Annotated in this window: 43 protein-coding genes and 3 pseudogenes (1 of these 46 running past the window's edge); 24 read left to right on the top strand and 22 right to left on the bottom strand. The window is 47.5% G+C overall.

Annotated elements, in window-relative coordinates; translation table 11 throughout:
- Together Q7T66_RS17670 and Q7T66_RS17665 are read right to left on the bottom strand one after the other, a co-directional pair.
- A protein-coding gene (locus Q7T66_RS17670) for a response regulator (protein WP_304934421.1) crosses the window boundary here: on the bottom strand, nucleotides 1–28 show its beginning. 422 nt of this gene lie to the left of the window's left edge; the window shows 28 of its 450 coding nt (coding positions 1–28); its start codon is at nucleotides 26–28; its stop codon lies beyond the left edge, outside the window.
- Nucleotides 25–1416, bottom strand: a complete 1392-nt coding sequence (locus Q7T66_RS17665) for a CHASE3 domain-containing protein (RefSeq protein ID WP_304934420.1) — start codon at nucleotides 1414–1416, stop codon at nucleotides 25–27. Before Q7T66_RS17665 ends, Q7T66_RS17670 begins: the two co-directional genes overlap by 4 nt.
- 619 nt (nucleotides 1417–2035) lie before the next feature.
- Between Q7T66_RS17665 and Q7T66_RS17660 the strand changes: the two genes are divergently transcribed.
- The 8 genes from Q7T66_RS17660 (at nucleotide 2036) to Q7T66_RS17625 (ending at nucleotide 10901) form a co-directional block, all read left to right on the top strand.
- On the top strand, nucleotides 2036–2389 hold the full coding sequence (locus Q7T66_RS17660; protein ID WP_304934419.1) for a hypothetical protein: 354 nt from the start codon (nucleotides 2036–2038) through the stop codon (nucleotides 2387–2389).
- A gap of 74 nt (nucleotides 2390–2463) precedes the next feature.
- Complete coding sequence (locus Q7T66_RS17655) at nucleotides 2464–2871, top strand: hypothetical protein (RefSeq protein ID WP_304934418.1); 408 nt, start codon at nucleotides 2464–2466, stop codon at nucleotides 2869–2871.
- A 476-nt stretch (nucleotides 2872–3347) separates the two neighbouring features.
- A complete protein-coding gene (gene pgaA / locus Q7T66_RS17650) occupies nucleotides 3348–5828 on the top strand; it encodes a poly-beta-1,6 N-acetyl-D-glucosamine export porin PgaA (protein ID WP_304934417.1) in 2481 nt (826 codons plus the stop codon).
- Nucleotides 5825–7930, top strand: a complete 2106-nt coding sequence (pgaB, locus tag Q7T66_RS17645) for a poly-beta-1,6-N-acetyl-D-glucosamine N-deacetylase PgaB (protein ID WP_304934416.1) — start codon at nucleotides 5825–5827, stop codon at nucleotides 7928–7930. Before pgaA ends, pgaB begins: the two co-directional genes overlap by 4 nt.
- Nucleotides 7931–7933: 3 nt before the next feature.
- The gene (gene pgaC / locus Q7T66_RS17640) at nucleotides 7934–9268 is read left to right on the top strand and encodes a poly-beta-1,6-N-acetyl-D-glucosamine synthase (protein ID WP_304934415.1); all 1335 of its coding nucleotides are present in this window, start codon (nucleotides 7934–7936) and stop codon (nucleotides 9266–9268) included.
- Nucleotides 9265–9762 carry a poly-beta-1,6-N-acetyl-D-glucosamine biosynthesis protein PgaD gene (gene pgaD / locus Q7T66_RS17635; protein WP_304934414.1) on the top strand — a complete coding sequence of 166 codons (498 nt, stop codon included), beginning with the start codon at nucleotides 9265–9267 and terminating at the stop codon, nucleotides 9760–9762. Before pgaC ends, pgaD begins: the two co-directional genes overlap by 4 nt.
- 127 nt (nucleotides 9763–9889) lie before the next feature.
- On the top strand, nucleotides 9890–10537 hold the full coding sequence (locus tag Q7T66_RS17630) for a hypothetical protein (RefSeq protein WP_304934413.1): 648 nt from the start codon (nucleotides 9890–9892) through the stop codon (nucleotides 10535–10537).
- A gap of 145 nt (nucleotides 10538–10682) precedes the next feature.
- The gene (locus tag Q7T66_RS17625) at nucleotides 10683–10901 is read left to right on the top strand and encodes a hypothetical protein (protein ID WP_304934412.1); all 219 of its coding nucleotides are present in this window, start codon (nucleotides 10683–10685) and stop codon (nucleotides 10899–10901) included.
- A 156-nt stretch (nucleotides 10902–11057) separates the two neighbouring features.
- On the opposite strand, the gene Q7T66_RS17620 is transcribed toward Q7T66_RS17625, so the two are convergent.
- From Q7T66_RS17620 to Q7T66_RS17610, 3 genes are all read right to left on the bottom strand, one after another.
- Nucleotides 11058–11234, bottom strand: a complete 177-nt coding sequence (locus Q7T66_RS17620; protein ID WP_304934411.1) for a hypothetical protein — start codon at nucleotides 11232–11234, stop codon at nucleotides 11058–11060.
- A 177-nt stretch (nucleotides 11235–11411) separates the two neighbouring features.
- Nucleotides 11412–13814 (bottom strand): mechanosensitive ion channel domain-containing protein, encoded by a 2403-nt coding sequence (locus tag Q7T66_RS17615; protein ID WP_304934410.1) that lies wholly within the window; start codon nucleotides 13812–13814, stop codon nucleotides 11412–11414.
- Nucleotides 13815–14254: 440 nt separating this feature from the next.
- Nucleotides 14255–15568 (bottom strand): YXWGXW repeat-containing protein, encoded by a 1314-nt coding sequence (locus tag Q7T66_RS17610; protein WP_304934409.1) that lies wholly within the window; start codon nucleotides 15566–15568, stop codon nucleotides 14255–14257.
- A 370-nt stretch (nucleotides 15569–15938) separates the two neighbouring features.
- Between Q7T66_RS17610 and Q7T66_RS17605 the strand changes: the two genes are divergently transcribed.
- The 6 genes from Q7T66_RS17605 (at nucleotide 15939) to Q7T66_RS17580 (ending at nucleotide 23018) form a co-directional block, all read left to right on the top strand.
- Nucleotides 15939–16826, top strand: a complete 888-nt coding sequence (locus Q7T66_RS17605) for a hypothetical protein (protein WP_304934408.1) — start codon at nucleotides 15939–15941, stop codon at nucleotides 16824–16826.
- Nucleotides 16823–17713: a hypothetical protein gene (locus Q7T66_RS17600; protein WP_304934407.1), complete on the top strand. Its 891-nt coding sequence runs from the start codon at nucleotides 16823–16825 to the stop codon at nucleotides 17711–17713. Before Q7T66_RS17605 ends, Q7T66_RS17600 begins: the two co-directional genes overlap by 4 nt.
- A gap of 383 nt (nucleotides 17714–18096) precedes the next feature.
- A complete protein-coding gene (locus tag Q7T66_RS17595) occupies nucleotides 18097–19356 on the top strand; it encodes a tyrosine-type recombinase/integrase (protein ID WP_304934406.1) in 1260 nt (419 codons plus the stop codon).
- A 269-nt stretch (nucleotides 19357–19625) separates the two neighbouring features.
- Nucleotides 19626–21050 carry a hybrid sensor histidine kinase/response regulator gene (locus Q7T66_RS17590; protein ID WP_304934405.1) on the top strand — a complete coding sequence of 475 codons (1425 nt, stop codon included), beginning with the start codon at nucleotides 19626–19628 and terminating at the stop codon, nucleotides 21048–21050.
- A gap of 103 nt (nucleotides 21051–21153) precedes the next feature.
- Nucleotides 21154–21570, top strand: coding sequence for a hypothetical protein (locus tag Q7T66_RS17585; protein WP_304934404.1), 417 nt, complete (start codon nucleotides 21154–21156; stop codon nucleotides 21568–21570).
- Nucleotides 21570–23018 carry an ATPase domain-containing protein gene (locus tag Q7T66_RS17580; protein WP_304934403.1) on the top strand — a complete coding sequence of 483 codons (1449 nt, stop codon included), beginning with the start codon at nucleotides 21570–21572 and terminating at the stop codon, nucleotides 23016–23018. Before Q7T66_RS17585 ends, Q7T66_RS17580 begins: the two co-directional genes overlap by 1 nt.
- Before the next feature lie 212 nt (nucleotides 23019–23230).
- Here the strand turns inward: Q7T66_RS17580 and Q7T66_RS17575 are convergent, their stop codons facing one another.
- The 3 genes from Q7T66_RS17575 to Q7T66_RS17565 all read right to left on the bottom strand — a co-directional run bounded on the left by Q7T66_RS17575 (nucleotide 23231) and on the right by Q7T66_RS17565 (nucleotide 25439).
- Nucleotides 23231–24010 carry a GGDEF domain-containing protein gene (locus Q7T66_RS17575; protein WP_304934402.1) on the bottom strand — a complete coding sequence of 260 codons (780 nt, stop codon included), beginning with the start codon at nucleotides 24008–24010 and terminating at the stop codon, nucleotides 23231–23233.
- Nucleotides 24011–24362: 352 nt separating this feature from the next.
- Nucleotides 24363–24875 (bottom strand): response regulator, encoded by a 513-nt coding sequence (locus tag Q7T66_RS17570; protein ID WP_304934401.1) that lies wholly within the window; start codon nucleotides 24873–24875, stop codon nucleotides 24363–24365.
- 261 nt (nucleotides 24876–25136) lie between these two features.
- Nucleotides 25137–25439 carry a DUF1971 domain-containing protein gene (locus Q7T66_RS17565; RefSeq protein ID WP_304934400.1) on the bottom strand — a complete coding sequence of 101 codons (303 nt, stop codon included), beginning with the start codon at nucleotides 25437–25439 and terminating at the stop codon, nucleotides 25137–25139.
- 205 nt (nucleotides 25440–25644) lie between these two features.
- On the opposite strand from Q7T66_RS17565, the gene Q7T66_RS18075 reads away from it, so the two are divergent.
- On the top strand, nucleotides 25645–26070 hold the full coding sequence (locus Q7T66_RS18075) for a response regulator (protein WP_370691665.1): 426 nt from the start codon (nucleotides 25645–25647) through the stop codon (nucleotides 26068–26070).
- A 72-nt stretch (nucleotides 26071–26142) separates the two neighbouring features.
- Complete coding sequence (locus Q7T66_RS17560; RefSeq protein WP_304934399.1) at nucleotides 26143–26346, top strand: hypothetical protein; 204 nt, start codon at nucleotides 26143–26145, stop codon at nucleotides 26344–26346.
- Nucleotides 26347–26610: 264 nt separating this feature from the next.
- On the opposite strand, the gene Q7T66_RS17555 is transcribed toward Q7T66_RS17560, so the two are convergent.
- The 3 genes from Q7T66_RS17555 to kaiC are packed head-to-tail and all read right to left on the bottom strand — an operon-like array spanning nucleotide 26611 to nucleotide 30189.
- Nucleotides 26611–28122: a bifunctional diguanylate cyclase/phosphodiesterase gene (locus Q7T66_RS17555; RefSeq protein ID WP_304934398.1), complete on the bottom strand. Its 1512-nt coding sequence runs from the start codon at nucleotides 28120–28122 to the stop codon at nucleotides 26611–26613.
- 25 nt (nucleotides 28123–28147) lie between these two features.
- Nucleotides 28148–28468, bottom strand: a complete 321-nt coding sequence (locus Q7T66_RS17550) for a circadian clock KaiB family protein (protein WP_304934397.1) — start codon at nucleotides 28466–28468, stop codon at nucleotides 28148–28150.
- Nucleotides 28465–30189, bottom strand: coding sequence for a circadian clock protein KaiC (gene kaiC / locus Q7T66_RS17545; RefSeq protein ID WP_304934396.1), 1725 nt, complete (start codon nucleotides 30187–30189; stop codon nucleotides 28465–28467). The genes Q7T66_RS17550 and kaiC overlap by 4 nt, the downstream gene beginning before the upstream one ends.
- Nucleotides 30190–30533: 344 nt before the next feature.
- On the opposite strand from kaiC, the pseudogene Q7T66_RS17540 reads away from it, so the two are divergent.
- From Q7T66_RS17540 to cyoE, 5 genes and pseudogenes are all read left to right on the top strand, one after another.
- A pseudogene (locus tag Q7T66_RS17540) lies at nucleotides 30534–31120 on the top strand (transposase); the annotation flags it as partial.
- Between the two features lie 271 nt (nucleotides 31121–31391).
- Entirely contained in the window at nucleotides 31392–33116 is a 1725-nt protein-coding gene (locus Q7T66_RS17535) for a bifunctional diguanylate cyclase/phosphodiesterase (RefSeq protein ID WP_304934395.1), read from the top strand.
- A gap of 626 nt (nucleotides 33117–33742) precedes the next feature.
- Nucleotides 33743–33970, top strand: a complete 228-nt coding sequence (locus tag Q7T66_RS17530) for a hypothetical protein (RefSeq protein ID WP_304934480.1) — start codon at nucleotides 33743–33745, stop codon at nucleotides 33968–33970.
- Between the two features lie 363 nt (nucleotides 33971–34333).
- Nucleotides 34334–34594, top strand: a pseudogene (locus Q7T66_RS18070) (cytochrome o ubiquinol/quinol oxidase subunit IV).
- Between the two features lie 85 nt (nucleotides 34595–34679).
- Nucleotides 34680–35576, top strand: a complete 897-nt coding sequence (gene cyoE / locus Q7T66_RS17520; RefSeq protein ID WP_304934393.1) for a heme o synthase — start codon at nucleotides 34680–34682, stop codon at nucleotides 35574–35576.
- A 128-nt stretch (nucleotides 35577–35704) separates the two neighbouring features.
- Here the strand turns inward: cyoE and Q7T66_RS17515 are convergent, their stop codons facing one another.
- The 3 genes from Q7T66_RS17515 to Q7T66_RS17505 form a co-directional block, all read right to left on the bottom strand.
- Nucleotides 35705–37141: a PLP-dependent aminotransferase family protein gene (locus Q7T66_RS17515; protein ID WP_304934392.1), complete on the bottom strand. Its 1437-nt coding sequence runs from the start codon at nucleotides 37139–37141 to the stop codon at nucleotides 35705–35707.
- Nucleotides 37142–37222: 81 nt separating this feature from the next.
- Nucleotides 37223–37750 carry a DUF934 domain-containing protein gene (locus Q7T66_RS17510; protein WP_304934391.1) on the bottom strand — a complete coding sequence of 176 codons (528 nt, stop codon included), beginning with the start codon at nucleotides 37748–37750 and terminating at the stop codon, nucleotides 37223–37225.
- The gene (locus Q7T66_RS17505) at nucleotides 37747–39411 is read right to left on the bottom strand and encodes a nitrite/sulfite reductase (protein WP_304934390.1); all 1665 of its coding nucleotides are present in this window, start codon (nucleotides 39409–39411) and stop codon (nucleotides 37747–37749) included. Before Q7T66_RS17505 ends, Q7T66_RS17510 begins: the two co-directional genes overlap by 4 nt.
- A 328-nt stretch (nucleotides 39412–39739) precedes the next feature.
- On the opposite strand from Q7T66_RS17505, the gene Q7T66_RS17500 reads away from it, so the two are divergent.
- Entirely contained in the window at nucleotides 39740–41002 is a 1263-nt protein-coding gene (locus tag Q7T66_RS17500; protein ID WP_304934389.1) for an acetylornithine/succinyldiaminopimelate transaminase, read from the top strand.
- A gap of 37 nt (nucleotides 41003–41039) precedes the next feature.
- On the opposite strand, the gene dapA is transcribed toward Q7T66_RS17500, so the two are convergent.
- Nucleotides 41040–41963, bottom strand: a complete 924-nt coding sequence (dapA, locus tag Q7T66_RS17495; RefSeq protein ID WP_304934388.1) for a 4-hydroxy-tetrahydrodipicolinate synthase — start codon at nucleotides 41961–41963, stop codon at nucleotides 41040–41042.
- Nucleotides 41964–42327: 364 nt separating this feature from the next.
- Between dapA and fdhF the strand changes: the two genes are divergently transcribed.
- Entirely contained in the window at nucleotides 42328–45201 is a 2874-nt protein-coding gene (gene fdhF / locus Q7T66_RS17490; RefSeq protein WP_304934387.1) for a formate dehydrogenase subunit alpha, read from the top strand.
- Nucleotides 45202–45622: 421 nt separating this feature from the next.
- On the opposite strand, the gene Q7T66_RS17485 is transcribed toward fdhF, so the two are convergent.
- The 7 genes from Q7T66_RS17485 to Q7T66_RS17455 form a co-directional block, all read right to left on the bottom strand.
- A complete protein-coding gene (locus Q7T66_RS17485) occupies nucleotides 45623–47680 on the bottom strand; it encodes a cache domain-containing protein (protein WP_304934386.1) in 2058 nt (685 codons plus the stop codon).
- Between the two features lie 12 nt (nucleotides 47681–47692).
- Nucleotides 47693–49087, bottom strand: a complete 1395-nt coding sequence (locus Q7T66_RS17480) for a sigma-54 dependent transcriptional regulator (protein ID WP_304934385.1) — start codon at nucleotides 49085–49087, stop codon at nucleotides 47693–47695.
- Nucleotides 49088–49253: 166 nt separating this feature from the next.
- Nucleotides 49254–49376 (bottom strand): oxalate:formate antiporter, encoded by a 123-nt coding sequence (locus Q7T66_RS17475; protein ID WP_304934384.1) that lies wholly within the window; start codon nucleotides 49374–49376, stop codon nucleotides 49254–49256.
- An 18-nt stretch (nucleotides 49377–49394) separates the two neighbouring features.
- Nucleotides 49395–50819: an OFA family MFS transporter gene (locus tag Q7T66_RS17470; protein ID WP_304934383.1), complete on the bottom strand. Its 1425-nt coding sequence runs from the start codon at nucleotides 50817–50819 to the stop codon at nucleotides 49395–49397.
- A 630-nt stretch (nucleotides 50820–51449) separates the two neighbouring features.
- Nucleotides 51450–52391 (bottom strand): AEC family transporter, encoded by a 942-nt coding sequence (locus tag Q7T66_RS17465; RefSeq protein ID WP_304934382.1) that lies wholly within the window; start codon nucleotides 52389–52391, stop codon nucleotides 51450–51452.
- 404 nt (nucleotides 52392–52795) lie between these two features.
- A complete protein-coding gene (locus tag Q7T66_RS17460) occupies nucleotides 52796–55897 on the bottom strand; it encodes an FAD-binding and (Fe-S)-binding domain-containing protein (RefSeq protein ID WP_304934381.1) in 3102 nt (1033 codons plus the stop codon).
- Between the two features lie 94 nt (nucleotides 55898–55991).
- Nucleotides 55992–57209: an alanine--glyoxylate aminotransferase family protein gene (locus Q7T66_RS17455; RefSeq protein ID WP_304934380.1), complete on the bottom strand. Its 1218-nt coding sequence runs from the start codon at nucleotides 57207–57209 to the stop codon at nucleotides 55992–55994.
- A gap of 288 nt (nucleotides 57210–57497) precedes the next feature.
- Here Q7T66_RS17455 and Q7T66_RS17450 point away from each other — a divergent pair.
- Nucleotides 57498–57671: pseudogene (locus Q7T66_RS17450) on the top strand (GntR family transcriptional regulator); the annotation flags it as partial.

Here is a 57671-nt window from a genome sequence, read left to right as displayed (position 1 = left end):
TATGCACGGGTTGCATATCTTCGTTCATGCGTTGACCTCTTTCGGTATGCTGAAATTAAAAATCGTGTATTCGTCCGGTTTGCTCTCGGCCCAGATGCGTCCGCCATGTCTCACGATGACACGCTGCGCAATCGCCAGACCGACACCCGTTCCGGGAAATTCATTTTCCGTATGCAGGCGCTGAAAAACGCCGAACAGCTTGTTATAAAAACGCATATCAAAACCAACACCGTTGTCGCGCACGCTGTACACCACTTCGTGTTCGCTGTGCTTCGCGGTAATTTCGATACGCGGGTCCGATTTCTTGCTGCTGTATTTGACGGCATTGGAAAGCAAATTCATCAACACTTGCCGCAGCAATGCACGGTCGCCCCACGCCACAGGTAAATTTGACTTCTTCAACGGCAATGAAGTTCGGGAGCTGGCACAAACCTCAGACCAGACTTCATCAACCAAAGTATTCATATCGACCTTCGTCGCATCAACCGGCTTGCGCCCCATCCGCGAGAACGCCAGCAAGTCATCAATCAACTGGCCCATTTTTTTGCTGCTGACACGAATCACTGACAACAAACGACGGCCTTCGTCATCCAGGCGATCAGCGAAGTCCTCTTCAAACATGCGCGAGTAACCGTCAATCGCACGCAAAGGCGAACGCAAATCATGCGAAACCGAATAACTGAAACTTTCCAATTCCTTGTTCGTCAATTCCAGTTGCGCTGCGGTTTTCTCTATTGAGCGTTGCGCAATTTTTCGATGCTTGATTTCCAGCATGATCAACCACAGAGCAGAGAGCAGCAGCACGATCGCCACCAGATTACCGAACAGAATCCATAGCTTGGTATAAGCAGCTTTGGCTTCAACCTGTCTTGCGCGCTCGCCCAATAATTTATCTTCGACAGCGATCATATAGTCAGCATGCCCGCGCAATTGCTGCATTGCCTCCTTGCCGCTACCACCAACCAGACCAGTAGTTTCGTTAGCGCTGATATCTCCGCGATCTTCCAGCATATCTATGCCCAAACGTAAAGCTCGCATACGTTTGTACATCAACTCTTCCAGAATATCGATCGAACGCCGTTGCTCCGGATTGTCTTGCGTCAGATATCTCAGCTTGTTGATTTCATCCGGCAAGTTCACGACGACATCGTGATGTTCTTGCAGAAATGATTCGTCGGAAGTAATCAGGTATCCACGTTGTGCAGACTCCGCATCCTTCACACTCGACGCGATTTGATTGATTTGCTTAACGACCAGATGCGTGTGCTCGACCAGCTTCGAACTACTTTCGAACTGCGCGATGCTATTAAAAGTCACGAACGAAATCAGCACCAGCAGGAACAAAGCGAGACCAAGGCCAAGCTTGGTCAACCACTCCTTCTTGATCATGTGTCCTGATTCAGAATCTTCAGACATTTCCATACTTGTCGGCTTATTTTTTATTGAGCAACGCAAGGTGCGCGACTCAAGACTTATTCTTAGGAAATGAAACCACTACAAAGCTGTCTATTTTTGCTGCCTAAATTGCGGTGTCTACCTTGCCGCACGGCTACGTTTTAAATGATTCTAGTGTAAAAAAATCGATCGCAGTTACATCTAATCGCAAAAAAATGTGTCTTGAAAAATATACAAATTTATCCTTTGTTCTCATAGGGAGAACACACCGCACAAGACATGCCAAATCCACCAGTTTTTCTCCCATGAATATGGGAGAAAAACTCTCTTATAGAAGATTAAAATAATATTTCGTCAACACTGGAAAACTGTTCAGCGCATAAATTTCGACGTAAATATTTTTTAGAAAAATTTATTTATCGTCAACAAAATGTCTCAAATCACTACTCCGTAATCGCCGTCCTGCGTAGTCGTCGCCCTTCGATAGCAATTTCCCAGATAGTGAATCGCACATTTTTTTGCTAACCACTCCGTCTATTACGGCGCTTTTCATCCAGAACTGAAACAGCACCATGAGCATCACGCTCCGGAGCTACAATATCGACCATAAGCAGCTCAACACATTTGAATGGATCACAAGATGGAAAACGCCGTATACGACCAAGCCCTGACCGCATTGAAAAACCTCTTCGGCACACCTCGCCCACTAGTCAACAAAGGTGGCGCACGCTTTCTGCGCAACGGCACTATCACGATCTATCACACAGAACTCGCGCCCGGCAACGAAGCAGAGATCGCTTTCAATGTGCATCCGCTGGCTTCCGCATATCGCATCACACCTGCTGCGCTGACCAACTTGCTGGATGAATGCAGATACTTGACCGGCAAACCAACCGAAACCAACAAGGTGCAGAACTGGCCACGCATCGGTTTTGCCACTGAAGAAGATGTGACCCGCGTAATGGAAAAACTATCCGCAGTGCTCGTAAAATAAAAGAATGCCAGCCTCTCCCAAAATTCGAAGCGCGCGTATAAACTGAACGCATCGACGCATACACCGGATCGACTATGACCAGTGACAAGGGGAACATGATGGACAAGCTCAACGTAGAATTTCACGTTTCCGTTTTAACGGTACCGAGCTTTGTCAGCGCAGATCAATTTCCTGAATGGCTGCACCATGAAGCGCTCGCCATTCAGGATCTAAGTGAAGACAACAGTTTGACCATCGTCAGACTATTCCTCGCAAGCCGTATCAAGGAAGTCTTGGGTCGGGAAAAACTCGACGTGCTGCTGCAAGCCATCACAGATAAATACCCGCACATCTTTCGAGTGGAAATGGTCGTCATCGACAACCAACTCAATATCGACGAAAAAGAACTCATCCAATCTGATGCAGAGAACGAACTCGCGCAGATACTAGAAACAGTAAAAAAACTGCAAGAACTGCAGATCGCCAAGAGCAAACTGCATTAACGAATGCTGTCTTGGTTGGCAAAACGAGCAATCTCTGCAAAACACTTTTCTCGTGTTTTACTTTCAGATGCATCTCGTATCAAGCACTATCTCTAATGTCTAATCGTTAAGTGCACACCCTCTGCACATGCTTCTTTAGCGATATTCAAGATCATCCCGATCAAATGTAAAAACGTGAATGTGCATCTTTCACATTTGTCTCATCTGCTGTGTGCTTGAACGCACATACAGCGTTTGATGGCACAACCTATTCTTTGTTCACATCTAAAGTTTGTCAGCTAGAAAACTCGATCGTCCACTCAATATAAAAAGACAGTGCCAACGCGCGATCTTTGGCATGCATTGTTCTGTGGATGGAACACCTCGCTGCACACAATCCAACAGATTTTTGAAAAGCCATTCCGTCAAGCGGAGGGTTTTATTGCACGTCTATTGAAAACATAACGATTTAACAGAACAAGAAATTAGATTGATTTATGCATAAAAAATACCAGCATTTGAAAATCACTAAATCAGGATTCGCATGTTTCGTATTGGGCCTATGCGCAACGAGCATCGTGCATGCCGCCATTCCACAAGCGGAATACGACGGCCTTATTCGCTCCGCGCGAGATGGTCAGGCCGCGGCCGCAGTTGAAAAGCTGACGGCGTGGCACAACACGTATAGCGACGATCAAAAAATTTTATACGACCTGGTGGTGGTGCTTGGCTGGGCCGGCGATTACAACACTGCGCTTACTTACTACGATCAATTAGTTAAACCAGGCACACCGGCCTACGTTTTAAAGTCGCTGGCCAACTCTGCGAATAAAGTAGAACGCTGGGATCAAGCGGAAAAAGCCTATCGCCTGGTGCTGAACAAAACACCCGCTGACTATGAAGCCCGTGCCGGTCTGGTTGATGCAATGTTTGGTCAAAATCGTTCTGACGAAGCGCTGCAATATGTGCAGGGATTTTTGCCAAAATTTACTTCCGCCTACAAAGCCAAAGACGTGCAGATGATCACGTTGTTAGGGTCTGTCTATACCCGACGCGGTGAACATCTGCTGGCGGCAAATACCTACCAAAATGCAGTGCGACTGGATCCGCAATCGCGCGAGGCGTTCCGTAGCTATGTGTTTGCGCTGGATGCTGCAGGCATGCCCTATCTCGCGGCGCGCACCGCGGAACGCAATATTGATTGGTTTAGCGCTGAAGAACAGCGTCAAATCGCGCACGCCGGCGCAGGACGTACTGTCAATTTTGGCCAAGCGCAATTGAACGTTGACTACAAACAGCAGCGCTTCGCTACCACCGATACATCATTGACAGAGAATCAAAAAGTCACAGATCGCTTCGGCGAAAAACCGGTTACGCAATTTGACCGTATGGTTGCGCTGCGCGATAGACAGCAGATGACCGAGGTAATCGAACTGTATCAATCGCTCAAAGCGTCCGGTGTCGACATTCCACCTTATGCAAAAGCAGCCGCTGCCGATGCCTATTTATATTTGGAACAGCCCGAATCAGCGCGCGACCTTTATATGTCCGCAATCGAAGAAGCGCGTGCCGGCGACGTTGCCACTGTCGATGCATGGCAAATCGGCTTGACCTACGCCTACAGCGAATCTGAACAACATGATCTGGCGCAAGCCACTGCAGATCGCTTGTTCGAAACAACGCCGCCGTTTGCCAACGCCGGAATTCCCGGTGTGCAGGCGCCGAATGAAGACTATCCAACTGCAGCCGTATTGACCGTGTTGGTAAGAATGTATGCCGACCGTTTGCAACAGGCCGAAGATCGCCTCGTTGTGCTGCGTCAGAACGCGCCATTCAATCAGCAAGTCAGAGGTGCCTCTGCGGATTTACGCATGGCGCGTGGTCATCCTCGTGCTGCATTAAGCGAATACGAACTGATGCACGTCGATGATCCAAAAGCAATCGGACCACAAATCGGTAGAGGCAATGCATTGCTGGCCTTGAATGAATTTACCGAAGCCAAGCAAGTGTTGCCGGCTTTGCAAAATGACTATCCCGAGAATAAAGGCGTACAGAATTTTGCTCGCCAACTAGACATTTACGACAGACCTTATCTGCAAGTCACCAGCACTTTTGGTAAAGGTGGCGGCATCGCGGGTGCGGAATCCGTTATCGACGCGCGTCTCTATTCCGCTCCGCTGACGAATTCGCTGGGCGATCCATTTCGCGTGTTCAGTCATGTTTCTCATTCAGATGGTCACCTGAATGAAGGCACTGCAAACGACACCAAAATCGGTCGTAGCAGAATTGGTGTCGGCCTTGATTACCGTGTACGTGACCTGATGCTTTCAGCCGAGATCAACCGTGCAATTGAGAACGCCAACCGTAGTGGTGTTGCATTTGAAATGACCAAGGATTTTTCTGATACATGGCAGATGCGACTGCTGGCAGATTCCAATGTCAACGATCTGGCGGCTAGAGCCTACAACAGTGATGTGACCGCCAAGCGTGTAACTGCCGGATTGACCTGGCGTCAAAACGAATCGCGCAGCATCGATGGCGAAATTTCGAACACGCATTTCAGCGATGACAATCGCCGCGACGCGGCTACTCTCGCATGGACGGAACGCTGGGTAAGTGGTCCTGTATTCAAGATGGATTCAATTCTTGGTTTGGCAACTTCACGCAATAGCGCGGCCAATGCAGCCTACTTCAATCCATCCAGCGATAAGGAAGCCACCGCCACGCTCGTCGGCGAATGGAAAACATGGCGGCGCTATCGCCGCTCGATGACACAGCAAGTGCAAGTGTATGGCGGTCGCTATTGGCAAGAAGGCTTTGCATCCGGCGCAACCTCCGGTGCGCAGTACGGCCATGTGTGGTCGATCGATGACGCCTTCACTTTGAGCTACGGCATCGGCACCAGCAAACATCCTTACGATGGCGCGCAAGAAAAACGCCATTACGGTTATCTGAATCTGAATTGGGCAATCAAATGAGCAGCATTTTGATAAATACAACAAGACGTACGCGCAAGGCTACGGCCATCTCCACGCGCTGGTCAAAAATTCTGCTGTCCGTGTTAACCGCTGTGCTATTTCCATTGGCAGCGCATGCGCAGCAACCATCGACTGCAGTGCTCGCCGCACCACGTCTGCAAACCTTGGTGCCGGCCAATGATCCACCGCAGACTTATCGCGTACTCGCGTATCACGACATTCGTGACAACGTGCGTGAGAGTTTCAAGACCTGGCCAGAAGCCACCGCCGTCGATACGCAAGATCTAGTGCAGCAACTGTCGTGGATAGATCAAAACGGCTATCGCCCGGTCAGCTTGCAGCAAATCATGGACGCGCGCGCTGGCAAGAAGCCATTGCCTGAAAAAGCGATTCTGCTGACCTTCGATGATGGCTTTGAAAGCGTCTATACCAAAGTTTTTCCATTGCTCAAGCAATTCAACTATCCGGCGGTGATCGCTATCGTTGGTGACTGGATACAGACACCACCAAATAGCGCAGTGCAGTTTGGCGATATACAAGTACCGCGTTCTGCATTCGTTAATTGGGATGAAGTACGTGAGATGGTCGGTTCCGGTTTGATCGAAGTTGCATCGCACTCACACAGTCTGCATCAAGGCATCATCACCAATCCGCAAGGCAATTTGATGCCAGCGGCGGTTAGTCGCAGCTACGAAGCGAAAAATTCACAAAATTCGCAGTACGAAAGCGACGCCGCGTACGCGAAACGTGTAAAGGCCGATTTACTTCGCAGCTCAAAACTGATAGAGCGCGAAACCGGCAAGCGTCCGCGCGTCATCGTCTGGCCTTACGGTGCCAACAATCGTATTGCCAATCAACTCGCGGCAGAAGTGGGCATGCCGATTTCTCTCAATCTGGAGCCCGGCCCGAATACAACTGAAGATGATCCGACACGCATACGTCGTTCGCTGGTGGTATTCGATACCGGCCTCGCGGGACTGACGCAATTGCTGCGTCAACCTGCAAGCTACGACGGCATCGAGCAACCATTGGAACGCGTGATCCATGTCGATCTGGATTACGTCTACGATGACGATCCGCTGGTACAAGAAGCAAATCTTTCCAAACTGCTGGATCGCATTTACAGGCTGCATCCAAGCACCGTTTATCTGCAGGCGTTCTCCGATCCGGATGGTGATGGCGTGGCTGACGCCTTGTATTTCCCGAATCGCAATATGCCTATGCGCAGCGATTTGTTCACGCGCGTTGCATGGCAATTGCAAACGCGCGTTGGTGTGCGCGTCTTTGCGTGGATGCCGGTCATGGCGTTCAAATTACCAGCCGCACATCCGGCAGCAACGCATCTGGTGCAAACCATGCCGGGTGCGCCAGCATCGGCTTCACAGAATCGATATCTGCGGTTATCGCCATTCGATCCGGTTGCGCGCCAGGCGATTACAGAGATTTATGAAGACCTGGGCAAGCATGCAATTTTTGCCGGCGTACTGTTCCACGATGATGCCACCTTGTCTGATTACGAAGATGCCAGCCCTGCTGCACTCGCCGTGTATCGCGATCAGTGGAAGTTGAAGGGTTCATTGCAGGATATTCGCAACGATCCACAAGCACGTCGTAACTGGACTACGCAAAAGACTGCTTATCTGAATGCCTTCACGCTGCATCTGGCCAGCACGCTGCGCAACTATCAGCCTGCATTGCAGACTGCGCGCAATATTTACGCGCAGCCAGTGCTCAACCCTGATGCGGAAGACTGGTTTGCACAAACGCTGCCTAGCTTCCTAGCGGCGTATGACTACACCGCGATCATGGCAATGCCGTACATGGAAGGCGCAGCAGATCCAACTCTTTGGCTGGATCAGTTGATGAACAAGGTCAAGCAAACGCCAGGTGCTTTGCGCACCACAGTGTTTGAATTGCAAAGTCGCGATTGGAAAACCGGTCAGCCGATTCCAACCAAAGTATTGGCCGCACAAATGCGTCAGCTACACAGCGCAGGCGCGCGCAATCTCGGCTACTACCCGGATGATTTTCACTCTAATCAGCCCGAAGAAAAAATTATCAAGCCCGAAATATCCGTAGAAACTCATCCGGTTCGAAAGTAAGCCATGCAATTTGAAAACATCCTGTTCGGATTTACCTTCTATTACCCGCTGTTCATGGCGTACGTCTGGATCATAGGCGGCATCACGTATTACTTGCGCTATGAGCGCTCGGCATTGCGTGACGTTGATCCGATCAAGGAACTCACGTCCTTGCCATCGGTTTCTGTCATCGTGCCCTGCTTTGACGAAGGCGATAACATTCGCGATGTCGTTGATGCGCTGGCGCATTTGAATTATCCGAACTACGAAATCATTTGCGTCAACGACGGCAGCAAGGACAATACAGGCGCGATTCTCGATGAGTTGATGACCGTCTATCCAATGCTGCGCGTCGTGCACCAAGCGCGTAATCAAGGCAAAGCCGTCGCTTTGAATACTGCGGCGTTGATCGCACGTAGTGAATTCCTGATGTGTATCGATGGCGATGCGATTCTGGATCGCAATGCGATTCCGTGGCTGCTGCAGCATTTCGAAAGCGGCCCGCGTCTGGGTGCTGTCACCGGCAATCCTCGTATACGCACACGTTCGACTTTGCTGGGACGTTTGCAGGTCGGCGAATTCTCATCGATCGTCGGCTTGATCAAACGCACACAAAGAATTTACGGCCGCCTGTTCACCGTATCCGGCGTGGTCGCGATGTTCCGTCGCCGCGCTCTGCTAGACGTCGGCTTCTGGAGTCCGGAAATGCTGACCGAAGATATCGACATCAGCTGGAAGATGCAATTGCATCACTGGGATGTCCGCTTCGAACCGCGCGCACTGTGCTGGATCTTGATGCCGGAAACGCTCAAAGGTCTGTGGCAGCAACGTCTGCGCTGGGCGATGGGCGGCATCCAATCGATCGCCAAGTACGGCTACATTTTTAGCCAATGGCGCTTGCGTCGCATGTGGCTGATCTATCTGGAATACATCATGTCCGTACTGTGGGCATTCGCGATGGGATCGGTTTTGCTGCTGTGGTTCATCGATCTATTCATTCCACTGCCGACAAAATGGCAGGTAGAAATCATTCCTAGCTGGCACGGCGTAGCAATCGGTACGACCTGCTTGCTGCAAGTATTTACGGGCATGATCCTCGACCGCCATTACGATAAAAAAGCCTTCCGTCATTACTTCTGGATGATCTGGTATCCACTGTTGTACTGGATGCTGAATATGTTCACCACCATCTGGTCAGTGCCAAAAGTGCTGTTCCGTCGCCGTGGCAAACGTGCGGTATGGGTCAGCCCGGATCGTGGCGTCAGCCCGGCTGATCCAAGAAATACAGAGAGCCCGGCCAATGGCATGATTGGCAACACGTCATTACAAGCCCCGCTCTCCAAGGGAGATCAAGCATGAAAATTAAACGAGACAAGCCGCGCCTCAAGCTGATATTAAACATGCCGGATAAAGTTTCGGTGCCGACAAAAATCGGCAGCGGACTGTTCACCATCATATTCTGGGCACTGTTTATTTATCTGTGGGTGCCACTCATTACGGTGGTCGCGTGGGCCTTGGGTATTTACCATGCATACAGCGAAGTAAAGTATGCGCAGGAGCTGCTGAATCTGAGGCACCTTGCGTTTATCTACAGCATGGTCGTGTTGCTATTGTGCGGCTCACTGCTCCTGTGGGCGTTGAAGGAATATCTGCGCTTTCGCGATTCCACACGACGACGCATCCCGATTCCTGTTGAATCAACCGAGCTGGCCGACTACGCCAAACTGGAGCAAGAGCATATCGTTGAATGGCAGGGAGTTCGCCGCCTGACCGCGCACCATGACGAGCATGGACATTTGCGCAATATGGCTGACGACGCGATAACAATGGGGACCAACCCCAGAATCGTTTGAGGCAAAAATAGCCTGAGGCTGTCAGTGATTTTCATGCGTCGAATTGGACATCGTTTGTTACAACAAAGATGAGCAAATCAGATTTACGCGTCGTAAGATACGGCACGTAATCACCGCCTAGAAAAAAATGAAAAAACTGACAATAAGCATCCTCGTCGTCGCCTGTTCGGTCACCGCCTGCGCTGTCGACGATGGCTATGGCTATCCCAACCAAGGTGGCGGCTATCAGAATGGGACTTACATAGAGCAACGTAGCTACGGCAGCTCGTACGGCGGCGCGACCTGGTATCGCGAAGAAGTGCCGTATTACCCCAACTATCAAAATTACGATCGCAACCGTAACGGAATTCCTGATAACCGTGAGATCGATCGCAATAGAAATGGTATTCCGGATAGTCGCGAAATAGATCGTAATAGAAACGGCATACCCGACAACCGCGAAGTTGACCGCAACCACAACGGCATTCCAGATAATAGAGAAGTCGATCGCAACCGTAATGGTATTCCCGATCAACGCGAGCAAGATCGCAATCGCAATGGGATTCCGGATAATCGTGAAGCTGATCGCAACCGCAATGGTGTACCGGATCGTAACGAACAAGATCGTAACAAGGACGGCAGACCAGATCGCCCAGCATCCCCTAATCCGAATTGGAATAACAGCGGCAATCGTCAGAATCAATCAGATGATAAATCCCGTGATGGAAAAGCGCCCGACAATCGCGGCAACCGCCCTAACAATAATTGGGGTAACAACAATAATGACGGCCGCTAAATTCTGATTAACGCGCTCATACATGAACCGCGTTAATCAGGGAATCGCCAACTCATTGTTGTGACTAGTGGTATAACTAGAAACGCGGTCTATGCATCGCACTCCTTGCATGACTGCAACGTCAAAACCACCACTAGGAGATTTCATGAAAATTACAGAAGTAATCAACGTCAAGAACGCCGCTGGCAAATCCGTTACTCTGCAACATCTGGTACCGGGAATCACCTATCTCGATTACGGCTTTACCCATTTGCCACGTAGCTTCGATGGCTATCGCGTCAAAGACACAGATCGCACAGCAGAAAAACAAGGCGATGGCTCATTCAAATTGAGCGATTCAAACGACGTCTATAAAGCGTCCTGATCATTAATCGCGCCGTTTGCGCTAGTCTCTTTTACGCAGATGGCTGCGATTAATTCATAGAAGCATCCAGCCATTTTTCTTGAGTGGCTTACCGACAGAACATAAAAAAACCGCGTCTCTTTTAAAGGAGACGCGGTTTTTTATTGGATAAGGATCTTAGTTCGTATCTTCATCCGTCGTACTTTTAGCAGCCTTGTCTTTCAAGTTGCGTTTGTCATTTTCAGTCAGAATCTTGTCTTCGCCAGGCACCGTTTCATGAACGATGATGTCGCGTTCTGCGCGATCTTTCAGCTCTTCATTTCTTTGCTTCACTGCATCAACTTGGGTCATCATGGCCGTCTCCTTTGTTTGATTGTGACTTGATCTTATGGCCTTTGATCAACATCACAAATCAGACAAACAGAGATTCTTTTGTGGGAATAGACCTGCATTTAGATTCCAAAAAGAAAGCCTGTTAAAGAAACGCAGAATAGGCGAATACCGACTGTACAAAGTAGCACACGCCTAGCCTCAAGTAGCAGGCAAGCCGCTCATCCCTTGCGGCGCCGGGAAAGGTGGCGTCTCGCCGTTCTTGTCCTGTCCAAAATACAACACGGTATGTGGATAAGGCATCTCTATTCCGGCTTCACTAAAATGCTTTTTCACCAAGCCGTTGAAGGCACGTTGCACCGCCCACTGCATGCCTGCAACCGTTTTGATCAGCACGCGGATGTTATAGCCACGCTCATGCAGGGAGGTAACGCCGGGGATAGAAATATCTTCCAATACAGCGGCAGCCATTTCCTTGTCTTGCATCAGTTCTTCAAACGCGCGCTGCAGATGATAAACGGCATCATCCACATTTTCGCGATAGGAAATTGCGTATTCGCCATAGTGATAAGCAAAGTCACGCGTGTGGTTAGAGACTTTATCGACTGATGAAAATGGAATCATGTGGAAGCCGCCATCCAGCGTGCGTATGCCGACCGAACGTATCGTGATCTTTTCAACCGTGCCAAAAATGCCGGCCACTTCGACCACATCGTTTTGATTCATGCCGTTTTCCAGCTGGATGAAGACGCCGGTAATCACGTCCTGCACCAGCTTTTGAGCACCAAAACCAATCGCTAAACCGGCAACGCCAGCACCCGCAATCAGCGGTGCGATATTAATGCCGATCTGCGACAGCACCACCAATACCGTCAACGTCACAATCACCACCAGCGCCGCATTGCGGAATAATGACAGCAGCGTTTTTTCACGTTCGCTAGGTCGGCCTAGTCCCGGCGTCACGCTGAGTCTGTGTTCGATGATGCTGGCGACAGCAGTCCAGACCAAGGTTGCAATCAACAAGATGATCGCGACATGCACCACGGCCAGGATCACCGCGCGACCACTATCGGATGCAACCCAATTACCCAGATTGAACGCGTGCCACGCATCCAGTACCACCAACGCGACCACCGTCACCATCAACAGATGAAAGCCTTTCAACGCGGGGGAGACATACGAGTTGATACGCGTTTCCAGCATGGGTAAAAAATTGCGCAGATTTTGCGAAAGCGTAATGCGACGCGCCAGCATGGAGCCCACAATCGCCGACAACAACAGACCGATGCCGATTGCGATCAGCGTTTGCAAGGTTGCTTGCGCCATGAACGGCAATGCTTCACGCGCATCAATCTGACTAACGACTAACAGCGCCGTAAAGTAGGCGATCGCCAACGCGTGCCAGGTGCGCGCCAATATGCGTATCAACGTCGAGAAAAAAACCGTAGACGATTGTTCGGAGTAACGCTCCATACGCTCGCGCACCCATGTGCGCTTGAGCCAGATGATGCGCACCGCGTAGACATACACACCCAGCATGATCAGGATGCTCAACATATGACCTATCGTTGGCGACAGCATCGTGCTCGCCAGCGGTACGCCGACCAAAATACCGTAACCAATCAGACCTATAAGGCGCTCCAGCCAGCGGCCCCAATACGCGGCGATATCGTCGTCCATCGCAAACAAACGCAAGCTGTTATAACGCGGTGCAAAGACAGCACGCGAAAAAGCTTTGGCGATTTCCACCGCAACAAAGGTATTCACGAACAGCGCTTCAAGCGTGCCTATCGTGTCGGCCTCCCCTACGGCAAACAAACCCGTCGCATACGCAAGCGCACCGGCCAGCAGAATGGCGACTGTATCAATCACCATCGCAGCAACAATCGCAATCGACTTGCGGTACAACTCGGAATGCGTAAAACGAAAATCGTGTGATGCTACAGATCCAGCACCCTCGGCAGGCAGAGGCTTGCCGCCATGCGTAACCCAGGTATTACTGCGCGCATAAAACCGCGCTGCGATGGCCCGGAAAAAGAAGAAGGCCAGCATGGTAGCGGCCACCACGATTGCAAAATTTTGTAGTGAAGAAAGCTGCTGCTTTCTACTGACGCGCGTCGCATCGTCATCATGATTCAAGGCGCGAAATGTCGCGGCCGCTTGAGTCATATCTGTATTCAGACTGCTAATGAAATGTTGAATGCCATCAGCTATATTGCGCGACAAAAGTAGAATGCCCTCTTCTGCCGGAGCCGCTGTATTTTTCTCCGGCGCGACATTGCTGCTTGGCTGTTTGCTGACTTCTTGCGTCGCCTGTTTATCAACTATCGCGCCAGTCGCCGCTTGTTCTTTATTCTCGGGCGTCGCCAACGTACGCAGTTGCGTTACTAGCTGCTTACGCGTTTCTTCGTTTTCCAGCAGATCGGCCAGTGCGGTGTATGAAGTCGGCGCTGCATTATTTTCGGCAGCCGCCTGTGCGTAGCTGCGTGGCGAGAGTCCGATTGCCAGGACAAACAGCAAGGTAGCTATCATCAACTGATAGATCTGTTGATGACGGTGGGATGGCGGGATGAGTTGATTGTGGGTTCGCTGTAGAGATAGCAATGCCTGTTCCTTTCAACATGCGGAGTATTGATTTGGCCGATCCGACTCGCTAGAGCCTGTTACGGGCGTATGCGCGAAAACGATGTTTTCAACAGAGCAGGCAATGTGCACATGCCGACCTGATACGCATTCTTGAAATGTCAGCCAACAATTGCGCTGACATGAAATCGCTTTGGATCTTGCAGGGAAACCGCAGCGAAAGTGGCCGGAGCCGAGAGTGTCAAAATGAAATGATACAAAGTTTATTGCAGTGAACCTTCAACATTCCTGCTGAAATATTTGTTCATCCCTTTTTACCTTACCATGCTTTTGAAAAACATTTCCGCAGCCTTGCCATCCATACACTTTGCGCATTGATGAAACATCTAGAATTTTCTGTTTACGCATAAAGAAAAAGCCCGCTTGCGCAGGCTTTTTTGTAGTGAGATAAATCCCATCGATTAATCACGCCCACCTTCACGACGCGACTCGCCTTGCGGTCCTCTTTGCTGTTCGCGACCCTGAGGTTGACGCTGCTCACGTTGTTGAGGCTCCGCGCGCGGTGCTTCTTGTCGCTGTTGCGGCTGGCGTGCTTGCTGTTGTTCACGCTGTTGCTGTGAACGTTCTGCTTGCTGTACGCGTTGCTGCTGAGCCTGCCGCTCACGCTGCTGTTCAACCTGTTGTGAGCGTTGAACTTTTTGTGCGCGTTGTTGCTGCACTTGCTGTTCACGTTGCACTTGCTGTTCACGTTGCACTTGTTGCGCACGTTGCTGCTGCCCTTGTTGCTCCCGCTGCTGTTGAACTTGTTGTTCACGCTGTACCTGCTCGCGCTGCTGTTGTTGCACGTTCTGTTCACGTTGTTGTCGCACCTGATCATCGCGTTGTTGCTGCTGACGAATTTGATCCTGCGAACGATCTGGCTGCGTACGTACTTGTGCTCCATTGTCACGCACCGGATTATTCTGCGACGTAGAAAGTCTTGATGACGACGGCGATGAATCCCTACGTCCATCATCCGAACGCCTGTCATCGTTTTGACGTGAGCGATCAGGCAACGGGCCACCCGCTGCACGAGCAGGCACTACTGCCGCACCTTTGAACTGACCTGGTCGGTCGGTTGCAGCAATCGGCGGCCTGCCCTGATTAACTGATGCGCGCTGTTCACGATTACCGATCGCGGCCTGTGCGTGCTGTCTCTGGACAGAAGTCGGTGCAATATGTTTTTCACGCGCATAGTTTTGCTCGCGTGAACTAGGTCGGACGTTCACGCCACCGCGGCCACCGTTGTAACTGACGTTATTGACCGTCACGTTATTGATGACGGTCTTGTTGTACACCCGCGTGACATGTCGATTGCCGAAGTTGTTGATCGACTGGTTGTAATAGAACGCGCCACGATTCCAGTAACCGCCCTGATAACCGTTACCGTTATATCCATAACCGTAATTCACGCCGCCGTAAAATCCGACTTGCGGGCCCCAGTAACCGCGGTAGAAGCGATAACCAGCATTACTCCACGCCCAGTAACCCGGCGTCCAGAACAAACCGACCGACGGCGGGCGAACCCACGTACCCGGAATCCAGTAATAGTCGCCGTCGTCATACGCCCAATAACCCGGCGACCAGATATAGCCTTCATCAGGAAGCGGCGGCTGCACATAAACCGGTAGCGGCGGCGGCGCAATCGAAACGAACACATTCACCTGCGCCCAGCTGGCGGCAGGCAATGCCAAACAGATAAGCAACGCAGCGCGTGTAAAGAGAGAGCTAGCCATATCAAATCCTAGTGTGTGAGGTTCTGGCAGTCCTGATGCGGCTCAAGAAACTGGTATTTGTAAGACGAATTTGAAATTGCGAAGTTCAGCTGAAACGGATCTAGTGTGTAACCACTCGTAAGCGTAATATGGACAAATCCGAACGAGGCAAATATCTACTAACTTTCAGAAAAAAAGTGAGTTATTTCATCACTATTAGTACTCAAAACTGCTAGACCCAGATTTTTCTCGGCATATATATTTCAACATTTAACATTGGCATCGTTAAAACCCCATATTCATGGGATGTTCAAAACATAGTCGTAATTGCATTCTCCGCAGTTAATAAATTGTTGATCAATTTTGAAAATTCACCACCTAAAGGCAATGCATGCCGCAATCCGCGAATTCAATAATTAGCTCTACCTCAAATGATCTACTAAGAACTCCTGCCAAACATATAATTATCAAAATTCGTGATACGGGATATCTGAGCTTTATAAATTGGGTTAGTGCACACGATGAGCATCGTGGTTTTGTTCATATTGCCAATTTTCATCACCCCGAACATGGTTCTTGCGATGCTTACGTTAAATTATACGAAACAGATGTCGGAAAAAGTTTAGCCAATGAAATCACCGCGTATCTTTGTGCTCATGCTCTTAGCATCACGCAACCCAAACATGCTTTCATTGCAAATATTCCGCTTGATCGAATAAAAAATCCTCCTGGTTGGATCAAGCGGCTAAGTAAAACTCACAAAACATATCCCGCATTTTGCACTACCCGTTTGGACGGACATAGTGCGGCATTACGATTACCGTTCGAAAGCGATTTAAAGCATATAGTCGATGATGTTGCTAAATGGCCGGAGCTGGAACGTGCAGTTACCTTAGATGAAAATCTTGCCAGCACTGATAGGCATTTGAACAATCTAATTAGATTAGCGCCAAAAAAATATGCGCTGATTGATGGGGGACGTCTTGCTAACGACGAAGATGGTTGTTGGACCATTTCAACACTAAATGCATTAAATCTGTATCGGAACCGTCTTTCCGAAAGAGTATGGGACCATAAACCTAAACAGCAATGTATCGACAAGATGATAGACTCCGCATCCACACATAGCGTACTTCTTGAACAAGTTGCTGAAGAGCTTCGTTATTGGTGGTCTCAGCTATTGACCCCAGAAGACAGTGTGCAATTCGATAAATTTCTTAATGATCGAACTTCTAATCTTGGATTACTCGTCCGCAAACGCTATGGGATGCTCGTATGACAGAACTTATGCTAAACACCTTATTTCAAGATGCTCCGGAGACAATTATCTCGAACGTCAAAGGCAAATGGTTTCCAATTCGATTAACCCCTGACATTGCCACAGGAGAGTTATTTAATGTCGGAATTGGTTTCATAGAAGATGGGAAACGCAAAAATAGATTACATGTAAAAATGCTATCGTCAGCTCGTGGCTTCAAATGTATGTACGGAACGGTGGGGCTTGAGAACTTCACATTTCTTCTGACCATTGTCGGTGAACAGCTGAGACAATCACAAAAAGTTGAATGTTCTTCCGAACAAATTTCTTTCGGATCACAATCCTATGCTAGCGGAGAAAGCACTGAGGCTATATTAGGTCGACTTTTTGAAACTATGGTCCCGTTAAGCCGTCATTGCGAGGACGAACAAGCCATTAGTGGATCACCCGGAACTGTTTCTAGTGAAGATGCAAGGTCTAGCGTTTTTACGCAACTTTATCAACGCGCTCCGGTGTTCGCAGCAGATATTATTAGAAATGCTCCATTGCGAATAAAAACGCATGGCGGCCGCGAAATAAAATTAGATGTGCCACTGCGGAAACCAAATAGGTTCGGGACTATTGCAAGTGCCTTTTACAGGCAGGATGTTTACATTTCAAATAATCTAAATACCGCAATGCGGGATATGCTGATTGCGCAAGAACATGCCGAAGAAGACCGCGATGTTGGCGGAATTTTTATATTGCGAGCCCCTACTGATGGACGTTATTTCACGGAATCATTGCAACGATGGATAGATGAGGAAATTGAGCAAGTTAGAGAGAGTCTCTACAGCAGAAATATACTTGTCCGTGAAGCAGTTGGTATACCTGCAATCTGCCAAGAAATACAGAACTGGGCAAATTAATTCCATAAATTGATATTTCGAGTTCTTTGAATTCGAAATACATTCTGACCATATTGAGCTAAATTTCACATCAGCCTAACTCGACAGAAAATCCAAGTATCAAGTACATCATCCCCTGTCATTGCGCTCCAAGTAGTTGAAGCATATGAACATTCGGCTCATTCACTTTTCTCTGTCCTTATAAAAGTCCGCTTGCGCGGGCTTTTATATTTTTCTGGCGGAGAAAGGGGCCGCCTGAATGCTTTCTAAAGAAATACAACCAATCATAAACAGACCAGTTTTTCGCCAGGGATGGCATCATTCTGTTTCTAAATTAATCTAATCATGCCTAATCACATCTACCGCTTTATGATGGGCTAGATGATGGGCTGGAAATACCCTCTATGCTGACAGAAAAATTAGCACGTACGTTGACGTTGGGCGATAAACCCATCTTTGATGGCAAGGTAACGGGTCTGATACTTTCACCCAGCAAGTCCGGATGCAAATGGATATTACGATTTACTAGTCCGACATCGAAAAAACGCCGGGATGCAGGTCTAGGAACATATCCTGCCGTGTCTATTTCTGAAGCGCGTGTCAAAGCCATGACAATGAGAGGAATGATAGATAACGGAATTGATCCGATCGAAGCTCGTAATAACGATCGCCAAGCGGCAGAACATTCGTTTGAAGCTCTAACATTTCAGAAAGCGGCTCGTCTTGTGCATCAAGAGCTAAGTCCTGGGTGGAAAAATGAGAAGCATGTAGCGCAATGGATAAGTACATTAGAAACATATGTATTCCCAAAGCTGGGCAACAAAAAACTTGAAGCAATCACTCCAGCGGACTGCGCAGAAGCATTAAGATCCATTTGGCTATCCAAAGTAGAAACCGCTAGTCGTACACGACAGCGAATGCATACTGTTATGCAGTGGGCTTGGGCCCACGGTTACATAACTGCCAATCCACTTTCAGTAATTGATCATCTTCTTCCTAAACAAACTAATCGCCCTGAACATCAGCCTGCTATGCCATGGCGTTCAATACCGAATTTTACGAAAGAGCATCTCACTGACATTAAAATTGGCGACGGTACTAGAGGGGCTTTACTATTTGCCATTTTGACAGCAGCGCGCAGTGGTGAGGTACGGAATGCGGAGTGGGCAGAAATTGATTTTTCACTTCGTGTCTGGACTGTTCCTGCAGCTCGTATGAAGACGGGTATTCCTCATCGAGTGCCCCTAGCTCAAAACGTAATTGACCTGCTTGTGGTGATGAAAAGCCATAGCTACATACATACACCTCTAATATTTCCTTCACCTCGCGGGAAGGTGTTGAGTGATATGACACTTACGGCCTTCCTCCGGCGCACTCAAGCAGAGAGCGATATCACCGGAAGACCCGCTACCGCACACGGATTTAGATCAAGTTTTAGAGATTGGGCCAGCGAAAATGGTTACGCTAGAGATCTGGCGGAAAGAGCTCTGTCTCACACGGTATCCAATAAAGTCGAAGCTGCGTACCACAGAACGGATTTATTAGAACAAAGGCGTCCTATGATGGACAAATGGGCTTGTTACGTAATGAACATCACTGAGCCTCAAGCAAAATCAAATAAGAAGAGTATGGCGATCTTTTTCAAGTCGCCAAAACTAAAATAGACCCACAATTCAACTTCCGTTTAGGTCGAAATCGCACAGTGAAATGTCCGCTTCCCAAAGCAGACATTCGACTTTTGCTAAGCGTAACAAGGTAACTTGCTGAAATGCATCTTCATCAAGAAATCCGCATTAAACCGTAAATCCATCCTCTCTCGCGCTAGAACAATATGACTAAGAATTAAAGATAACAATTCAAGAGGAATAAGAGTATGTTGGGGCACAACAATAGCTTCCGATCTGACATTTGACAGATCAAGCAATACAACCGAATGCTTGCTCTCATTATGACGGATGGAACTCAAGCTAAAATCATCAACGTAGCCTCCACCGGCGGTAGTGACGACGCGCTACCCTCACAAGAAGCAGACCAATTCCGGCAGACGATCGCTGATTTATTATTGCGTGTAGATTACGAAGCCGAGCAACTTCGCAATAAGACTGCCGACCTCTTGACGCGGGTCGATGAACTCGATGCCGTAACGCAAAGTAAGTATCTTCTGGAAGCTTTAGTCCTGCAATTACGTGAAGCAAATCAGCATCTCGTTCTGGCCACCTTCGGTGCACAAGATCTTCAAGCCAAGGCTGAGTCCGCAAATCTCCGTCAAGAAGAATTTTTATCAATGCTCGCGCATGAACTGCGCAATCCACTGGCACCGATTGCGATGGCTGCGGACTTGCTGGGCAAGATTTCGGAAGCGCATCCGATGCTGCCAAAGCTTTACGGCATCATTAGTCGTCAAGTGGGACATATGGCTCATCTTGTGGATGACCTATTAGATGCATCGCGGGTCACGACCGGCAACATCACATTACAAAGGCGTTCGCTCGAGCTATCAGAAATTATTGATAGTGCTGTGGAAACCAGCCAGCCGTTCATCGATAAACGTAATCAGAAATTAAGTATTCGTCTTCCAGTTCAGCCGGTCATAGTCAATGGCGATCTGGTCCGGCTATCGCAGGCTTTTACAAATTTGCTAATCAATGCGACCAAATTTACCGCAGTAGAAGAAAGCATTGATATATCTGTAGAAGCGTTGGCAGATACCTTCAAGGTAACGATCAAGGACAATGGTGTGGGTATTGCTCCAGATATTCAACCTTTTATTTTTGATCTATTCACACAAGGGCCACATTCGTTAGATCGTTCGCAAGGTGGTCTCGGCATTGGCTTGTCGCTGGTCCGTACCGTCGTAACCATGCATGGCGGAACTATTAGTGTTTATAGCGAAGGGCTGGGATTCGGCAGCGAATTTATTGTCGAATTACCGATTTCTACCGAATTGATAACGGGCGACAATAATGATCCAATCAGCATTGATCCAGTATATGGCCGTCGCATATTGGTCATCGAGGACAATCTTAGTTCTCATGAAATATTGAGCGAGTTATTGGCCATACAAGGTCATGTGGTTACATCGGCTTTTGATGGGACATCTGGACTCTCAATGGCGCAGGAAAATATTTACGACATCATCGTGTGCGACATCGGCTTGCCCGGGATCGATGGTTATGAAGTCATCAAACAGCTGCGTCTGAATAAACTCAAAGCGATGCCGCTTTGTATCGCAATCAGCGGTTACAGCCAGCAGAAAAATCGAACCAATGCAGAGCGTGCAAGCTTTGATCACTATCTGGTCAAGCCGGTTGCCATCGCTACCTTGGCTAATCTTATTTCACCTAAATTTATTCAGTAGGGCTCTGTTTATTCAGATCAAATTCAGAGATGTATTTGAGTTTGATTGGTGCTGACACATTGACCCATCGTTCTTGTCGTTGTACCGCGATCACAATTAATCTATGACAACAATCCGCCCGCAACGGGATCAAATGATAAAAAGAGCCGTCATGCAACGGCCTGAAGCAGTAATTGAAACTTCCATACAACTATGGGAAAAGCTGGCTCGTGAGCTAATTTCTATCATAGGTGAAGGTGGCTTCCATTCGCTTTATAAAAGAAGCCTGCACCTTACCGGCGCAACTTTCCCATGGATGGCGCCCGATTCCACACTGCCGCAAAACAGTTCCGATTTTGTGGATCTCAAAAAATGTCTTGCAGGACAAGATGCTGCAAACGCCGGTGAAGCAAGTGCTGCTTTGCTAATTATTTTTATCGACATACTAGCCTTGTTAATTGGCGAGCTTTTGACATCCAGTATTTTACGTTCGGCCTGGGGTGATGACGCTTTGGATACAGTTGTGAAGGAACTTCCATAATGAGTAACAAAGTAACCATACGCCGCTTGGCAACAGGCGTACCTGGTTTGGACGATCTGCTGGGTGGTGGTCTTCCGGAATTTTCATTCAATCTTTTGGCGGGTACACCGGGCAGTGGAAAAACCACGCTCGCACATCAGATCATGTTTTCGTTGGCCAATCCTGATCGTCGTGCGCTGTTCTTTACCGTGCTAGGTGAGTCGCCCATCAAGATGTTGCGTTACCAGCAGCAATTTCCCTTTTTCGAGATTGATAAGCTCAATAGCTCAATCAAGTTCGTCAATCTTGCGGCAGATCTGCTGGATGGGAACTTTGATCGTGTCTTGGCGCGCATTGCGCAGGAAGTAGAAATTTTTTCGCCTAGTCTGGTTTTCGTCGATTCATTTCGCTCAGTTGCGCAATCTGCAAAAGCCAAAGAGCCAGGTGTCTCTGGTCTGGAACATTTCGTACAGCAATTGGGTATGCAGATGACGAGTTGGCAGGCGACGACTTTTTTGATTGGTGAATATCTGGCTCCTGAAGCGGAATCCAGCCCGGTCTTCACTGTTGCCGATGGCATTATCTGGATGTCCCAACTGGTTCATCGCGATGCGATGGTGCGCAAGATACAAGTCGTCAAGATGCGCGGACAAGCACAGAGTCCCGGTGTGCATACATTTCGCATCAACGATGATGGCGTCGAAGTTTTCCCGCGTGCACTGGTGAAATCCAGTACAACAGGTGATATCAAAATTTCAGGTGATAAGCGTTTGTCAGTAGGCGTCCCAGCGTTGGATGAAATGATGGGCGGCGGACTACCGGCTGGTTATTCCTTGTTACTGGTTGGTCCTTCTGGCTCAGGTAAAACTGTACTGGCAACGCAGTTCCTCGCAGAAGGTGTGCATGCCGGTGAGCCTGGTGTTATTGCCGCGTTTGAGAAGAGTCCGAATCAACTCCTCAGTCACAAATTGACCACGCTAGTCGAAAGCGGCCAAGTTGGTGTGATCGATACGCGCACACTTGATTTGTCTATAGATGAAATTCTGCATGATCTGGTTGCGATGATTACACGCATGAAGGCCAAGCGCGTCGTGATAGATTCCCTATCTGGTTTCGAGTTAGCGTTAGCATCCGTATTTCGTGAAGATTTCCGCGAGGCGCTTTACCGACTTGTTGCTGTGTTGACCGGTATGGGTGTTACCGTGTTGATGACGGCAGAACTGGAAGATCAATACACTGCCTTGCGTTTCAGTTCGCATGGCAATGCTTTTCTTGCTGATGCAATTATCATGCAACGTTATGTCGAAATTACTGGGCAATTCAAGCGCGTGATCTCTGTGGTGAAGGTACGGGCCAGTGCGCATAGCAAAGACATTCGCTTCTTCGATATTGATGGAGACAATCTCACCATTGGTGAACCCTTAACAGATTACCAGGGAATTTTATCTGGTGATGTTAAGAAGATTTAGCTCAGCCAAACCTAGTGGACTTGCGGCGGATGCAATACATACTTGTATAGGTCGGAAATATACTATCTCGATAGAGTCCTCCCCAAGAGAGAATTGATACCTATGTCGGTTTTTGGCCCATAGCAAACCTACTACTTTCATTATCAAAAACACGGGATCCACGGCAAGCGTTCTATTTCAGAAAACGTGAATATTGATGAATTCCCTTGGTTTTATTCAAGCCCGGCAGTAGAAGCGTTATGTATGTCTGGGTTGAAAATCTCATATTGGTTAGGTCCTCGCTGCTTGGCGTAGTACATCGCAATGTCTGCACAATGGATTAATGTTTGTGTATCTTCCCCATGCTCTGGAAAGACACTCACGCCAATAGCAGAGCCGATACATATATTGGTTTCCGCAATGAGGTAAGAAGCGGAAATGATCTGCTGTATTTCTTTAATCGTTCGGCACAAACTGTCTTTGTCCCCAATATTGGAAAGCAACAGAATGAATTCATCACCGCCCTGCCGGCTGGCAGTATCACTGCTACGAATAGCGTTTTGAAGGCGCGCAGCGACAGATTGCAGAAGCTTGTCGCCCATTCCATGTCCATAGGAATCATTAACCGCCTTAAACTTGTCGAGATCCAAAAACAACACTGCCAGTCTGCTTTTATCACGTTTTGCCAGCAGGATCGCTTGGCCAATCCGGTCATTTAGCTGCATACGGTTGGGCAGTTCAGTCAAAAAATCATGGTTAGCCAAATGTATCATTTGTGCGCTCGACTTCTCCAGATTCTCGGCGATGGTCTGACATTTGATTGAGGCGATTATCAAGTTCTCATTTGCTTGAACCAGTTGCTGGTTGAAGCTATCGGTTGTCAATTTTTCGTGGGTATTCTCACTGTTATCGTTTTTTGACGATTCGCTCGTTCGTGTCTCAGCGTCCAGAGTTTTTTCAGTCAACAAATCACGTCGGTCAGAAATCCCGGAACAGCGTCGGTCGATAGTCATGGCAGTCCAATTACTGAGTTAATTTGCGGATTATTACTCTTTGATTGACGAACGTTTCTCTGAAGACTGCTCGCATTGTCTAAAGTCCCAGCCTTAAATTTATTTTGAAGATGAATTGCCATTTTTTACAATTAGCTAAAACAAAAATCAAGGCAAGGCATGTTCGTATTGGTTGGAAGTCAACTATCAATGTTATTTTTTACCTTTGCGTATCATCGCGAAACCCAAATAAGCTGATTATTTTTCGTCGTGGTAGCTTGCTTTTGCACTAAAGCAGGCATTCAGTAGGCATAACGGCATCCAATAAGATCCCGACTGTAAAGGTTTAGATATATACATTTAGTGAACACCGCTAAACAGCGATCTGATCTGTTAACGCATCAAATGACCAGTGGCGGCCTAAATATGGAGGATGACTTGGATCGTCGGCCCAACATTGAATTTGTTGAAGCGCTTGCTCAATCTGAAGAGACTTGTCGAAATAGGCGTCGGCACCAAGTGCGGCGGTCATCTTACGATAATGATCGGACTTGTTTGATAGCATCGCGATTAATGGCAACGATCCAGGCGGGGTCGAAACCCCGTTTTTTAAACGGCGAAGAACATTAATCCCATTGCCTGTGCGCAGGGAGATATCGAGGAGTACCAAATCAGGTGTTAAATCCTGAATAAGATTTAACGCCCCCTCTTCACTGTCAGCGTGACCGACTACACAAACATTTGTCAGGTTTGCAAGCAGATCGCAGAGTTGCTCCTTTATGGAAGCGGAGTCTTCAATTAGAACGACATTCATGAATTCTTTCGATTTATCAAGTGTCTTCACCGTAACACCAAGCGACAAATCAAAACGACTACATGCTGCCATCATTAGTCTTAATCGAATGTAGGACAAGCTGCGCCAACCCAAATCGAATCTGAATGAGCTCCTACTCGGTTCTTACAACTCGTTCGGTTTGATTATAAACATTGCTTTTAGCCCAAAGCGGACATGGCTCAGGTTCAATTACCGGACATCTTGATAGGGCATCAGGGGGCTTGCCGATAAATTCTGCTAGCTGTCCTCAGTAACGTCGCGAACGATAAGGTGAGCAGCAACGCCAGATAAAGCCAAAGATATTTGTAATGCTCAGGGGTTCTGTTCTTCTGTTGACGGGAGATGATCGTAGAACTCGACACGCATGCGCATATCACCCATCGTCTCAACATGATGGCGCTGTTCTGGTAAAACGAGACCTGAGCAAACACGTGTCAGAATTTGAATGTCACCCGTACCTTCTATGACATAGCAGACGCTGCCTTCAAGTACACGAATGACACCCCACGTACCGACTTTAGTTTGATGCGATGTCTGAAGCTTTTTAGGGAGAGTGCTCTGATCAAAGACCGGCGTCGCTTTGTAGTAATTAACTATCGCTGCATCTTTTTGCATAATGGCTCCTAAGCGTCTCGACTCACCATAGCAGGCATTGCCCTTGAGATGCGTAAAGAATACTTACGACATGTCTGGTCGAGTTGGTAGATCGCATTTCATGTGTGCGTCGTGGAACTATATGTCTGTTTCTGGCCCGTATCAGACGGCAACGATGAACCGTCGTCAACTTGTGTGATGGTAGGCAATGTGAATTACTTAACCGATCTGCGAATTTGTCTGTGCTGTAATCGCGCATTATCGATATCGGACGCTAATTACGAAATGCACGATACTCGTTGTTGACGACGAAGTTGATATTCTTGCCATCTTAGAAGATGTGCTTACCCTGCATGGCTTCAATGTTGTAACAGCCAATTCGGTCAAGAAGGCACAATCGCAGCTTGAGACAAACAAAATTGACTTGATCATCTCGGACGTCATGATGCCGGATACGAGAGGGACAGAATTCCGACAGTTTGTACAAAATGATTCCCGGTATCACTCAATTCCATTCGTTTTCATGACTGGATTTACACCGGTATCCGACCCACTTACAGGATACATATTAGGTAAGCCTTTCGACTTTGAAAGGCTGATGGGCATTATCGATAAAGCGTTGGAAAATACTAGGTGCGAGTGGGATAAGTAGCCATAGCAACTAAAGAAATGATGTCAGTAGCGGTCGAATTGCTGCATCAAAATAATAAGCAGAGAGATTGAAATGGAAAACTACTTGGTATCGTTCTACAAAGAAGGAGGCAATAAACCTCTACATCAAGTCTTGGTAAAGGGTGAGAACGATCTATCAGTCCTTAAAGCTGCAAAGGATCACTTTGAAGCGAAGAAAACGCCGCCTGAAGAGATGGCAAGTTATACCGTTACCTCGCACGGTCAAGACACCATCGACGGTTTTGAAGTGATCTAATAACAAATCTTGTAGGCAGAACCGAATACAGCCCTCAGATTTTTCAATCAAAAAACCGATAGCTCTTGATATCCCCGCGTTTCAACGATTGGTATCGAGCGTCCGCTTTTGGCCGTTAGCAGACGTGTGCTTCCGACCCAAAGCGGACATCCAAACGTCGTCAATTAGCAAAATGGGCGTTAGACGCTGGCGCGCTTGGTGACCAAGTCTTTGAAGAAAATATTTTGAACATCCGTGTTGTTCGCGAGCATTTTGGTGCACTTATTATATTGAAGGCAAGTTCCAGGATGGTGCTTTTAACATCATCCCGATCGCGTCCGCAGAAATAGGGGGACTGTATAAGTAGCCTTGTATTTCGTCGCAATGGTGCCGACGCAAATATTTTAGTTGTGCTTCCGTTTCCACGCCTTCGGCAACTACCTTCAGCTTCAAAATATGCGCGAGAGAAATGATCGCTTCTACGATGGCGGCGCCATCTTCGCTGGCAATGTCGTCAACGAAAGAACGATCGATTTTCAACACATCAATTGGAAAACGAGTCAGATAACTCAAACTAGAGTAACCGGTACCAAAGTCGTCGATTGAGATGCTAATGCCCATATTGTTCAACTCACGCAGTACCAAGATAGCGGCATCTGCGTTTTGCATGATCATGCTTTCAGTAAGCTCAAGATCGAGATAAATGGCATCAAGATCCGAGTCCCGCAGAGCCTGCTCTACCATTCTTGCCAGATTCTTCTCTCTGAATTGGCGTGCGGACAAATTGACTGATACGGTGATACTTGGCAAATGCGCCAATTGCCATGCTCTGTTTTGTGCGCAAGCGGTTCGCAGTACCCATTCTCCAATCGGCACGATCAGACCAATTTCCTCCGCGAGTGGAATAAACTCTGCCGGCGATATGATTGAGTCTTCATGTTTCCAGCGCACTAGGGCCTCTACACCGACAATTGTGCCATTATGCAAATTGACTTTAGGTTGATAATGCAAAAAAAATTCATCTCGATCCAGTGCATGTCGCAGCTTCGATTGCAGGGTCAGACGGTTCGTGATTTTGCGATTCAATTCGGGCGTGTAAAACTGGAAGTTGTTTCGCCCCTCCTCCTTCGCACGATACATTGCCGCATCAGCATTTTTTAAAAGCGTCGTAGCGTCCTCGCCATCGATCGGAAAAATACTGAAGCCAATACTGCAGGTAACCTCCAGTTCATTACCGTCAATCATGATTGGCGCCGAGATCGACTCAAGTAGCTTTGGCATAATCAGCGAGATAATCAATTCGTCAGCGTGATCGATTACGAGCACGAACTCATCTCCTCCTTGCCGTGCGACAGTGTCGCCTTCACGCAGACATGCCAGCAGCCGGTGCGCAATGGTTTTGAGCATTTGATCGCCAATATGATGGCCGAGACTGTCGTTAATAAATTTAAATTGATCTAGGTCGATGAAGGCAACAGCTACCCGATGACCGTAACGTTCTGCACTGATCAAGGCCTGCTGCAGTCGATCTTGTAAACGATGTCGGTTTGCCAGGCCAGTCAACGCGTCGTAGTTGGCTTGATAATCGAGTCTAGCTTCATATTGCTTATGCTGTTCCATGTCCTCAAGCGTGTTTTTAAGCGAGAAGACTTTGTGGCCATCTTCATCGCTCACAACCAGTGCGTCAACACAACCGCCACGCAGCGCATCCAGCGTATCTTCCGCCTCTTTAAGACGAGCACGCAGTTCTTCAATATCATTGATATCGGAGACAGATAGGCGGTCTGAATGGTTCATTTTGATCCGCAAAGTGAAGTTGCAATCATGACCCCAACGCCAGTACTGGAATGTTCAGGCCCGCCAAAACGCGTGAAGTGTTCGATAAATCGCCAATAATTTTTCTGACCGGTTGCGGCAACGACCTGACAACGGTCGGTATCGCAAGAATCTGATCGTGCTTTGCAAGATGGGGGTTTTCCAGCAGATCAACGACTTCAATGAAATAGGGACCTTTAATGTATGTCTCGCAGATTTTTTTTAGATTTGCGATAGCCAATACGGATTTTGGTGATTGTCCGGCTACATACAGACGCAACTTCAATTCAGTTGTTGGCGAAGTATCAGAACTGTCACTTATGTTCATAATGGCTGCTCTGCATCGCGCTTGATCTCATGATCTTTAAGTTTAAAAGCGTCCGCTTTGCGAATATGTGCCATGTCCGCACGATCGGAGACGAGCACCTGCTGATAAAGGGTTTCATCTTCGGCGACGATTTTAAGTGCCTCATCAATATTGTCATATTCTGCTTGCAGGGCAACGATATTGGCACCGACTGCATCGCGTCTACGCTCATGTTCACGCTTCTGTCGTTGCAATTCCTGCTGCCGAGATAATGCGCTCGATGTTTCCAGAGACTCCTGTATCAAGCGAGCAGTACCTGTAAGTACGCCGTCTGGTCCTAAATACACGTCTACCAAGTCGACACCAGCATTGCTCAATAAAAACTCACGAATCTGGTTTGAGTGGGACATGCCGCGCGATTTTCGAATATGCAGGCCGCGGTTTCGCTCACCTTTATGTTCAAGGTCGCGTACGCAGAGCCAAGTATCGATGAGCGAAGAAATTTCTTCGTTGATGGATTCACTTGGAGAGCCGGCATGCGTTAAGTCGCTGAACATCACCGTAATCTGTTTCATTTTGAGAAAATCGACGAGGCGGGTCAGCATCGATTTAGCTTCGCTACCAGAACCGACAGCCGTCAGATTTGAGATAGGATCAACAGCCACAATGGACGGTTTGAAATCGGCGATCAGCTTGTGCATGATGACCAGATGCATTTCCAGTCCGTGCAAAGAAGGGCGTGAGGTGTGGAATTGTAGGAGACCTTGTTCAACCCACTGCGCTAGGTCAAGACCTACCGACTGCATGTTGCGAATGATTTGCGGGGCTGATTCTTCAAATGAGAAGTACACACAACGTTCACCGCGCCTGCAAGCAGAGTCGATAAAATTTGCACAGATCGTGGACTTGCCTGATCCAGGCGTACCGGATACTAAGATGGTACTTCCACGGTAATACCCGAATTCACTTAGCATGTGATCGAGTCGCGGTATACCGCTCGATACGCGCTCATTCGTTACTTCGTGATTGAGTCCTAATGAAGTCAGGGGAAGAATCGATATTCCGCTTTCATCGATCAGGAAAGGATACTCATCTGTCCCATGTGTAGTCCCACGATATTTGACGATACGCAAACGGCGGGTCGCAATTTGTTCTCTGACACGAAGGTCGAGCAGAATTACACAATCGGCGACATATTCTTCCAAGCCATAACGAGTCAGCATCCCCTCACCACGTTCACCTGTGATGACTGCTGTGACACCTTTATCTTTTAGCCAGCGGAACAATCGGCGCAATTCCGCACGCAGGATGTTTGTGTTGGATAGACCTGAAAAGAGAACTTCTATGGTATCGAGTACGACGCGCTTGGCACCGATAGTGTCTATTGCATGGCCTAAACGGATAAATAATCCGTCCAGGTCGTATTCTCCGGTTTCTTCGATTTCACTTCGGTCGATAGAAACGTAGTCGACTGAGATCAGTGATCTGGCAGTAAGGTCAGCCAAGTCATAACCGAGTGAAGCAAAATTAAGTGCCAGTTCTCCGGCGGTCTCCTCAAAGGAAACGAAGACACCGGGATCGTTATATTCAAGTGCGCCATGTAACAAAAATTCCATACCGACTATGGTCTTGCCGCAACCGGCGTTTCCGCATATTAAAGTAGGTCGCGCGAGCGGGAGACCGCCATTGGTTATTTCGTCGAGTCCTCTTATGCCCGTCGGGCACTTGGTTAATGAAGACATGGTGTTTGCAGTAATCAATGTTCGCCCCGGTGAAAACTTAAGTTCCCATGTCCGCTGGCCACTTACACCGTTACGATTTCATGAGCTTGGCGCACGCTTTGGTGGCCTACCCACGTTATAAAGAGGATGAATCACGGTAGCACACTAAGTCGAATCCATTTGGCTATATTCGAGGCGATGTGCACTTTATGCACGATGTGTTCTTTAGCGAAATTTGATCAAAAAAATTTTGAGGTCAAGTAGGCTCAAGGCTTCGCCCGCTCCTTAAGTATGGAATTTGAAACTGGCATCTGCGAGCAAGTTAGATCCGCTCGTGCGCACAGCATGAGGAGCTCTAATTACTCTGGAAGAAGGGAGAATCTCTCCAGCAGATTGTCCAGCTCCTCGATCGAAACCATTCGTCTGTTCAGCGCATTCTGGCCGAGAGCTGTGGAATCCGACCACCGCCGCGCATTCGATCTAGTACGGCGTTGACGCTGGTCGAACGGGAAGAAATCTCCCGGTCGATTGTCGCTGGTGACTCGATGCGCACCATCGCTACGAACTCGGAACGAGCACCATCGACAATAAGTCGGGAGATCAAACGCAACGGCGGGGTTGAAACCTACCGTTCTGCAGAGGTAGATGCAGCCACCTGGAATCGCGTTCATCGTCCCAAAGCCTGTAAGCTTTTAATGAACCAACAGCTAACCAAGGCCGTTGCCTCCAAACTTCGCCAGCGATGGACACCACAACAAGTTGCCGGATGGCTCAAACGAAAATACCAATGGCCTGCTGCGTCAGTACTTTTCCGAAAGGAATGGACATCTCGGATTACTCGCAGGCTCAATTGAATGGTGCTGCCAGACAACTCAATGAACGACCGAGAAAGACCTTAAACTACGAAACACCGGCTCAACGGTTTTATCAATCTGTCGCATCCACCGGTTGAAGCCGCCGCCGAAAACGGACGCCTCCTGCGATCCAATGCGGACATTTATAAATCCATCTAACTTAGGTGGTTGGACGTGTCTAGTAAAGCCGGGGCAGTTCAGTCTACGTGCGATAGCACACACTCATGCCGGCATCGACGTGTTAACGTTGCTAAACAATAAGCCCTCCCTATTGACCTCTTCGGAACGCGTTGAACCCGCTTATATTTAATAGGGTTTGTAGTACGCCTTCATGTTTAAACATGCTCACTTCTCTAAGAAGGCGTACCTATGCACACGCTCAAAGAACCTAGCTCTTTGTTAAAAAATATTTACGATAGTGCTACACATTTCGCAATTATCACAACAGACCTAGGCGGTAAAGTTACTACTTGGAATATTGGTGCGGAAAGGATTCTTGGTTTTTTGAAAGATGACATGATCGGTTGCGACCTTTCGCGGATTTTTACTACCGAGGACAAAGCTGCCGGAGCTGTTGCAGAGGAAATAGCTACCGCTATCGCAACTGGCCGAGCGACTGATTACCGATGGCATATGCGTAAGAACGGATGCCAATTTTGGGCGGATGGAATGTTGACGCCGATTCTCAGTGACAGCAATGAAATCATTGGGTACTTAAAAATATTGCAAGACATCACGGAGCGGAAAACAGCTCATGATGAAATTATCCGACTGGCCACAGTAGATCCTCTAACTGCTCTGGCAAATAGAAGGTGTTTCGACACTCGAACTGGCGAAATGATCCAACTGAGCGCGCGTGTCGGACGAAGTCTTCAATTATTCATGATTGACCTTGACCGGTTTAAAGAGGTAAATGATACGCATGGCCATCCCGCTGGCGACGAGCTCCTACGACAAGTGGCCTCCCGCCTCAAAGGTTTAAGCCGCGAGAGCGATTTTATTGGACGGCTTGGAGGTGATGAATTCGGTCTCTTACAGATTGGCCCTATCGATTTTGCGTCAAGTGGTGAATTTGCATCAAAGCTAGTGTCCTGCCTAGCCGACCCATTCCACATCGGCGACGTGGTTGTTCAAATAAGCGCAAGCGTCGGCATTGCGTCGTCACCGCTTGACGGTACGGATCCTGAAGAACTTTTGAAAAAGGCAGATTTGGCTCTCTACAAAGCCAAAAGCGCTGGCCGCAATAGATTCCACTACTTTACCGACGAGCTTGATCGGATCGCGCGCAAGCGTCGGATGGATAGTGAAGAGCTTCGCAGGGTAGTAAGCGATAGGAGCTTTTGGTTGGTATATCAACCGATTGTCGAGAGCACCTCGGGACGCGCAACGGCGATGGAAGCGTTAATCAGATTCCCAGGGCCAGCGCTTTCTGGCTATACGGTTGACTACGTAATTGATCTTGCGAGGGAAATTGGGCTCATATCGGAGATTGGCGGCTGGGTATTTGGGGAGGCGTGCACGCAATTGAGAAGATGGAAAGATGCTGGAATAGTCGATCTTCGGATTTCCATTAATACTTGTGCCAAGGAGCTTCTTGACACAAGTTATCTTGCCTCGATAAGGTCCTCATTGACGCAATCTGGAATTGCAGAAGCCGATATTGATATAGAACTAACCGAACGCGACGCGATCGACCTCAATGGAGTTGGAAGTTCAGTGCTGCAAAAATTAGCCGCAGACGGATTTAAACTTTCACTCGACGACTTTGGTACTGGATATTCTTCACTAAGCTCTCTCAGGTCGTTACCCATGACCACGATCAAACTAGATAAAAGTTTTTTGATTGATGTTCCGACTGATCCGGATGCAAATGCCGTGACAGTAGCAGTCATTTCTCTAGCCAAAGCTCTCCGTTTGCACGTCGTAGCGGAGGGTGTTGAGGAACGGAAGCAGGCGCATTTTCTTCAAGAAATGAAGTGTGAATTATTTCAAGGATATTTATTCTCGAAACCAATGCCGCCAATCCAGGCAACAGATTGGCTATTGGCAAACAGGTTAAATGCAGACCGCATTTCTTTCATCTCTTATCAATGAACTGCGAAGTCGAACGTTGTTCGGGAGCTGAATTGCAACAATTAGTTTAGCCAGCGGTGTCTGAGGGTTGTACCAATGTAAAAATCAACTGACTTTGATTTCGGCATGTTTTGTGTAGTCAGGCAAAAGACATGGCACTACCGGCCTTAAATTCTAGTAGCAATAGACCTGCTTTGTTAGTTTTGCAGAGATGTATCCTAAATATTCAAAGTGAATTGGATATGAAAGCCAAACGTGCTTGGGGTTGATAATGTCCGCTACCGATAGCGGATAGACTAATAATTATATGCAGGTCAAAAGTCGTAATCTTTTGCTTCTTCCTACGCAGCTACCAAACAAGTTTAGAGAGCTAAATAGCCGACGCAATTCTTGGTTGCCTGCAGCTAACTCCCCGTTGGCTTGGTGGAGCTCGCGCGGAGTCTGATATTGGGCTTGGCTTAATTTCGCGAGGTAGAAGATCTAATAAGTCATTAAGGACATTCTGTCCTAGGGCTTTATGTCTAATGTTTGTCGCGGTTTGCTTACCTTAGAATAGTCCGTCTTCAATTGAGATGTCATGCAGCGTTTTGAGGTCGTCATCCTCACGATAGATAGTGTCAAGTAACAATCTGGAAATACTCAAAAATATGGAATGGGTCCCTATAGTCTTCGTTACCTTCAAGGCTCTCGTGCTCGGTACGGGCATGTACTTCGCCATCAAGTGGCATTTCGATCAGGAGAAGAAGGAGAAGAAGCGCGCGTTGCTACGTGCGGGCGGCAAGGTAGCTGCAGTCTTCGTGATATTGGTTCTGGCCTTGGGATTCGTCACGTTCATCCTTGCCAGAAAGCTCGGTTTGGATTTGCCCTTGTCATGATGGCAAAGAATAGTCAGCCGATATTTAGTGATGAGGCAGCAATTAGCCCTATGCGGCTATAGGCAAAACCGCACGGAAATTAGGTTCCGCTACGATGCGAAAGGTTGTTCGGATTTGCCCTTGTTGGTACACATGGTCCGCATGTGACTGCAGGACTAATCTGAATGGCTGTTTTGACGCATCAAGTGCATCTGCGAGGATTGACTTCGACCGATGTGACTCGTCTTTCTTACCTATCACTGTTCTGCCGCTTCTTGGCATTGGTCTGGATTGCGTCTTTACGTTCGTTACCTGTTCGGAGTATGTTGATATGGGAATTCGACTACTACCCTTGCCTGAGAAAGCCATTGCAGTTCCTACAACGTGGGATTCATTCTATGCGCAGTTCTTACGGTGATTCCGTTTGGCCTTGTAATGTTTCCAATGTTGTCTAGACCGCTTACATTGCTGTTCCTAGTGGGCTTCGCAGTTATGCAGCGGGTCTATTTCCTTCATTTGAATCGCTCATCTGAAGGATGTTGGAAATAAACAAGTTTTGTATTCACTATAGTCATCCATTTTATAGTTGTCGCTCTCTCGATTTGGATTATTTGGAGCATGCACTACCACATGATGATTAACTGATACCAGTGTGATGAGTACCCGCACGAGTGTCCTTTTAATATGACGTGAGGGTCAACTGAACCTCACTGCATAAGAGAGCATCAGTATGAATGAATTAACTTTGCGAATAGTGTCGGAGCCTAGGTGGAAGCAATTCTGGGCTTTGACAAAGCCCCGCGTAGTACAAATGATTGTCTTCTGTTCCTTCATCGGCATGATGTTGGCGATACCTTCTTCGCCAAGCGGTGAACAATGCAAAACAATCGCTTTCGCTTGTATTGGTATATGGTTGGTTGCTTCAGCCGCAGCTGCACTTAACTGCCTCATTGAGAAATCAATTGATGCAAAAATGCAGAGAACTGCATGGCGGCCGACAGCTCGTGGCGAACTGCCAGATATGCATTCTTTGGTCTTTGCTGTTGTTCTATGTTGTACCGGCATCCTGCTTCTGGCTGTAACAGTGAATTTATTGACTTCTGCGCTTACGGCTGCAACCTTTGCCGGATACGCGATTGTTTATACAGTAGTGCTTAAACCCCTGACGCCGCAGAACATCGTTATTGGCGGCGCATCTGGGGCTATGCCACCTCTGTTAGGGTGGGTTGCGATGCGCGGTGAGGTCGGTGTAGAGGCAGTGCTTTTATTCCTGATTATTTTTGTGTGGACTCCCCCCCATTTTTGGGCACTGGCGCTATACCGGGTAGAGGATTACAAGAAATCAGGCCTGCCAATGCTACCGGTTACACACGGCATGAAGTACACCACGCGGACGGTGTTTATCTACACCTTAGTTTTACTTGCCGTGACCATGCTGCCATTCATATTAGGTATGGCGTCATGGATCTATCTGACAGTTGCATTCTCGATGGGGTTGATTTTTTGTATTTACGGCTACCGCCTTTGGGCCAATTATTCCGACTCTTTAGCACGTAATACTTTCAAATGGTCGCTGTGGCATCTGAGCGGAGTGTTTCTAACCCTGTTGGTAGACCATTACGTTTAGCATGGGTTATATATCCCAAAACTTCAATGAGACGTAGGACAGATACAAAATCAACAGATGTCTTTCCTGAATCTTTTGAGTGGTTTAACGTAAGTAAAAGGTATTTGTCTGGCGCTGCCGAAGATGTTTCAAGGCATTGTTTTATGTTCAATTTGATTAGCAACAACGATACGACCTAGCACCTGCATTGCAGATTCGAAATGCTCATCCCAAGGATGTCCGTAATTCAGGCGTAAACAATTCTTGAATTCTTTTTTCGCAGAAAACATGGGGCCCGGCGCAACACTAATACCCATCGATAACGCTTGTCTGTGTATCTCTAATGCGTTGATTTCTTCTGGCAACTCCAACCAAAGAAAATAACCACCACTAGGTCTGGTCGCTCGAGTGCCACTCGGAAAATAACGCAATACCGCTTGCATCATTGCGCTTTGTTGCATAGACAACGCATGACGTAACTGGCGCAAATGTCGGTCGAAACCGCCTTTTGCTAGATATTCACCAATTGCGGCTTGCGCCGGTGCAGATGCAGAAAGCGAGGTAGTTAGTTTCTGTTTAATCACGGCATCGGTAAATCGCCCTGGAGCGGCCCAACCAACGCGATAGCCTGGTGCTAAGCACTTAGAAAAAGAAGAGCAATGCATAACCAAACCTTTGGTATCAAACGCCTTTGCAGGCAAGGGTCGCTTGTCTCCAAAATATAGCTCCGCATATACATCATCTTCGATAAGCGGAACGTCGTGTTCAGTCAATAATGCGACCAAATCACGTTTCTTCTGTTCGGGCATCAAGCTACCCAAAGGATTCTGAAAATTTGTCATAAGCCAGCAGGCTTTTGGTTTATGACGCTCTAAAGCTAACGCAAGAGCAGCGAGATCAATTCCCTCACGAGGATGAGTAGGCACTTCGATCGCTTGTAATCCAATTCTTTCTAATGATTGAAGCGCCGCATAGAAAGTCGGCGACTCCACGATAACCGAATCTCCAGGACGTGCTACGGCGAGAAGACACAAATTCAATGCTTCCAATGCTCCATTCGTAATCACAATCTCATCGGGATGAACATGGAATCCTTCGACCATATATCGCAAAGCAATTTGGCGTCGCAGATTCGCATTGCCGGGAGTCAGATCATCCACTGTGCTCCATGGATCCATATTCTTCAAAGCTGACGACATCACTCGACCTAACCTGCCCCATGGAAACAACAATGGACTAGGAAAGGCGGAACCGAAAGGGATTACATCGCGCGTTTTGGTGGACTGCAATACATCGAATATCATCTGACTGACGTCTACTGAAGTAGAGTCTCCATTAGGGCGAGAAATGACTTCAAGTTCAGGAGGAAAATCTTTTAGGCCTGCAACAACGTAATAACCTGAGCGTTCTCTTGCTTGAATTAAGCCGCGTGCTTCGAGCAGGTAATAGGCTTGAAAAACTGTGGACGGACTTACCGATCGATTAGTACTTGTCGCCCTCACTGAGGTAAGGCGATCTCCTAATTTCAAAACCCCTGATTGAATAGATTGCGTAATTTCTTCAGCAAGCGTTTCATATCGTTTCATAGCGCTTCGTTCCAATCATTCTGAAACATCAAGGCTGAACCAAGTACGGCAACGGTCTATGGTTTCAGTAGTAAATCTTGTCTAAAGAGCCCGACGCCTAAAAAGTGGAAGAGGTTCATCGACTCCTGCTTGGTACTGAACAGAATAATGATTAAAACTTTTTAGCGCAGACCGAATATCTTTATCTGCACGTAAAACGAAAACATTAAATCCACAACGCCTCATGTAATTGAGTTGATCTCGCAAAACATCTCCGATCGCACGCAATTCCCCTTTCCATGCATAGCGCGTACGCAAGAGATATCCAATGCTATACCCTCTTCCGTCACGGAACGTCGGAAAATCGACAGCAATTACTTCCATTTGATCAAGCCACTCCATTGATGATTCAAAATCGTCGTCTGGGGATATCCATATTGCCTTTACCCCTGCTCGGTCGGGCGCTGACATATTGCCCAATACACTGAACGGCAAGATTAAATTCATGCCTTTATCACTTGAGACTAATGCGTTCCCTTGCTCGACATCTCGTAATACAGTCCATTCATCTACTTGAATGATTGGAGTGTCATCAACGATTCGAATTAATTCTTTGGAAGCCGTGTTCATGTACCAACCTGTGAATGATAAACACCGTTCTTGAACGGCTCGAGTCCAATGCGATTAAACGTATCAATAAAAGGTTCATCTTGTACGCGTTTTGCTACGAACGTATCGACCAAACGTTCAATGACGCCGGGCATTTCTTCTGCCCTAAAGGACGGGCCAATCACTTTCCCCAATGACGACTCGGTTCCTTGCGCGCCGCCAATGGTGACTTGATACCACTCCTCACCATCTTTATCGACTCCTAAGATGCCGATATTTCCCATGTGATGATGGCCGCACGCGTTTATGCAACCCGAAATATTCAAAGACAAATCGCCTAGATCATTGAGGAAATCCAAATTTTCAAAATGCTCAGCGATTGCTCTGGCAATAGGCAAAGACCTTGCATTCGCTAACGAGCAATAATCTCCACCTGGACAAGCAATCATATCTGTTAGCAAACCGCGATTAGGTGTTGCTAGCCCAGCTTCTTCTGCCAAAATCCATAATGCATACAGATCACATTTACGTACATCAGGAAGAATGACGTTTTGTTCATGCGATATACGTATTTCACCGAACCCAAAGGTTTCAGCCCAAGCAGCTATTTCTTCCATCTGATCAGCGGTCACATCTCCTGGAGGAATTGCGGCACCAGGTTTCGTTGATAATGTGACAGAGGCATACCCTAAAATTTTATGTTCACGAACATTTCGTTCGCACCACCTCATAAATTTTTTATTATCTTTATGAATCACAACATCTGTAGTCATTCCTGACTCAGGTTCATATTCACCCGGCACAAAAAATTTAGCGACCCGGGCATATTCCATCTCAGTTAATGTAGAAAAGCCGTTCTTCAAATGCGCCCACTCATCTTCAACTTCGGCAGCAAACACTTCAGGAGTCAATGCTTTTACTAAGATCTTGATGCGAGCTTTATATTTATTATCTCTTCTGCCATAACGATTGTAGACGCGAAGAATAGCTTCGACATAAGACAGCATATGTTCCCAAGGCAAATCGTCCCGAATCATTGAGCTGAGAATAGGGGTGCGCCCCAAACCACCGCCTGCAAAAACACGCAGCACCTTATTACCTTGAGCATTTTGATATAGATAAAGCCCCACATCATGCATTCTTACTGCTGCACGATCCTCTGTAGATGCAGACAATGCAATCTTGAATTTCCGCGGCAAAAAGGCAAACTCTGGATTCAGCGTCGACCATTGACGCAGTAGTTCAGCTAATGGACGTGGGTCAAGGACTTCATCTGGAGCAACACCCGCAAACTGCTCAGTCGTAATATTGCGTACGCAATTTCCAGAAGTTTGAATTGCATGCATCTCAACCGAAGCAAGCTCTGCAAGAATCGCCGGAGCCTGTTCAAGGGCAATCCAATTGTATTGAATGTTTTGGCGCGTAGTAAAGTGCCCATAACCTCGATCATAATTACGCGCGATATGGGCGAGCATACGTAACTGATTAGAGGACAACACCCCATAAGGAATTGCTACGCGAAGCATATAGGCATGCTTTTGCATGTATAGACCATTTTGCAGTCGAAGTGGAAGAAACTCTTCTTCACTTAATTCGCCAGAAATTCTGCGTGCAACTTGATCGCGAAATTCATCTACTCGTTCAGCTACTAGCTGCGCATCGTAATCGTCATATCGGTACATTTCTGCCGCCTCTTTAACATTTAGGAATTACTCCATACTCCCATCCAGGTAGCGCAGTGTGGACTCAATACCTTGCACATAAAAGAACCAGTTGACGATAAAAAACCATATCAGTTGATTTCAAGAAAAAATCAACTGATATGGTTTTTTTTGCGACATTGATTCTGTATCAGAAATATATCTCGTCATACGATAGAAGAGCAGACCACATTAGTCTGCGTTGCATAGGGGGATGAATCAATTAGGCACTTTGATGAAAATGTGATGCTCAAATCTCCTCAATTTGCCGGAATATCCGTTGAAAAAAGTAGTGAATTCTAGGTTCGCAATGAAAATAGTTAATCTATCCGCTTTGCATGCGCCAAAGTCCGTCAATCGAAAAACCTTTGATGAAGTAATCATTCCGACTTATGCACCAAGTCAAATGGTTCCAGTCCGAGGGCTTGGTTTAGAAGTGTGGGATCAAAATGGCAAGCGCTATCTGGATTTCACTTCAGGGATTGGCGTCACAGCGTTAGGGCATGGCCATCCGGAAGTTATTTCGGCCCTAAATAAGCAGGCTAATCGCCTATGGCATATTGGCAACGGTTATACCAACGAACCGACGTTGCGCCTTGCGAGCTCGATCGTTAATGCGACGTTCGCTGACCGAGTGTTTTTCTGCAATTCTGGAGCAGAAGCAAACGAAGCGGCTTTCAAACTCGCACGTAGACATGCCCTTCTTACACGCGGGGCAGAAAAATCTCGTATTATTTCTTGCGTCAAATCCTTTCATGGTCGTACGTTGTTTGCCGTATCAGTAGGCGGCCAAAGACAATATCGAATTGGTTTCGGCCCGTTACCAAAAAATATCGAACACATTCCTTTTAACGACATTGAAGCGGCATATAACGCCATCAAGGGTGATGTATGCGCAGTAGTAGTAGAGACGATACAAGGTGAAAGTGGAGTCTTGCCTGCCACAAAAGATTTTTTACGCGCGTTGCGGACATGCTGTGATCGTCACAATGCTCTACTGATATTCGACGAAGTACAAACGGGCATGGGTCGCGTAGGCTCGCTGTTTTCATACATGGGGCTCGGCGTCACACCAGATATATTAACCATGGCAAAAGCATTGGGAAATGGATTTCCGATAGCTGCGATGATAACTAATGATGCAATAGCAAAGGCGTTTCAGCCTGGCACTCATGGATCCACATTTGGCGGTAATCCGCTGGCTACGGCAGTTGCGCAATCCGTATTTGACACAATTAATCGCACGGAATTTCTAGAACGAGTGAAAATTTCAGCTTCATTGCTACACCAGACACTTCATATAATCGTCAATGATTACCCACATATTTTTTCAGAGTTCAGGGGCCAAGGATTAATGATTGGCATGGTTTTGTCAGCTGACTATGTAGGACGTGCACAAGAAATTGTTCGTTGCGCGGAAAAGCACGGCTTGATGCTTTTAATAGCTGGTCCTGATGTGATTCGCTTTTTGCCAGCATTGGTAGTAACGGAGGAGCAGATAACTGAGGCTGGTTCGCTACTCCGGAAAGCTTTAGATACGCTTCAAAGAAATATGAAGCAAACATTGATTTGATTTCTATAAAGCGTATTTTGAAGTACTAGATAACTCGCTACGCAGAAACCAGCATAGCATCGGCTGATTGCATCGCTGATCTCACCTCATCATGGAACCGCTCATCTAGCTCTGATAATGGCAAACGATAGCCCTCTAGAATATGACCAAGCTTTGCCAATACCCACTTAACAGGAATAGGATTCGCTTCGATGAATAGAGCACGGTTGATAGGCGCCAACAAATTATCAATTTCTCGCGTCTGTTGCACGGCCCCTCTCAAGGCTGCATCACACAACGCTTTCATCAATCTTGGTAAAACGTTCGCCGTCACAGAGATATTGCCGCGTGCGCCGGCCAACATCAATACAGAAGCAGTTGCATCATCACCGCTAAATACTGCAAATGATTGAGGCAATTCGCGCAATAGCATCAGCCCACGGGAGATATTGCCAGTAGCGTCTTTAATACCAACGACACCTGGCACTTGAGATAGACGTAGTACTGTCTGATTTTCTAAATCAGCCACAGTACGTCCAGGAACGTTATACAAGATCAAGGGCAAGTCTACCGTTTCAACGATTTTACGATAGTGCCGGTACAGTCCTTCCTGACTCGGCTTGTTGTAATACGGAACGACTGACAAACTAGCGCTTGCGCCTACATGGCGCGCAAATTCCGTTAATTCAATCGCTTCCGCAGTCGAATTTGCGCCAGTACCAGCAATAATTGGCAACCTTCCAGCTGCTTGTTCGACGGCAATCCTAATCAGCTCACCATGTTCTTCAGTATCGATAGTTGGCGATTCTCCCGTTGTACCAGCAACCACAATGCCATCGGTACCCTCGCTAATGTGCCATTCAATCAAATTCCTAAAGGCCTCAAGATCAAGTCTACCGTCTGGATACATTGGTGTGACCAATGCAACCAAGCTACCGCTGATACCACCGTTATCGGTTTTCAAATATGGATAATCATTCATTTTGTCTTAGCTCTCTGGTCAGGAAGAACCGGGTACGTGTACCAGTTACACGCACCCGGTTCTGTCACGGTATGACCATAATTCATATCGTGACTCGCTAAAAGAATCAGAATTTACGTAAATTGCATATCAGTTTCATAAAGGTTTTTTCATTCTCAAATTCTCAATCTGATACGAGTAATATTACGGATCTGATTCTATGAAGTAGCCCCCACGCGACCTATGCTTTTAATGTTTTTCCAATGCCTATGTTTAGTATCTGATATGAATAAATTGTGCGAATCTGATCCTATCCACTCTGCGTTATGCGACGTACTCTTATTCAATCAGTATTGGCAAATAAGTTAAGAGACTGGAGCGAAACATGAATCAATTAAATGGTATCGATTACGGCACGCCGAAAAGTAAATCCGAGAATCTGGTAACACTGGAAATCGACGGCGTAGAAGTCACCGTGCCACAAGGCACATCCGTCATGCGTGCAGCGGCAGAAGTCGGCATCAACGTGCCGAAACTGTGCGCCACCGACAGCCTGGAAGCATTCGGCTCATGCCGTCTGTGTCTGGTCGAGATCGAAGGCCGCCGCGGCTACCCTGCATCGTGCACCACGCCGGCTGAAGCTGGCATGAAGATCAAAACACAAACGCCTAAGCTGGCCGACATTCGCCGTGGCGTGATGGAGTTGTACATCTCCGATCACCCGCTGGATTGCCTGACCTGCCCAACCAACGGCAATTGCGAACTGCAAGACATGGCTGGTGTAGTCGGTCTGCGAGACGTACGTTACGGCTACGATGGTGAAAACCATCTGAAGCTGGAAAAAGACGAATCCAATCCTTACTTCACTTACGACGCATCGAAATGTATCGTTTGTAATCGCTGCGTTCGCGCTTGCGAAGAAACACAAGGTACCTTCGCGTTGACTATCGACGGCCGTGGTTTTGCATCGCGCGTGTCGGCAAGTCAAAATGAAGACTTCATCGAATCAGAATGCGTATCTTGCGGTGCTTGCGTTGACGCATGCCCAACAGCGACCTTGACTGAAAAAACCGTCATCATGATGGGCCAGGGCGAACACAGCAAAGTCACTACCTGCGCATACTGCGGTGTTGGTTGCTCGTTCAAAGCCGAAATGAAGGGCAACGAAGTTGTCCGCATGGTGCCAAATCCAGACGGCAAAGCTAACCAAGGCCACGCTTGCGTCAAAGGTCGTTTTGCATGGGGTTATGCAACGCATAAAGACCGCATGTTGAAACCGATGATCCGCAGCAAAATCACTGATCCATGGAAAGAAGTTTCATGGGAAGAAGCGATCAACTACACCGCGTCAGAATTCAAACGCATCCAGGCAAAATACGGCAAGGATTCGATCGGCGGTTTGGTATCGTCACGTTGCACCAACGAAGAAGGCTACCTCGTTCAGAAGTTGGTTCGCGCAGCATTCGGTAACAACAACGTTGATACCTGTGCACGTGTTTGCCACTCGCCTACAGGCTACGGTCTGAAAGTAACTCTGGGTGAATCAGCTGGTACGCAAACCTTTGAATCGGTCATGAAATCCGATGTCATTATTATCATGGGATCAAACCCCACTGCCGCACACCCCGTCTTTTCATCGCAGATAAAACGTCGTGTGCGTCAAGGTGCGAAACTAATCATCATTGATCCACGTACCATCGAGATGGTTAACTCCCCACATATCAAAGCGAACTACCACTTAAAGCTAAAACCAGGCGGTAACGTTGCAATCCTTAATGCACTGGCACATGTCATCATTACGGAGAATCTACATAAGTCTGAATTTATCGCTGAGCGTTGCGAGATCAAATCTTTCAATGAATGGCAAGAATTTGTATCGCTCCCAGAAAATTCACCAGAGGCGATGGAAGAATTTACAGGTGTGCCTGCAGCGGATGTTCGAGGTGCTGCTCGCCTACTGGCGACTGGTGGCAATGGTTCGATCTATTACGGTCTCGGCGTAACAGAGCATGCACAAGGTTCCACTTCTGTTATTGCGATTGCGAATTTGATGATGGCGACCGGAAACATTGGTCGCGAAGGTGTGGGCGTCAACCCACTGCGCGGTCAAAACAACGTGCAAGGTTCGTGCGATATGGGTTCCTTCCCGCACGAATTGCCAGGTTACAGACATGTCTCCGATACCACAGTACGGATGGAGTTTGAATCTGCCTGGAATTGCGTACTCGATCCAGAACCCGGTCTGCGTATTCCGAACATGTTCGATGCTGCGCTCGAAGGTTCATTCATGGGTTTATATTGCCAAGGCGAAGATGTAGTGCAATCTGACCCGAACACGCAACACACCACAGCAGCACTAGAAGCAATGGAATGTGTAGTTGTACAAGACATCTTCCTAAACGAAACCGCCAAATACGCACACGTATTCTTGCCGGGTTCATCGTTCCTGGAAAAAGACGGTACCTTCACCAACGCAGAACGTCGCATCTCGCGCGTGCGCAAAGTGATGCCACCAAAGGCAGGTTATGCAGATTGGGAAGTGACCTGCATGCTGTCGAACGCATTGGGCTATCCAATGAGCTACAAACATCCACGCGAAATAATGGATGAAGTAGCCTCCTTAACACCTACCTTCACCGGTGTGAGCTTTAAGCGTATCGATGCCCTCGGCGGCAGTATTCAATGGCCATGCAACGATGCAGCCCCAGAAGGTACGCCCACCATGCATATCGGTGAGTTCGTACGCGGTAAAGGTAAGTTCTTCAATACCAAACATTTCGGTAGTGGAGAAAAGGTCAACAACAAGTATCCATTGATTTTGACCACCGGTCGTATCTTGTCGCAATACAACGTAGGCGCGCAAACTCGCCGTACCGACAACAATATCTGGCACAGCGAAGATCGCCTCGAGATCCATCCACAGGATGCGGAAGATCGTGGCATCAAGCAGGACGATTGGGTTGGTATTAAATCACGAGCTGGCGAATCGGTATTGCGTGCTGAAGTTACAGAACGAATTCAACCGGGGGTTGTATATACCACGTTTCATTTCCCAGAATCGGGAGCGAATGTGATTACAACCAGTTCGTCCGATTGGGCGACCAATTGTCCTGAATACAAAGTGACTGCAGTTCAAGTCATGCCGGTTGCTCAGCCTTCGGAATGGCAGCGTACCTACAACCGCTTCAACACCCAGCAAGAGGAATTTGCAAGTAGTCAGCGTATTCGTCAAGGTAATGAACTAGCAACGACAAAATAGTTGATCACTATTATGAGTAATATTCGCTTTTGAAAGGCCAAGCGCTTAGCCGTTTTTCATACAATTATATGAAGAACGGCTATCTTCTTTCCATCATATACAGCAATTTACTCCAGAGAGATGCGCGAGCATTCGGTCGTGACATCCTGCCTTAACTTACTCATTTTGGTAAGTAAGTGGGTCAGATTTTGATGCAAATCACGCGGCTCATTAGCCATTTTTCGATACAACTCGACAGTAAATAAGACACCGCGGCAAAGTCCGCTCTCAATCATTGTTCAGTTACAGAGTGAGAGTAGATGCAGTCAGACTAATGATGAAAGATGGCCCAAGAGCAGATGCGCAGAGCATTACTCCGAGCTGGACAAGCCGCCGTAAACAGTAAGTCATAGCGCAGGCAATCAATTAAAGAGAAAACGATTTAAGCTAAAAGCCGAACAGTGAATTCCGTGCCCGAGCCATACTCACTTTTTACCGTAATAGTTCCTCCATACCGCGCAACCAATGTGTAGCTAATCGATAAGCCAAGACCAGTACCACCTTGGTGTTTTGTCGTAAAAAAAGCGTCAAAAACTCGCAAAATATCATCTCTCTTAATACCGACCCCATTATCTTTCACAATAATTAATGTTCCCTGCACGTTCCCTTCCTCCTGCCAGTCCCGCGCCGCTAATGTTAACGTCCCCCCCTGCTTCATTGCGTGAATAGCATTCGTGCAGAGGTTGATTAACACTTGCTGTAATTCGCCGCGATTGATAGGGACTGCCAGGGTTTCGGATTTCTCATAAACGACTTTAATACCTTTTTGGTTAAGTAAATGTCGAACTAATACCAAAGAATCTGTTATCACATCATCGACAGATATCGTCTCCACGTAGCCAGCAAATTCACCTGGATTTGCGAACTGCAGTAGCTTGGTTACAATGGTATTAATGCGATGAATTTGCTGGTCCATCAGTTGCAGTTCACCCTGTACTGGCTTACTAGCTGAACCTAAAGTATCTCTTAGTACGTCAAGGTTACCTTGCAGCACTGCGACTGGATTATTAATTTCATGCGCGACTCCTGCTGTAATTTCTCCAATTGTCGCTAACTTCTCGGCGAGAACTAACTGTTGTTGCGCTTGAATTAAAAGTTTATTGGTTTTTTCGAGTTCAACCGTTCTTTCAATAACCTTACGGTCAAGCTCATTTCCCCAAGCCCTTAGTTTCGAATTTTGTAGCTGGACGGTATCGAGCAGTTCATCAAGATGACGAGATAAATTTTTCAACTCATCTTTACTACTAATATCATTAGCATGATGAGGGCCAACGCCAGTACGTACATGCATTTCACCTTGCTCTACAGCGGTCATGGTGCGATTCATGTTTGCTAGTGGCCCGTAAATATTGCGGGCCACACGTAGAGAAAAATACACTCCCCCAATACAGATCAGGATAAAGAGAACCGCAAGCAAAGCAATCGCTGTTTCCTTTGCTTGACGAAATGGCGCTTCGAGATAGCCGACATACAGCATGCCTACGCGCTTACCGAAGCTATCACTTATCGGCTCGTATGCAGAAATGTACCAATCATGTACAACAAATGCTCGATCAAGCCAAATTTTTCCATCAACTAGAACGTGATTCCGCACCATGTGCGAAGCTCGTGTACCTAGCGCTCGTTTATCACCAAACAAACGAACGTTGGTAGCGATGCGTACATCATCAATAAATAAAGTTGCAGTGCCGGCACTTCCTTGTGGCAGAGAGCCTTCCGCATAAACTAGGCCGTTAATCGTATCGACAAATCCCAAATTTTGATTAAGTAACGTTCCAGCTTCTAGCACTCCTAAAAGGGTGCCATCTGCATTTCGCACTGGAGTAGCAGAATGAATAATCATCCCGCTTCTTTCCGCAGTCTTGGTCGTCGGCGCTGCGTTCGATGTATTCACCAATTCTATAAGCGCCTTACTAGCAACGCTGTCATCGATTTGAGCTAACTGCTCCGGTGAATATATATCGATACCGGTTTCGTCTTTACCAAGAAGAGAAGCCTTCACGACAGGCCAATCTGCGTGACTAATATCCAACGATTTATCACGCGAATTCGATGACGCAACCACCCGTCCCGTAGTATCAAGAAAATATAAAAAATCTAGTTTAAGAATCTCTTTCTTGTCACTCAGTAATTGCTGCAAATGATCATGATCGCCATCTCGCACAGTCATTACAAAATGATGCGACTCTCCCAAACTTGAGACATCAAGTCCAATTTTTTCCTTAACATGAATAAAATATTCATGGGCTACTGTAAGGTCACTATTAACTTTGAAGGTTAGAAGCCGGTCGTAATAAGCAACGCCCCAATAAGAAAGTAGCCAAAAGAGGACGGGCAAAACTGTAAGAAATGGCACTAAAGCGACAAGCAACAATTTTGTACGAACTGACGTATTTCCTAGTCGAATCTGCTCAACAAAATTTAGAAGCGAATCGCGCATTGGGAAACTTTCTTAAACGTTCCATTCAGCACATTTACGCTCAAGCGTCTTCCGAGAAACGCCTAACCTGCGCGCAGCTTCAGTCTTACTTCCACCTGCTTCCGACAATACCTTAAGCATATGCCGCTTCTCAACAGCTTCAAGCGATTCATCTATGCTCTTACCAACTTCCGCTTTCGAATATCGACCGCCCGAAGCCGCGTCGGGAATGCTTCCTAAAATAAGCCATCTCTCAATTGCGTTGCGCAGTTCTCTTACATTTCCTGGCCACGCATAGGACGACATTGATGCTAACAACGTATTGTCTGGCTCCCTTGCTGGAACACCAAGCTGTTGCGATAACTGTCTTGAAAAATAACTAGCAAGTGCCGGAATATCATCCATACGCTCGCGTAAAGGAGGCATGTGTAGTTGTACTACATTGAGACGGTAATAGAGATCCTCACGGAATCGTCCATCTCTAACCGCGTCCTCTACATTTCGATTAGTCGCGGCAATGACGCGTACATCGACTGGGATTTCACGCTCGGCACCCACCGGTCGGATTTTTCTTTCTTCTAATACTCGCAAAAGTTTTACCTGTAGCGCTAGCGGCAATTCAGCAACTTCATCCAAGAAAAGCGTCCCACCTTGTGCATAAAAAAATAAGCCCTCACGAGACGACGCGGCTCCGCTAAATGCACCTTTGATGTGACCAAACAACTCGCTTTCGATAATCTCCGGGGCAACCGCACCACAATTAATTGGCACAAAATGGTTTCCAGAACGATTACTCAGATAATGCATCGCCCGCGCCGCAATCTCTTTGCCCGTGCCAGATTCCCCGGTAATCAATACAGTGCTAGGGACTAAAGCTAACCGCGTTATTGCCTCTCGTATAGGCTGCAAAGCATTAGATTGACCAATAAGTCCGTCAACTCCAAGGGCCACGTGAGAATCCAACTCTCTACGGAGAACAAAATTTTCTCGTCGTAGCTGAGCACGGTCGAAACAGCGTCCGATTGCACTTAGAATTTGGTTGACCCGAAATGGCTTTAGCAAAAAATCCGAAGCACCAGCACGCAGTGCTCGAATTGCAATTTCCAAATCGGCAAAAGCAGTAATCAGCACAACATCGTTATGTAATCCTAGTTCACGGATCTCTTGTAACCAATCTACGCCTGCTTTTCCAGGTAATGAATTATCTAAAATAATCAGATCGAAATGACGTAGCCCGAGTATTACACTTGCCTCTTCAACGGATTCCACGCTTTCAACTCGACTGCAACGGCTTACCAATGTGCGGTACAGAAAACTGCGCATACCAGGCTCATCGTCGACAATAAGAATTGTCCGCTCTTGCCACCCGCCAAAGGCCTCAAGAAAGGGCTCATCATTAGTCGTATTTATTTGGGGAACAGTAGTCATTGTTTGTGGATAACATAGGAGGCGGATAATTTATTCTTATACACGGTTTCTACACTTCGCATTTACCGCGCCCCTCAAGCGTTTTTGAAAAGCAATTCATTGAATGTTCAATCGAAAAAAAACGAGGCCCCTATTTGGAGTCTCGTTTTTTTAATTAGCAAATATATTAATTAAATAATGCCATTGCCTTTTGAATTGTCGACGACAGACCCCAAGCCAACGGAATGATGACGTAAGCCCAAAATACTATCGCTATAACTGGGTTGTTTTTTTTGGTAACTGTTTTCATGAATAATCTCCAATTAGCCTAGCGCTGACGCGCGGGTTGACGGCTTCCGCCAGGACTAGACCAGGCGTTAATACCACGGTTATTAGTTGATTTTGCGCCGTCTTCTTTCATGTGATGTTTAGCGCTAACCGGTTTAATCAAAAAATTACAGATGAAACCAAGGATCAGCAAACCAGCCATGATGTACATTGTTACTGCGTATGCTTCGCCTTTAGGTACGCCGTGATTGATTTGATATTCGCGTATGTAATTAACCAAGACGGGGCCGAGTACACCCGCCGCAGACCATGCGGTTAATAATCGACCATGTATGCCACCCACAAATTTTGTTCCAAACAGATCCGCTAGATAAACCGGTACCGTAGCAAAGCTACCGCCATACATGCTAACGATCACACAATAGAAAATAACGAAAAAGGCCACGCTACCAATCTGACCTGTGTAAGGAACGCTTGCATAAAGAATCGCACCCAAAACAAAGAAAGTAAAATAAGTGTTTTTTCGCCCGAGATAATCTGAGATCGACGACCAGAAGAAACGCCCCCCCATATTGAAGATACTGAGCAGCCCCACAAATCCCGCTGCTGCGGCGATTGAAACAGTGTCCTTAAATGTCTCTTGAATCATCACTGATGCCTGACCAAGCACTCCAATACCCGCTGTCACATTCAGACACAAAACCAACCAAAGCAAATAGAACTGCGGAGTCTTCATTGCTTGGTCAATATGTACATGGTTACGAGTGATCATTTTGTTTTCGACAACCGGCGGTATCCAACCCTTAGGTTTCCAATCGGAAGCCGGAATACGAATTGAGAACGCACCGATCATCATCGAAATAAAGTAAAGCGTCCCCATTACAATGAAAGTCTCAATCACGCCAACAGAGGCAGGCGTTTTAAAATGACTCATTAGTAAAACAGATAATGGCGCCCCTATCATTGCCCCGCCACCAAAACCCATAATGGCCATGCCAGTCGCCATTCCGCGTCGGTCGGGAAACCATTTGATTAATGTGGAAACAGGTGACACATAACCCAAGCCTAAGCCAATTCCTCCAAGCACCCCATAGCCTAGATAGATTAGCCAGATCTGATGCAGGTGTACCCCCAACGCTGACACCATGAATCCACCACCGAAGCAGCATGCAGCTACAAACATCGTCAAGCGTGGCCCCACCTTTTCAAGCCATTTGCCGCCAAATGCTGCGGCTAGCCCCAGAAATACCATCGCAATACTAAATATCCAACCTAACGTAGTCAGCTTCCAATCATCTGGTGCTGAAGTGTCTATACCTATTACTTTCGAGAGCGGGCCGTTAAATATACTAAACGCATAGGCTTGTCCAATGCATAGATGAACCGCCAATGCCGCTGGCGGTACCAGCCAACGGTTGAAACCTGGGGCAGCGATACTTCGTTCTCTCGTAAAATAATCGAGCATGTTTGAATCTCCTTTGAATAATGTCCACGGCATTCATGTGCCGCGATTTTTTCCGGCTACGCAAAATATATTTCGCACGGCCGTTATGACTCACAAAATAGTCAATGGAGAACACTACGCAATCGATGTGCCAGCAAAAGAGAGAAAGTAAACCTATGATTAATAAAGGTTTGCAAGAAATCGAATTAAAAAGGACGGACAATTTGTCGAAATAGCAGACATATTGACCCAATCTAAACTGATCCACTTTCCACTATCTGACGAAGCATGCGACTCGATCACACGACCTTCAAATCTCAACGCACACAAGTCGATGTACATATCTCAAAGTTTGTCGTTACTTGCGTGGTGTCGTTAGGGCAGTTTCAATCAAGTCGAAAGCTTGAACTCACATTAATCGAGAGTAGGAAGGAAATGTCGCCAGCCTAGGCTGTATCGCCATTTCAGCGGGCAGAAACGCCCGAGGTATTTGGAAAGATTTCCAGTCATCTGGATATATTATTTAATGAGACCTAGTCACGAACGTGCGGGTACGAGTAATTACAAGTAAACCACGTCGATTGCTCCAAATCTCCTACCCACTTTCGTTAGTATCATTGCGTTCTAAACGTGACGAGTTATTAAGAACGATCAATAGTGTCCGAGCATCATCAATATTATTGGCAAGCTGAACAAACACAATATCGTGGAAATGGCGATACTTGCTGATATCTCGTCCTCTGCTATTTTGTAGTGTTGCGTGAACATGAATACATTGGCTCCAACAGGCAACGCTGCCACCATAGCCATAGTCGCCATAGGTATTCCTCTTAGGCCTAGCAACCAAGCACACGCAACAAAGATGGCTGGATGAATAATGGTTTTAACCACAGCAATTCGGATAGCTGCGAGCATATTGCCACTTAGTCTGCTATATGCCAACGTCACACCCACCAAAAGTAGTGACATTGGGCCCAGCGCCTGCCCCATCAACTGCAACGGCTTGTCCACCATTTCCGGCAGTGGAATCCCTATTTGCGCGTAAATTAATCCGGCAAAAATCGGGATTGGAATCGGATGCAACACGCTATTTTTTATTGCAACGCTCAGCGTTCGGCCCATGTTGCTCGTCGCTCCTTCACGCCCGGCTTGGCGCGCTACTGCAAACTCAAACACAATGGTTCCCCCGGTCATTAGCACCAAAGCATGAATAGATATTAATGTGAACAATGTGACTAACCCATCCTCACCATATACCAAACTTATAAGTGGGATGCCAATCATCACTGTGTTGCTAAAGGTATTCGCTAAAGCGCGTGCCGACGATATAGTGGAAAAACCGTGTAGGAGAATAGTTGCTATGAATACTAGGGCCACGGCCAAAAAATACACAGCGATGGGTGTGAAATCCAAGTCAACCAACTTCACGCCGATCATCGTGCGAAACAGCAATGCTGGTGTTAGCACATAAAAAACCAGATTGGACAAATCGTTAATTGACGTCTGGCTTACCCACTTCATCTTGGCTATTCCAACGCCGATTATAATTATAGAAATGACGGGAAATAGGGCATAAACGACAGTAGAGTTCAAAGCAAGTCCCGGGCGTTCTTAAGTGAAGACAGGTAAGAAAACACTACCTCAAGGGAGTGTCCAAATTAATATTCCTCAAGTGCGAATATTGCGGAGAGATTTCATTTGTATATTCACGCCGCATTAATTTCGCCATCAAATAAAAGTTAATTTGATTACGAATCTTCCGTCATAAATCGACTATAGAATTTTGCATGTCGCATATTGATCTTAATTGTCTTAAGTATCATTTCGTTTCGATATTAGCTAACTGATGCATTTGCTATAAAACGAATCTTCATCGACTGCCTTTTTTAATACAACCTATATGGCTTCCCCGTAGAAATTTCCGAGCATGCAAACTTTGCAAACCATCAAATAATTTGATCACAAATACCCAACCAATTTCATACCAATATTTTTCCCTAACCACGAGGCGGCGGAGTTGCCAATGATTTTGCAAGCGCACGCGCATCATATATTGCATTTTCCTGCAGTCCTTCGGAAATCGAGACTAACCTCCCTAGTGACATTGCCAGTACACGCGCTACGTGCAATGCATTTTGCTGCGTACCATCGGCAATTTGATGTCGGCAACTAGTGCCATCGGCGACGAAGATCGTTCCAGCGGCGGCTTCGCGTATTGCTGGGAACAGTGACAACTCACCCATCGCCTGTGATGCCTCGTAGTGTTCCGCTTCATAACCAAAACTACCGGCCATGCCGCAACATGAGGATTCGATCAAAGAGACCTCGAGTTCAGGAATCCACTTCAAAACAGCTTGCACAGGGCGTACTGCATCAAATGCCTTTTGGTGGCAGTGACCGTGCAGCGAGGCCTTGTTTGATGTCAGTGGTTTGAGGTCCAATAGCTTGAGATCAATTCTTCCTGCTGTCTGTTCCTTGACCAAAAATTCCTCGAATAGAAAAGCGGATGCGGCAAGTTTTTTCGCTTCATCGCCATAGCCATAGCTTAAAAATTCATCGCGCAATGACAACAGGCACGATGGCTCCAAGCCAACCACCGCGACACCACGATTGACGAAAGGCATCAAGGCATCGAGTGTGCGACGCGCTTCTTTTTTCGCTTCTTCAATTAAGCCAGCAGAAAGAAAGGTGCGACCGCAACAGAGCGGTCGTTCGTTCGCTTTGATATTCAAATGCACGGTATAGCCGGCAGCTTGTAGTACCGCTTGTGCAGCGGCGGCGTTCTCCGGCTCCATGTAGTTATTGAAGGTATCAACGAAGAGCAATACTTCTTTGCTACCCACGCTTGGACGCTCAATTTGCTGCGATAAGAATGAACGTTTGAATTTTGGGAACGCACGTTGCGGTGCGAGTCCAACGAGTTTTTTTATCCAGCCAGCGACCCACGGCAAGCGTTCGCCAGCAGCAAGCAATCCACCGATACGGCTGGCGTATGGCGCATAGCGCGGCATGAAGGCAACCATGCGATCGCGCAAGGTGCTGCCGTGTCTATCAGCCCATGCGGCGCGTGCTTCTATCTTGACTTTCGCCATGTCAACGCCGGTCGGGCAATCGCGTTTGCAGCCTTTGCATGAGACGCAGAGGTCCAGCACTTCTTTCACTTCTGCGCTGGCTAAACCGTCGTCGCCCAGTTGGCCGGAAATCGCCAGCCGCAAAGTATTGGCGCGGCCGCGTGTGACGTGGCGTTCATCTTTGGTGATGCGATAACTCGGGCACATGGTGCCAGCGTCGAACTTGCGGCAATGACCGTTGTTGTTGCACATCTCGACTGCCTTGGCGAGGCCGCCAGTGCGATCATCGCCGGTGCCGGGTGATGTCTCCAATCCGCTGGCCGGATCGCGCGTGACGTTCCATGCAGACCAATCCATTTTGGTTTCTATAGGTAGTTCGCGATAACCGGGAGCGAAACGGAAATTGCTCTTGTCGTCCATCTTCGGTGGACGCACGATCTTGTCGGGATTGAAGCGATTGTCTGGATCGAACAGATCCTTGATTTCGCTAAAGGCTTGATTCAGTTTCGGGCCGTATTGCCATGCCACCCATTCGCCGCGGCACAAGCCATCGCCGTGCTCGCCGGAATACGCGCCTTTGTATTGACGCACCAATGCCGATGCTTCTTCCGCAATCGCGCGCATGTCGGCTGCACCGTTGCGCCGCATGTCGAGTATCGGACGCACATGCAAAGTACCAACACTCGCGTGTGCGTACCAAGTGCCTTCGGTTTGATATTTGTGGAAGACCTCTGTCAGGCGTTCGGTATATTCCGCCAGATGTACTAACGGCACCGCGCAATCTTCGATGAACGAAACCGGTTTGCCATCGCCCTTCATGCTCATCATGATATTCAAGCCGGCCTTGCGTACATCCCACAATGCTTTTTGTTCGTTCGCATCGACCATATTAGCGACTGAACCCGGCAAGCCGAGATCACTCATCAAATCAGATAAGGCCGATAGCCTTTCAACCAGTTCTGCCTTGCTGTCACCAGCAAATTCAACCAGTAAAATTGCCTGCGGTTGACCAACCAATGCTTTCTCGATGACAGGTCTGAATGCAGGATTGCTCAGCGACAGATCGATCATCGTGCGATCAACCAATTCAACCGCTGTAGGCTTGAGCTTGACGATATGTTGCGTCATGTCCATCGCCTGATAGAAGGTCGGGAAGTTAATTACGCCGAGAACTTTAGCCGCAGGTAAAGGTGCGAGCTTGAGCGTAATCTGGCGGCTGTAGGCAAGCGTGCCTTCTGAGCCGACCAATATGTGAGCGAGATTGGCACTGCCGTCGTCGGTATACGCGAGTGGATTCTGGCAATCGAATAGATCGATGTTGTAGCCTGCAACGCGCCGCAACACCTTGGGTACGCGTTCGATGATTTCGTCGCGTTCGCGTGTAGCAATTTGCTGCAAGCCTTGCACAATCTGCTGCACGCGGGCGTTTTGCGCCATGTTTTCCATTGTCTCGAAGCGCGCCTGCGTACCATCTGCCAGCACGGCATCAATTCCGCGCACGTTGTGTACCATGTTGCCGTATTCGATGGAGCGCGATCCGCAGGAATTATTACCTGTCATGCCGCCTATCGTGCATTGCGCGGCAGTTGATACGTCAACAGGGAACCACAAACCATGTGGCTTGAGCCATGCGTTCAGGTGATCGAGCACCATGCCAGGTTCGACCGTGATGCTCAATTTCTCTTTATCAAAATCGATAACGTTGTTCAGCCATTTACTGTTATCGATGACCAGCGCTTCGCCCACCGTTTGTCCACACTGGCTGGTACCGCCGCCACGCGCAAGTATCGGTGCTTTCTCGGAGCGCGCGATGTCCAAGCAAGTCAGTAAGTCTTGCTGATCGCGCGGCACAACCACGCCTACCGGCATGATTTGATAGATCGATGCATCCGTTGCATATCGCCCGCGGTCAGCCGGACTAAACAACACATCGCCACGCAATTCTTTGTGTAGCAATCTGGCCAATGGGCTAGCTGAAGACAAGCCGATAGTATTAGCTGGAGCGAAATGGAGTGGCTTGACGAGCATGTTGATATTTCCTTGTTAGCGAGGTCGCAGCATCGAATACCGCGTTGCGGGTACTTGCATAGCACTTAGCCGCAACGCGTTGTAATGCTTTTAATTAAGCCGCTATTTTTAATGCAGGAATTTTCTGATTTGCCAGATAATCCATTGCTGCAGTAACGCCGCTCGCCTTGATCGTGACACCTGAGAGTTTCAATCCCATTTCGACGCCAGCCAATGTGGCCATCAAGGTCAAGTCGTTCGCTTCGCCCAGATGGCCGATGCGGAACATGCGACCTTTCATCTTGCCGAGACCAGTACCCAGCGACATATTGAATCGTTCATAAATTGTTTTACGCACGAAGTCGGCATCGATGCCTTCCGGCGTCATGACACCGGTCAGCACCGGCGAGAAGACATCGGGATCTGCGCACTGCACTTCCAGTCCCCATGCGTTGACCGCAATACGGCAGGCCGCAGCCAAGCGTTCATGGCGCGCGAACGTGTTATCCAAACCTTCATCAAGAATCATCTCTAACGCTTCAGACAAAGCGTAGAGCAGATTGGTATTTGGCGTGTATGGCCAATAACCAGTTTTGTTCATCTCGATGATTTCGTCCCATCCCCAGAATGCGCGCGGCAGTTTGGCTGTTTTGCTGGCGGCGATCGCTTTTTTGGACACCGCGTTGAAGCTGATTCCCGGTGGCATCATCAAACCTTTTTGCGAACCCGATACGGTGACGTCGACGCCCCATTCGTCATGACGATAGTCGGCCGATGCCAAACCGGAAATCGTATCAACCAGCAGTAATGCCGGATGACCTGCTGCATCAATCGCCTTGCGGACAGCGGCGATATTTGACGTGACGCCGGTCGATGTTTCGTTATGTACAACGCATACCGCTTTAATGATGTGGCCAGTATCTGCGCGCAAGCGCGCTTCGATTGCATCGGCTTGTACGCCGCGACGCCAGCCTTCTATGCCAGGCAAGCCAATGAACTCAGGCTTGAGGCCGAGTGCTTCTGCCATTTTTTTCCATAGTGTTGCGAAGTGACCTGTTTCATACATCAACACGGTGTCGCCTGGGCTGAGTGTGTTGGTGAGTGCTGCCTCCCATGCGCCTGTGCCGGACGCGGGATAGATAATGACTGGTTGTATGGTTTTAAAAATTTTCTGGATGCCTGACAAGACTTTCAAACCAAGCGCAGCGAATTCCGGGCCGCGATGGTCGATGGTCGGATAACTCATCGCACGCAGGATGCGATCCGGTACAGGGCTAGGGCCAGGAATCTGTAAAAAGTGACGGCCTGCTGGATGAAAGTCTAGTTTGATCATTTAAATCTCCGTGAGAGAAACACCATAATTGGATATTGCATACAAAATACTATAGCAAAAGAAAGTCACTCGGTAAAGAGATTCTCATGCGTTTTTATGATTACTGAAATTGGAGGGACTCTAAGTAGAGATATCAACCGAGCGATTCTTTTCAAATTCTTGGCAACAGAGTCCGTTACAGCGATAGATAGGTTATTTCTAGTTAACGTTTTTTCACTAATTAGCTTTAAGCATCACAGACAGACGTTACAATTCGATTAAAATATGGCATTACGTTCCGGAATTAGTATGCAAAATACATTCAACATCAACGAACCAACGAATAACGCTCCCGATCTTCCTCGTATGGAGCGGCAGCGATTGCATGATGTGGTTGTTGAACATTTGCAAAACCTGATCATCGAAGGCGTGTTGGCTCCCGGCACCAAACTCAATGAGCGTGAAGTGTGCGAACGCTTGGGA

It is taken from the genome of Herminiimonas sp., assembly GCF_030655415.1.
The sequence above is the reverse complement of the archived record's forward strand: the minus strand, read 5'-3'. Positions and strand labels throughout refer to the sequence as shown.

Bases quoted from the DNA above. Each gene is read 5' to 3' on its own strand.
- Q7T66_RS17665 (WP_304934420.1), bottom strand. From the start codon at position 1,416: ATGTCTGAAGATTCTGAATCAGGACACATGATCAAGAAGGAGTGGTTG.
- Q7T66_RS17660 (WP_304934419.1), top strand. From the start codon at position 2,036: ATGGAAAACGCCGTATACGACCAAGCCCTGACCGCATTGAAAAACCTC.
- Q7T66_RS17655 (WP_304934418.1), top strand. From the start codon at position 2,464: ATGACCAGTGACAAGGGGAACATGATGGACAAGCTCAACGTAGAATTT.
- pgaA (WP_304934417.1), top strand. From the start codon at position 3,348: ATGCATAAAAAATACCAGCATTTGAAAATCACTAAATCAGGATTCGCA.
- pgaB (WP_304934416.1), top strand. From the start codon at position 5,825: ATGAGCAGCATTTTGATAAATACAACAAGACGTACGCGCAAGGCTACG.
- pgaC (WP_304934415.1), top strand. From the start codon at position 7,934: ATGCAATTTGAAAACATCCTGTTCGGATTTACCTTCTATTACCCGCTG.
- pgaD (WP_304934414.1), top strand. From the start codon at position 9,265: ATGAAAATTAAACGAGACAAGCCGCGCCTCAAGCTGATATTAAACATG.
- Q7T66_RS17630 (WP_304934413.1), top strand. From the start codon at position 9,890: ATGAAAAAACTGACAATAAGCATCCTCGTCGTCGCCTGTTCGGTCACC.
- Q7T66_RS17625 (WP_304934412.1), top strand. From the start codon at position 10,683: ATGAAAATTACAGAAGTAATCAACGTCAAGAACGCCGCTGGCAAATCC.
- Q7T66_RS17620 (WP_304934411.1), bottom strand. From the start codon at position 11,234: ATGATGACCCAAGTTGATGCAGTGAAGCAAAGAAATGAAGAGCTGAAA.
- Q7T66_RS17610 (WP_304934409.1), bottom strand. From the start codon at position 15,568: ATGGCTAGCTCTCTCTTTACACGCGCTGCGTTGCTTATCTGTTTGGCA.
- Q7T66_RS17605 (WP_304934408.1), top strand. From the start codon at position 15,939: ATGCCGCAATCCGCGAATTCAATAATTAGCTCTACCTCAAATGATCTA.
- Q7T66_RS17600 (WP_304934407.1), top strand. From the start codon at position 16,823: ATGACAGAACTTATGCTAAACACCTTATTTCAAGATGCTCCGGAGACA.
- Q7T66_RS17595 (WP_304934406.1), top strand. From the start codon at position 18,097: ATGCTGACAGAAAAATTAGCACGTACGTTGACGTTGGGCGATAAACCC.
- Q7T66_RS17590 (WP_304934405.1), top strand. From the start codon at position 19,626: ATGCTTGCTCTCATTATGACGGATGGAACTCAAGCTAAAATCATCAAC.
- Q7T66_RS17585 (WP_304934404.1), top strand. From the start codon at position 21,154: ATGACAACAATCCGCCCGCAACGGGATCAAATGATAAAAAGAGCCGTC.
- Q7T66_RS17580 (WP_304934403.1), top strand. From the start codon at position 21,570: ATGAGTAACAAAGTAACCATACGCCGCTTGGCAACAGGCGTACCTGGT.
- Q7T66_RS17575 (WP_304934402.1), bottom strand. From the start codon at position 24,010: ATGACTATCGACCGACGCTGTTCCGGGATTTCTGACCGACGTGATTTG.
- Q7T66_RS17570 (WP_304934401.1), bottom strand. From the start codon at position 24,875: ATGGCAGCATGTAGTCGTTTTGATTTGTCGCTTGGTGTTACGGTGAAG.
- Q7T66_RS17565 (WP_304934400.1), bottom strand. From the start codon at position 25,439: ATGCAAAAAGATGCAGCGATAGTTAATTACTACAAAGCGACGCCGGTC.
- Q7T66_RS17560 (WP_304934399.1), top strand. From the start codon at position 26,143: ATGGAAAACTACTTGGTATCGTTCTACAAAGAAGGAGGCAATAAACCT.
- Q7T66_RS17555 (WP_304934398.1), bottom strand. From the start codon at position 28,122: ATGAACCATTCAGACCGCCTATCTGTCTCCGATATCAATGATATTGAA.
- Q7T66_RS17550 (WP_304934397.1), bottom strand. From the start codon at position 28,468: ATGAACATAAGTGACAGTTCTGATACTTCGCCAACAACTGAATTGAAG.
- kaiC (WP_304934396.1), bottom strand. From the start codon at position 30,189: ATGTCTTCATTAACCAAGTGCCCGACGGGCATAAGAGGACTCGACGAA.
- Q7T66_RS17535 (WP_304934395.1), top strand. From the start codon at position 31,392: ATGCACACGCTCAAAGAACCTAGCTCTTTGTTAAAAAATATTTACGAT.
- Q7T66_RS17530 (WP_304934480.1), top strand. From the start codon at position 33,743: ATGGAATGGGTCCCTATAGTCTTCGTTACCTTCAAGGCTCTCGTGCTC.
- cyoE (WP_304934393.1), top strand. From the start codon at position 34,680: ATGAATGAATTAACTTTGCGAATAGTGTCGGAGCCTAGGTGGAAGCAA.
- Q7T66_RS17515 (WP_304934392.1), bottom strand. From the start codon at position 37,141: ATGAAACGATATGAAACGCTTGCTGAAGAAATTACGCAATCTATTCAA.
- Q7T66_RS17510 (WP_304934391.1), bottom strand. From the start codon at position 37,750: ATGAACACGGCTTCCAAAGAATTAATTCGAATCGTTGATGACACTCCA.
- Q7T66_RS17505 (WP_304934390.1), bottom strand. From the start codon at position 39,411: ATGTACCGATATGACGATTACGATGCGCAGCTAGTAGCTGAACGAGTA.
- Q7T66_RS17500 (WP_304934389.1), top strand. From the start codon at position 39,740: ATGAAAATAGTTAATCTATCCGCTTTGCATGCGCCAAAGTCCGTCAAT.
- dapA (WP_304934388.1), bottom strand. From the start codon at position 41,963: ATGAATGATTATCCATATTTGAAAACCGATAACGGTGGTATCAGCGGT.
- fdhF (WP_304934387.1), top strand. From the start codon at position 42,328: ATGAATCAATTAAATGGTATCGATTACGGCACGCCGAAAAGTAAATCC.
- Q7T66_RS17485 (WP_304934386.1), bottom strand. From the start codon at position 47,680: ATGCGCGATTCGCTTCTAAATTTTGTTGAGCAGATTCGACTAGGAAAT.
- Q7T66_RS17480 (WP_304934385.1), bottom strand. From the start codon at position 49,087: ATGACTACTGTTCCCCAAATAAATACGACTAATGATGAGCCCTTTCTT.
- Q7T66_RS17475 (WP_304934384.1), bottom strand. From the start codon at position 49,376: ATGAAAACAGTTACCAAAAAAAACAACCCAGTTATAGCGATAGTATTT.
- Q7T66_RS17470 (WP_304934383.1), bottom strand. From the start codon at position 50,819: ATGCTCGATTATTTTACGAGAGAACGAAGTATCGCTGCCCCAGGTTTC.
- Q7T66_RS17460 (WP_304934381.1), bottom strand. From the start codon at position 55,897: ATGCTCGTCAAGCCACTCCATTTCGCTCCAGCTAATACTATCGGCTTG.
- Q7T66_RS17455 (WP_304934380.1), bottom strand. From the start codon at position 57,209: ATGATCAAACTAGACTTTCATCCAGCAGGCCGTCACTTTTTACAGATT.